Raw genomic sequence first — 57,671 nt, 5'->3', positions numbered from 1 at the left:
AGGACCCGACCGTCACCGTCGAGACGGGGGACGTCGTCAACGACGTCGAGGCGACCGGTCACGTCGAGTCCGTCGCCGCGACGCCGGTGCGTTCCACCGCCGAGGGCACCGTCAACCGGGTCTTCGTGACGAACGGCACGCACGTCGAGCAGGGCGCGCCGATCATCGACCTGCGGGTCGAGACCCCGGCGGAGGGCACGACCGAGGACGGCGAGCCCTCGCCGGCATCCGTGACCTTCGCGACCGTCGTCGCCTCGTCGTCCGGCACGGTGTCCGGACTCGACCTGGTGGCGAAGCAGCCCGTCGCGATCGGCGACACCGTCGCCCGGGTCGCCCCGGAGTCGTACCGTGTGACCGCGACGCTCGAGGCCGCGCAGCTCTACCGACTCACCTCGCGCCCCTCCGAGGCGACCGTCACCATCACGGACGGGCCGGCGCCCTTCACCTGCACGAACCTCGCGCTCAGCTCCGCGTCCGCCTCGGCGGCGGGCGAGCCGTCGGACGCGGGTCCCGACGGTGCGGACGGTGGCGGGGGCTCCTCGGGCGCCGAGAGTGCGACGCAGCTGCGGTGCGACGTCCCCGGGGACGTCACCGTGTTCCCGGGGCTCGAGGTCACGGTCGCCGTGTCCGCGGGCTCGGCCGAGGGCGTGCTGACGCTCCCGACGACCGCCGTGCAGGGGACCGCGCAGCGCGGCGTCGTCACCGTCGTCGACGACGACGGGAAGCGTTCCGAGCGCGAGGTCGCCCTCGGCCTCAACGACGGCGAGACGGTCGAGGTGCGTGACGGGCTGACCGAGGGCGAGACCGTCCTGCAGTTCGTCCCCGGCAAGGAGGCGCAGCCCGAGGACGAGTTCGCCGAGGACGGCGCGGTGGTGACCGGATGAGCCTCGTGCACGTCCGCGACCTCCGGAAGTCCGTCCCGCTCCCCGACGGCTCCACGCTGGAGATCCTGCGCGGTGTCGACCTCGACGTCGAGGCGGACAGCCGCGTCGCCATCGTCGGCCGCTCGGGTTCGGGCAAGTCGACGCTGCTCAACGTCCTCGGCCTGCTCGACACCCCGACCGAGGGGCTGCACGAGTTCGACGGGCGGGACGTCGGCCGTGCCGGCTCGGTCCGACGCGACCGGGTGCGCGGCGCGGACGTCGGCTTCGTCTTCCAGCAGTTCAACCTGCTGCAGGGTCGCACCGCGGTCGAGAACGTCGAGGTCCCGTTGCTCTACGCGACCGGCCGGGCGTTCTGGTCGCGTCGTCGCCTGGCACTGGGGATGCTCGACCGGGTGGGCCTCGCCGACCGTGCCGACACGCAGCCGCACCGGCTCTCCGGCGGGGAGCAGCAGCGCGTCGCCATCGCCCGGGCACTCGTCCGGTCGCCGCGGCTCATCCTGGCCGACGAGCCGACCGGTGCACTCGACGTCGACACCGGCCGCGTGGTCATGGAGCTGCTCGAGACCGTCGCGGCCGAGACCGGCGCGGCGCTCGTCACCATCACCCACGACACCGCGGTCGCAGCACGGGCGGACGTCGTCCACCGGATCGACCACGGGCTCGTCGTCGACACGGCAGCGTCCGCTACCGAGTCCGCCTCCGCTACCGAGTCCGCGTCCGCGTCCGCGTCCGAGTCCGCCTCCGTCGAGCGGCCGGGGGTGGCGGCGTGAACCGGCTCCTCACCACCGTCGTCGGGACGTTCGTCGAGTCCTGGCAGGAGCTCCGCGTGCACCGCGGCCGGGTCGTGCTCAGCCTGATCGGGGTCACGATCGCGGTGGCGTCGCTCGCGGTCGTCGTCGGGTTCGGGTCGCTCGCCGAGCGGGTGACCGCCGCCTTCAACGAGCAGTACGGCGGACGGCCGGCGACCTACCAGGTCACCGGCTCGTCCTCGGCCACGGGGGACGGCACGGGTGCCGCTGCCGCGGCCGACGCCGAGGCGCTCGACCGGGAACTCCGCGCCGGCGCCGAGCGCTACCACGTCCGGTTCTCGACCGAGGCGTCGTGGACGCAGCGCCCCGTGCAGTTCCCCGACGGGGTCACCCTGGCCCAGGGCGTCACCGTCGACCCCGCGTACGCCGAGATGCACCGCGTCCGCGTCGACGACGGGGCGTGGTTCACCGAGGACGACCGGGATCGACTCGCGCCGGCGCTCGTCGTCAACCAGGCGTTCCTCGACCGTCTCGGCAGCCCGGACGTCGTCACGCACCCGGTCGTGCGCCTGCCGGGGACGCCCGACGTCACCGCGGTCGTGATCGGCCGGTACGTGTCCTCGGAGTACGACACCGAGCCGATGTTCTACCAGCTGGCGCGGTCGGTCGCGACGTCGAGCGCGGAGGCCGCACCCGACGACGGTTCGCAGCGGCTGTTCGAGGTGTGGGTACCGGAGAGCGACGGGAAGGCGGTCGCCGGACGGATCGCATCGGACGCCGAGCGGGCGCTCGGCCCCGGGTGGACCGTCGACGCGAACCGTTCCGACGCGGCCGGCTCGGTCGACGGCGACCCGCTCGGTGCGCTGCGCTGGGTGATCGCCGGGGTCGCCGTCCTCGTCCTGGTGCTCGGCGGGCTCGGGCTGCTCAACGTGTCGCTGGTGAGCGTCCGGCAGCGGATCCGCGAGATCGGCATCCGACGCGGGGTCGGTGCGACCGCCGGACGCATCTTCGTCGCCGTGCTGCTCGAGAACGTGCTGGGGACGCTGGTCGCCGGCGGGATCGGCGTCATGGTCGGCGCGGCGGTGCTCGGGAACGAGACCGTCCGGGGGCTCATCACGAGCGGGGTCGACGTCGGGGGAGCGCCCTTCCCGGTCGAGGCGGCGCTGATCGGTGTCGGCTCGGCGCTGCTCGTCGGGGCGCTCGCCGGGTTCCTGCCCGCGATCGTGGCGGTCCGGGTCAAGGTCATCGACGCGATCCGGTACTGAGCGCGGAGGGCGTCCGGTCGCGGCGGGGCGACCACGGAATGTCCCGAGCGGGGATTAGGCTCCGTCGCATGGCCGGAGGCACCAAGTCGACCACGCGCTCGCGCGCGTCCACGTCGTCCCGCGGGAGCGGGTCGCGCGGTACGTCGCGCACGCAGGCCACGACGAAGAAGCTGCCGCAGGCGGCACCCACCCCGGTGTTCCGCGAGCAGAACCCCGTCGTGACCGCATGGCTCGCGATGGCGCACGGCGTCGGAGCACTGTTCCGGCTGCTCGGCAAGGAGACCCTCGCCAAGGACGAACGACGCGACGGTTTCCCGTTCCTCCTGTTCGTGCTCGCGCTCGCGGGCGGTGTCGTCGAGTGGCTCAACCCCACGAACCCGGTGTCCGTCACGCTCGACGCCTACACGTTCGGCGGGCTCTTCGGGCGACTGGCGGTCGCACTGCCCGTCATCATGATCGTCTTCGCCGGATGGCTCTTCCGCCACCCGGCGTCGGTGCACGACAACACCCGGATCGGCATCGGTCTCGGGCTGATGCTCGTCTCCATCGCGTCGCTCTGCCACGTGTTCGGCGGGCAGCCGAGCGCGTCCGACGGCATGGTCGCCCTGGCCGCCGCCGGTGGTGTCCTCGGCTGGGTGGTGATCAGCTGGCTCGTCGCGGTCGCCACCGTGTGGGTCGCGGTGCCGGTCGCGGTGGTGCTGCTCGTGCTGTCGCTCTTCATCATCACGAAGACCCCGCCGAACAAGACCGGACGCCGCCTCCACGAGCTGTACGCGTACCTGTTCGGTGCGCCGGCCCCCGTGGCCGAGGACGAACCCGCCACCGAGGCGGACGCCGCTCCGGCAGCGTCCCGAGCACGGACGTCGAAGCGCCGCACGAAGGACCAGACCGACTTCCCGCTGTTCGAGGACCTCGGGTTCGAGGACGAGCAGGCTGCCGGCAGCGAGGACGCCGAGAGCACCGTCCCGTGGTGGCGCCGGAACAAGTCCGGTCGCGAGGAGGACCCGGCGTACGACAGCCCCGTGCTGCCCGCGTCGGCGACGCAGGCCGTGCCCGACCGCGGAACCGGTGCCGGAGTCGGCGTCGGTGCCGGTACGGCTGCAGGTGCCGCTGCCGGTGCCGCTGCTCCGGCCTCCGGCGCGAACGCGGGCGCGGCCGCCGGACTCGTGGACCACACGCCCGTGGTGCCCGCCTCGGTGAACCTCAACGACTCGGTCGAGCACGACGACGTGCACGGCGCACAGGAGGTCGAGCAGGACCTCGCCGTCGCCGAACAGGCCCTCCGCGACTTCGGCGCCCCGGTGCCCGAGCAGCCCGCGGCGGTCGCCCGGCCCGACGCCGGAGTCTCCCCGGTGGTCTCGCCGACGGCGCCCGAGCCCGAAGCCGCCGACGACGGCCTGCCCGCCGCGACCGCCGCCGACGAGGACCCGGCAGCCCCGTACCGCCTGCCCGCAGCCACCACCCTCAGCGCCGGCACCCCCTCGGTCGCCCGCAGCCAGGCGAACGACGACATCGTGGCGGCGATCACCGGCGTGCTCACCGAGTTCAAGGTGGACGCGAAGGTCACGGGGTTCTCGCGCGGACCGACGGTCACGCGCTACGAGATCGAGCTCGGTCCCGGTGTGAAGGTCGAGCGCGTCACGGCGCTGTCGAAGAACCTGTCGTACGCCGTCGCGTCGAACGAGGTCCGCATCCTGTCGCCGATCCCGGGCAAGAGCGCGATCGGCGTGGAGATCCCGAACACGGACCGCGAGATCGTCTCCCTCGGCGACGTCCTGCGCTCCGGCGCGGCCACGAAGTCGAAGCACCCGATGACCATCGGCGTCGGCAAGGACGTCGAGGGCGGCTTCGTCGTCGCGAACCTGGCGAAGATGCCGCACCTGCTCGTCGCCGGCTCCACGGGCTCCGGCAAGTCGGTGTTCATCAACTCGATGATCACCTCGCTGCTGATGCGCGCGAAGCCGTCCGAGGTCCGCATGGTCCTCGTCGACCCGAAGCGCGTCGAGCTGTCGATCTACGCCGGGGTCCCGCACCTCATCACGCCCATCATCACGAACCCCAAGAAGGCCGCCGAGGCGCTGCAGTGGGTCGTGAAGGAGATGGACATGCGGTACGACGACCTGGCGTCGTTCGGGTTCCGGCACGTCGACGACTTCAACAAGGCCGTGCAGAACGACGAGATCGTCCTGCCCGCCGGCAGCGAGCGGAAGCTCAAGCCGTACCCGTACCTGCTCGTCGTGGTCGACGAGCTCGCGGACCTCATGCTCGTCGCCCCTCGGGACGTCGAGGAGTCGATCGTCCGGATCACCCAGCTCGCCCGTGCCGCCGGCATCCACCTGGTGCTCGCGACGCAGCGGCCCTCGGTCGACGTCATCACCGGTCTCATCAAGGCGAACGTCCCGTCGCGCGTGGCCTTCGCGGTCACGAGCGTCACCGACTCGCGGGTCATCCTCGACCAGCCGGGCGCCGACAAGCTCATCGGGCAGGGTGACGGGCTCTTCCTGCCGATGGGCTCGTCGAAGGCCGTCCGTGTGCAGGGTGCCTGGGTGCAGGAGAGCGAGGTCGCCGAGGTCGTCGCGCACGTCACGCGCCAGGCGCGCCCCGAGTACCGGCAGGACGTCCAGGCCGTGGTGGAGCGCAAGGAGATCGACGCCGACATCGGCGACGACCTCGAGCTCCTGCTCGCCGCGGTCGAACAGGTCGTCTCGACCCAGTTCGGCTCGACCTCGATGCTGCAGCGCAAGCTCCGCGTCGGCTTCGCGAAGGCGGGCCGACTGATGGACCTCATGGAGTCGCGTGACATCGTGGGGCCGTCCGAGGGGTCGAAGGCCCGCGACGTGCTCGTCACGCCCGACCAGCTCCCGGGCGTGCTCGCGAAGCTCCGGGGCGAGGAGCCGCCGGCTGCTCCGGCTGCCGACGGACCGCCGTCGGTCCGGCCGGGAGGCACGACCTCCGTCGCCGGGGCCGACTCGGCTCCGGCTGCGGCCGGCTCCGGGGCTCCTGCCGGACCCGCCGGGGCGGGTGCCGGTGGTCAGGACGACGACCGGTACGGCTCGGACCCGGTGGCGGACATGACCCGCGGGTACCCTGAGGTCGAGGACGACGGACCGGACGAGGACGCATGGGGACTGACGGGCAGGGAGTGAGCACGTGACCAGCTCGGAGACCACACACGGGGCTCGGTTCCCCTGGCGCGGACGGTTGCTCCGCAAGGGGGACGGCCCGGCATCGACCGCGAACGTCGCCAACATCATCACCGTGGTGCGCATCCTCATGGCGCCGCTCTTCTTCGTGATGCTGCTCTCCGACGGCGGCCAGGACACGTCGTTGCGCGTCTGGGCGGCCGTCGTGTTCGTCGTCGCGATCGTCACGGACAGTGCGGACGGCATCATCGCCCGACGCCAGAACCTGGTCACGGACTTCGGCAAGCTCGTCGACCCGATCGCCGACAAGGTCCTGATCGGCGGTGCCCTCGTCGCGCTGTCGATCCTGGGTGAGCTGCCGTGGATCGTCACGGTGCTGATCATGCTCCGGGAGATCGGCATCACCGTGTTCCGCTTCGCCGTGCTGTCCGACCGGGTCATCCCGGCGAGCCGCGGCGGCAAGATCAAGACCGTGCTGCAGGCCGTCGCGATCACGCTCGCACTGTTCCCGTGGTGGAACGTCGTCGGTGACCTGGCGCACTGGGTGAACGGCATCCTCATGACGGCGGCGCTCCTCGCGACGGTGCTCAGCGGGGCGGACTACCTGTGGCAGGCCTGGAAGCACAACCGCCGAGCAGCATGACGTCGGCCGGTACCGGGGCCGCCGGTCCGACGGGTCGGTCGTCGATGCCGGGGTCGGGGTCGGGGTCGGGGTCGGGGTCGGTGTCGGCGTCGGACGAGGAACTCGCGCGCGCGCTCGTCGGTGTCCTGACCGCCCGGGGCGAGACCGTCGCGGTCGCCGAGTCCCTCACGGGCGGACTCGTCGTCGCGACGCTCGTGGGCGTCCCCGGGGCCAGCGCCGTCGTCCGCGGCGGGGTGGTCGCCTACGCCACGCCGGTGAAGGCGACGGTGCTCGGGGTCGACGCCGACCTGCTCGCGTCGAACGGCGCGGTCGACCCGGAGGTTGCACGGCAGATGGCCTCGGGCGTCCGGACGGCCCTGGCGGTGGACGGCGTCCCCGCTACGTGGGGGATCAGCACGACCGGCGTCGCCGGACCGGACCCGCAGGACGGCAAGCCGGTGGGCACCGTCTTCGTCGGCATCGCATCCGCGGAACGCAGTGTCGCGACGGAGTTGCACCTCGAGGGGGACCGGGCAGCAATCCGCTCGGCCACCGTCTCCGAACTCCTGGCACGGATGACGACCGAGGTCGACAGCGGGGAATAGGTCCTGTTGCCACTGGGTTACATCCCACGCAATCTCCAGCAGGACGGCAGCCGGCGTGGTTAGCATGCTGCGAACGGCAACGCTACTGTTGCTGAACCCGACCCCAGGTCACCCGGACCGGGCGGGCGCGGAGACGACAGGAAGGAGGAGTCCACATGGTTCTCGTTCGTCAGGAGATCGGCGACGTGCTTCGGGACTTCCGCTTGCAGAAGGGCCGGACCCTCCGTCAGGTCGCATCCAAGGCCAGTGTCGCGCTCGGGTACCTCAGTGAGGTCGAGCGTGGGCAGAAGGAGGCCAGCTCCGAGATCCTCGCCTCGGTCGCGGATGCCCTCGACACCCCGATCTCGACCATCATGCGCGAGGTGGGCGACCGTCTCGCAGTCGTCGAGGGGCTCACCCCGGTCCCCGACACGCTGCCCGACGACCTCGTCGCCGAGTTCGACAACGACCTCGCGGTGCGCTGACGCACCACCCCCTCGAACGCCCTCGCCGGTCCGCCGGCGGGGGCGTTCGTCGTTACGCTGGACCGATGCGCGTGAGTGAGTTCTGGCGAGCCGTCGACCAGGTGTTCGGGGAGGCCTACGGCGCCGTGGTGTCCCGCGACGTCGTGCTCGAGGAGCTCGGTGGACGTTCGGCGGCGGACGCGCTCGACGCGGGCATCGACGCCAGGCGGGTGTGGGAAGCACTCTGTGACTCCCAGGACGTCCCGCTGGACAAGCGGCACGGCAAGGGCCTGGCGGAGCCGCGCGACTGACGCCGTCGTCCGAAACTGTGTTCGGCGTGTTGCTCGAACGCGTGTTCGATCGGTGCTAGGTTCCTGCACATCGGCGCTGTCCCGGACCATCGTCCACAGGTCGCGCGGTCGCAGGCAGTGATGTCGGTGGCCCGCCCTAGGTTCGAGGTCATCGGGAACAGCCCGAAGCCTTGTCGCCGAACACCAGCCCTGCACCACCGGCTGGGGTGGACGCGACAGCCTACAGGCGGCCGACACCGAGCACGAAGGAGCACCCCATGCCATCACCCGCAGACCGCGAGAAGGCCCTCGAGACCGCACTCGCCCAGATCGACCGGCAGTTCGGCAAGGGGACGGTCATGCGTCTCGGCTCGGACGAGCGCGCGCCGGTCGCCACCATCCCGACCGGCTCCGTCGCGCTCGACGTCGCACTCGGCATCGGCGGCCTCCCGCGCGGCCGCATCATCGAGATCTACGGCCCGGAGTCGTCGGGTAAGACGACCCTGACGCTGCACGCCATCGCGAACGCGCAGCGCGCGGGTGGCATCGCAGCCTTCATCGACGCGGAGCACGCGCTTGACCCCGAGTACGCGAAGAAGCTCGGTGTCGACATCGACGCCCTCCTCGTGTCGCAGCCCGACACCGGTGAGCAGGCGCTCGAGATCGCCGACATGCTCGTCCGCTCGGGGTCGATCGACCTGATCGTCGTCGACTCGGTCGCCGCCCTGGTGCCGCGTGCCGAGATCGAGGGCGAGATGGGCGACTCGCACGTGGGTCTCCAGGCGCGCCTCATGTCCCAGGCCCTGCGCAAGCTCGCCGGTGGCCTGAACCAGACGCAGACCACGATGATCTTCATCAACCAGCTGCGCGAGAAGATCGGCGTGTTCTTCGGCAGCCCGGAGACCACCGCCGGCGGCAAGGCGCTCAAGTTCTACGCGTCGGTCCGCCTCGACATCCGTCGCATCGAGACGCTGAAGAGCGGGACCGACGCCGTCGGTAACCGCACCCGCGTCAAGGTCGTGAAGAACAAGATGGCTCCGCCCTTCAAGCAGGCCGAGTTCGACATCCTGTACGGCACGGGCATCTCGCGCGAGGGCTCGCTGCTCGACTTCGGTGTCGACCACGGCATCGTGAAGAAGTCGGGTGCCTGGTACACCTACGACGGCGACCAGCTCGGGCAGGGCAAGGAGAACTCGCGCTCGTTCCTGATCCAGAACGCGGACATCGCGGCGGAGATCGAGGGCAAGATCCTCGCGAAGCTCGGCGTCGGTGGCGCCAAGGCCGATGCTCCGGTCGAGTCGATCGCGCCGAAGCTGGCGGAGCGCAAGGGCGCGTGACCGGCGCAGACGACCACGACGAGGGCCTCGCACCGGTCACCGACCTGTTCGGTGCGCGGTCCCGTCGTGGTCGACGCACCCCGCCGGCGGAGCCGGAACCTGTTCGATCGAGCACGGTCGAGCCGAACCCGGTCGAGCCGAGCCTGAGCCCGGTCGATCTGGCTCCGCGCGCGGAGCGTGGCGTTCCCGGCGGCACCGGGTCGTCCGACGACGGCTGGGCGCCCGAGTCGATGGTGCTGGGTGACGACGAACGGCGGTTCGGCCGAGCGTCGACCACCGCGGCGCACGACGTGTCCGCCAGCTCGGGGTCGGCGACGGGGACGCCCGTCGAGGACGACCCGCCGGTGCCGGCCGCGATCCCCTTCCGCGGACAGCAGTCCGAGGCGGAGTGGGTGTCGCCGGTCGTCGGCGACGGCTCCGGTCGGAGTGCACGCGCCGAGCAGCACGGGTACGACGACGACGACACCGCGGACGCCGCGAGCGCATCGGTGTTCGCCATCGCCAGCGGTGACGAGATCGACCCGGCCGACGCCCCACGACCGCTCGACGAGCAGCGTGCCGATGCCGAGCGTGTCAGCATGCGCGCGCTCGGGCGCAAGGGGGTCAGCGAGTCGGAGATGCGGCAGCTGCTGACGAAGCAGGACCTCGACGACGACGTCGTCGAGCACGAAGTCGCCCGACTGGTGCGCGTGGGCCTGCTCGACGACGTGGCCCTCGCCACCGACCTCGTGGACCGGCTGCACGAGCGCAAGGGCCTCGGTCGCCAGGGCGTGGTCGCCGAGCTGCGGCGCCGTGGCATCGACCAGGCGGCGATCGACGCGGCGCTCGAGGCCGCGGAGGACGACGCCGACGACGAGTTCGTCCGCGCGATCGAGCTCGCTGAGAAGCGTGCACGCCAACTCCGTGGGCTCGACCGTGCGACTGCCGAGCGGCGCCTGAGCGGCTTCCTGATGCGCAAGGGGTACGGCTCGGGAGTCGTCCGCATCGCGGTGGAGCGGGCGCTCGACGGTCCGCCGCGACGCTCGCCCTCGGGTGGGGGCACCGTCCGCTTCGAGTAGCGCGGCGGCGGGCTCGACGGCCGTCCTGCGGACGCCGCGGTCGACCTACACTGGGACGATCATGGCCACCGTCGAAGCCCGCCCCAGAACCTACGAGGTCCGCACCCACGGGTGCCAGATGAACGTCCACGACTCGGAGCGCCTGAGCGGGTCGCTGCAGGCGGCCGGGTACGTGGCGTCGGACGGCGAGCAGGCGGACGTGGTCGTCATCAACACCTGCGCCGTGCGCGAGAACGCGGACAACCGTCTCTACGGCAACCTCGGGCAGCTCGCGGGCATCAAGCGCACGCACCCCGGCATGCAGATCGCCGTCGGCGGGTGCCTGGCGCAGAAGGACAAGAACGTCATCCTCGAGAAGGCGCCCTGGGTCGACGTCGTCTTCGGCACGCACAACATGGGGTCGCTGCCGACCCTGCTCGAGCGGGCTCGGCACAACGACGAGGCGCAGATCGAGATCCTCGAAGCGCTCGACGTGTTCCCGTCGACGCTGCCGACCAAGCGCGACTCCACGCACAGCGGCTGGGTGTCGATCTCCGTCGGCTGCAACAACACCTGCACCTTCTGCATCGTCCCGTCGCTCCGTGGCAAGGAGAAGGACCGTCGTCCGGGCGACGTGCTCGCCGAGATCCAGGCGCTCGTCGACGACGGAGCCATCGAGGTGACGCTGCTCGGGCAGAACGTCAACTCCTACGGCGTGGAGTTCGGCGACCGTCAAGCGTTCGGCAAGCTGCTCCGGGCCGCCGGTCAGATCGACGGCCTCGAGCGCGTGCGGTTCACGAGCCCGCACCCGGCCGCGTTCACCGACGACGTGATCGACGCCATGGCCGAGACCCCGAACGTCATGCCCCAGCTGCACATGCCGCTGCAGTCCGGGTCGGACCGGGTGCTCAAGGCCATGCGTCGGAGCTACCGGAGCGAGCGGTTCCTCGGCATCCTCGACCGCGTGCGGGCGAAGATCCCGGACGCAGCGATCTCCACCGACATCATCGTGGGGTTCCCCGGTGAGACCGACGAGGACTTCGAGGACACCCTGCGCGTCGTGGAGCAGTCGCGGTTCGCCTCGGCCTTCACGTTCCAGTACTCGATCCGTCCGGGCACGCCGGCGGCGACGATGCCGGACCAGCTGCCGAAGGAGGTCGTGCAGGAACGCTACGACCGGCTCATCGCGCTGCAGGACCGCATCACCGCCGAGGAGCACGCGAAGCAGGTCGGTCGGAGCGTCGAGGTGCTCGTCGCCACCGGCGAGGGCAAGAAGGACGAGACCACCCAGCGCCTGTCCGGCCGCGCCGAGGACTCCCGCCTCGTGCACTTCGCCGTGCCGCAGGGCTCCGCCGTCCCGCGTCCCGGCGACGTCGTCACCGTCGAGATCACGCGCGCAGCCCCACACTTCCTGATCGCCGACAACGAGGGCCCCCTGCGGATCCGTCGGACCCGTGCCGGTGACGCCTGGGACCGTGCGCAGGCCGAGAGCTGCGGTGTGCCGACCCCGTCCGCCCCGGGCGCCGGGCCCCGTCCGGTCTCGCTCGGGCTGCCGAGCCTCCGTGTCGGACGCTGACCGGCCGCTCGCGGCGGTCGGACCGCGCCAGGACGGTACCCCCGACCTGATCGCGGTCGTCGGTGCGACCGGCACCGGCAAGTCCGAGGTCGCCCTCGCCGTCGCGGAACGGCTGCGGGCGAGCGGCCGTCCCGCGGAGGTCGTGAACGCCGACGCCATGCAGCTCTACCGCGGCATGGACGTCGGCACCGCCAAGCTGTCGGTCGCGGAGCGGCGGGGCATCCCGCACCACCAGCTCGACGTGCTCGCGGTGACCGACGAGGCGAGCGTCGCGGCCTACCAACGCAGCGCCCGTGCGGACGTCGAACGGATCACGGCGGACGGCGGCACCGCGGTGCTCGTCGGCGGCAGCGGGCTCTACGTGTCGGCGGTGCTGTTCGACCTCGCCTTCCCCGGCACCGACCCGGAGCTCCGCGCCGAGCTCGAGCGCGAGCACGCCGAGCACGGGCCGAACGCCCTCCTCGCGCGCCTGCGCGCCCTGGACCCGGCCGCGGCAGCCGACGTCGACTCCCGCAACCCTCGGCGGCTCATCCGGGCCGTGGAGATCGCGAGCCGGTCCGAGGTCGTGACCCCGCGCCTCCCGGCCGCGCCCCGCGCATGGCGACCGGCTCGGGTGCTGCACCTGCACCGCGAGCGCAGCGGGCTCGTCGCGTCCCTGCACGCGAGGGCCGAGCGGATGTTCGCCGACGGCCTCGTCGACGAGGTGGAGGCGCTCTGCGCGGAGGGGTTGGAGCAGGGACGCACGGCGCGCGCGGCGATCGGGTACTCGCAGGCGCTCGACGTCCTGCACGGCCGAGCGACGACGGCCGAGGCGGTGGAGGCGACGGCGGTCGCGACCCGCAAGTACGCCAGGCGACAGGTGTCCTGGTTCAAGCGGTACGACGCCGAGGTCATCGACGTCAGCGGCGCCGACGTCGCGGGGCTGCATGCGGCGGCCCGTAGGATCGTGCCGTGACCGAGCTGCACTTCACGAAGGGCCAGGGGACGGGCAACGACTTCGTCCTGTTCGCCGACCCCGACGCAACGGTCGACCTGACCCCCGAGCGCATCCGGGCCATCGCCGACCGCCGCTTCGGCGTGGGCGCCGACGGTGTCATCCGGGCGGTCCGGTCGGAGGCGATCCCCGAGGGGCGCACGCTCGTCGCCGTCGAACCCGCCGCCACCTGGTTCATGGACTACCACAACGCCGACGGCTCGGTCGCCGAGATGTGCGGGAACGGCATCCGCGTCTTCGCGCGGTACCTGACCGAGTCCGGGCTCGTCGACCTCGCGCCGGGGGAGACGCTCACGGTCGGCAGCCGCAAGGGGCTCGTCGACGTCCAGCGCACCACGAACGGCTTCTCGGCCGACCTCGGGCGCTGGGGCCTCGGCATCGAGGGCGGCGGGGCGAACGACGTCACCGTGCGGGCGAAGGAGCTCGACGGTGCACGACCCGGACTCGGCATCGACGTCGGCAACCCGCACGTCGTCGTGGCCGTGGCGACCGAGGACGAGCTCGCCGAGGTCGACCTGACGTACGTCCCCGTCCTCGACCCGGCGCCCGCAGCGGGCGCGAACGTCGAGTTCGTGCTGCCCGGTGACCCCCTCGTCAAGGACGGCGTGGGGGAGATCACCATGCGCGTGCACGAACGGGGGAGCGGCGAGACGCTGTCCTGCGGCACCGGTGCGGTCGCGGCCGCCCTCGCCACGCGGTACTGGGCGGGGCCCTCGGCGCCGGACACCTGGCGGGTGCGGGTGCCGGGCGGGGTCGTCACCGTGCGGATGTTCGCGGCGGAGGACGGCGAGCACGTCGCGCTGGCCGGTCCGGCAGAGCTCGTGTTTTCCGGGGACCTGACCGTCTGACGGTGCCGCGGTGCTGCGGTACCGCGCTGCCGCCGTGCCCGCGCGAGCGGGACGCCGTCGTGCCAGTGCGACGGCGAGGTGCAGACGACGCGCCGGCGTGCTCGCGAGACACCGGCGTGTCCTCGAGACGCCGTCATGCGTGCGAGACGCCGTCGATCTCGGCGGCGTCTCGGCTGTCCGGATGCGTCTCGCGTCGACGCCGGCGTCTCGTGCGGGTACGGGCGCAGCCCAGCGCAGCCCGACCCGCCGCCTGCGCCCTGCCCCGGGCTACTCGGCGGTCCGGCGGACCCGGATCACGCGGAAGCCCTTGTCGGTCGTGGCCCGCGACACCGCGAACCCGTCCCCGAGCGCGTCCCCGAGCCACCGCTGCAGGGAGTCCCCGCCGAGGTCCTTCGACACCACCAGCCAGGCGTCCCCGCCGACCTCGAGCCGGGGCAGCCACGTCAGCAGGATGGCGTGCAGTTCGTCCTTGCCCACCCGGATCGGCGGGTTGGACCAGATCGTGCGGAAGTGCAGGTCCGCCGGGAGCTCGTCCGGCAGCCCGACGGTGACGTTCGACACCCCGGCTGCGACGGCGTTGCGCTGCGCGAGACCGAGGACCCGCTCGTTGACGTCCACGCCCCAGACCCGGGCGTCCGGCGACTCGAGCGCCATCGTGATCGCGATCGGCCCCCACCCGCAGCCGATGTCGAGCAGGTCGCCCTCGGGCGCGGGCGGCGGCACGGACCCGAGCAGCACCCTGGTGCCGCGGTCGACACCGTCCGGGCTGAACACGCCCGCGGCGGTGGACAGCGTGAGCGACCGTCCGGCGAGCGTGACGTGCACCTGTCGCTCACGGGCCTCCGACGAGGGGTTCGCGGAGAAGTAGTGCTCGTTCGCCATGGAAGAACCGTACCGGCGAGCCCGTGTGTCCCGGGCGTGGCGGCGGTACCCTGTGGAGAAGATGACGGAAACCACCATGAACGACGGACGATCCGACGACAGCGCCGAGGGTGTCGTGGAACGCGTCCTCCGCAATGCCGAGACCCGGGCCACGTCGGCGATCTTCGCTCCGGCCCAGGCCATCCAGACACGATCGGTCGACGAGCACGGCTGGTCCGGCGACGGCGACCAGTACGAGCGCGAGGACCGCGCCGCCCTGCGGCGCGTCACCGGGCTCTCCACCGAGCTCGAGGACGTCACCGAGGTCGAGTACCGGCAGCTCCGGCTCGAGCGGGTCGTGCTGATCGGCGTGTACCCCCAGGGCGACGCCCAGGACGCCGAGAACTCCCTCCGCGAGCTCGCCGCCCTGGCCGAGACCGCCGGTGCCGTGGTCCTCGACGGGCTCCTGCAGCGCCGGCCCAACCCCGACCCGGCGACCTACCTCGGCAAGGGCAAGGCCGAGGAGCTCGCCATGGTCGTCAAGGCGACCGGCGCCGACACGGTCGTCGCGGACACGGAGCTCGCCCCCTCCCAGCGCCGAGCGCTCGAGGACGTCGTGAAGGTGAAGGTGATCGACCGGACCGCCGTGATCCTCGACATCTTCAGCCAGCACGCCACCACGCGCGAGGGCAAGGCCCAGGTCGAGCTGGCCCAGCTGCAGTACCTGCTGCCGCGTCTGCGCGGCTGGGGTGAGTCGATGTCCCGCCAGGCCGGTGGCCAGGTCTCCGGCGGTGCCGGCATGGGCTCCCGTGGTCCGGGGGAGACGAAGATCGAGCTCGACCGCCGGCGCATCAACACGCGGATGTCGAAGCTCCGCCGTCAGATCGCGGGCTTCCGACCGGCCCGGGATGCCAAGCGCGCCGACCGGCACCGCAACGAGGTGCCGAGCGTCGCGATCGCCGGGTACACCAACGCCGGCAAGTCCTCGCTCCTGAACCGCCTGACGAGCGCGGGCGTCCTGGTGCAGAACCAGCTGTTCGCGACCCTCGACGCCACGGTGCGCCGGACCGAGAGCAGCGCCGGCCGCGAGTTCACGTTCGTCGACACGGTGGGCTTCGTGCGGAACCTGCCGCACCAGCTGGTCGAGGCCTTCCGCTCCACGCTCGAGGAGGTCGGCGAGGCCGACGTCATCGTGCACGTGGTCGACGGGTCGCACCCCGACCCCGCCGCGCAGCTCGCGACGGTCCGCGACGTCATGGGTGACGTCGGAGCGCGGGACATCCCCGAGGTCGTCGCGTTCAACAAGGCGGACCTCATCGACGAGGCGCAGCGACTCGTGCTGGTCGGACTCGTGCCGGACGCGGTGTTCGTCTCCGCCCGCACGGGCGAGGGCGTGCCCGAGCTCCTCGCCGCGATCGAGGCACGGCTGCCAGAACCGGACGTCGAGTTGACGGTGGTGATCCCGTACGACCGTGGCGACCTGGTGTCGTCACTGCACGACGCGGGAGCAGTCGAGACGACCGACTACGTCGAGGACGGCACCCGCCTGCGGGTGCGCGTCTTCCAGCGCCAGGTCGCGGAGCTCGACCCGTACGTGGTCACGCCGGTCGCGACGGCGTAGTCCCGCAGACGGTCGCGCCACACCCCCGGCCGGGAGGCACGGGTCGGGTCCGGCGCGCCGGTCCGGCCCCTGGGCGGTACGGTGCGGTCGCCTGCTCACGTCGCGCCGTCGGACGGTGCGGCGTGACTTCGCACAACGCGGAGCAGCCCGCGCCACGGGATTCCGTGGCGCGGGCTGCTCCACGTTGTTCCGGCGTCAGATCGAGCGCAAGACCGCCACGACCTTGCCGAGGACGGTGGCCGCGTCGCCGAGGATCGGTTCGAACGCGGAGTTGCGCGGGAGCAGCCACGTGTGGCCGTCGCGCTGGCGGAAGACCTTGACGGTCGCTTCCTCGTCGAGCATCGCGGCGACGATGTCCCCGTTGTCCGCGGTCTGCTGCGACCGGACGACCACCCAGTCGCCGTCGCAGATCGCTGCGTCGATCATCGACTCGCCGACGACCTTGAGCATGAAGAGGTCACCCGTGCCGACCAGCTGCCGGGGGAGCGGGACGATCTCGTCGACGTGCTGCTCGGCCGTGATCGGCACACCGGCGGCGATCCGGCCGACGAGCGGGACCAGGGTCGTGGCGTCGACGTCGGGCGTCTCGACGTCGGGGGTCGGTTCGTCGACCAGGACCTCGAGCGCGCGCGGACGGTTCGGGTCACGACGGATCCAGCCGCCGAGCTCGAGCTGGCCGAGCTGGTGGGAGACGCTCGAGAGCGAGGAGAGGCCGGCGGCGTCGCCGATCTCCCGCATGCTCGGCGGGTAGCCCCGGCTGGCGATCGACGCGCGGATCGCGTCGAGGATCGCCTGCTGCTTCGCCGTCAACGGCTTCTGGACCCGCAGTTCGTCCGCCACGTCGTCTCGCCCTTCGTCGGTGCCGGGCGGTCGGGCAGGAATGTCAGTGGTCCCCGCTTGACTCGTCCCAGTCGATCGAAACAGTATCCGACCGCTCCGGGCCGGACAAACACCTGTTCGAGCGTGTCGGCAGAAAATCCCGCACAAACCTCTTCCTGTGACTTGTGCGAGGTCGCATTCGAAACTATGTTCGGTACACGACTTCGGTTCCTCCGAACGGGAAGGCAAGAACGACATGAGCACCATCGCCATCGCTGACCAGCGCGCCGCGACGCCCGCCGTCCGTACCCGCCTGCGCATCACGCGCCGCGGCCGCATCGTCCTGACGACCGTCGCGGCCCTCCCGGTCTTCCTCGTCGTCGCCCTCTCCGTACTGAACGGTGGACAGGCCTCTGCCGGCGACTCCTCGCGTGCCGGTGCTCCCGTGCACTTCGAGACGGTCACCGTGCAGCCGGGTGAGACCCTGTGGCAGCTGGCAGAGGAGACCGCGCCGCAGGCCGACCCCCGCGACTTCGTGCAGGACGTCGTGAGCCTCAACGCCCTCGACGGTTCGACGCTGCAGGCCGGCGAGCAGATCGCGATCCCGGTCAAGTACACCGCGGGCAACTGATCCGGTCGGCGCTCGCCTGACCACCGTCCGGACGGCCGGTCGCCGTCGGGGGTCCCGGCCTACGATGGGTCGGTGGACACCACGCTCGAAGACCTCCCGATCCGTGACGACCTCCGTGGGCAGAGCCCGTACGGAGCTCCGCAGAAGCACGTGCGCGTCCAGCTCAACGTCAACGAGAACACGCATCCCGTACCCGAGGCCGTCGCCGAGGACATCGTCGCCTCGATCCGGCAGGCCCTGACGACCGTGAACCGCTACCCCGACCGCGAGTTCACCGAGCTCCGCGAGTCCCTCGCGGGCTACCTGAACGGTGGACTCTCCGCCGGGCAGCAGCTCACCCCTGCGCACCTGTGGGCGGCGAACGGGTCGAACGAGGTCCTGCAGCAGCTCCTGCAGGCGTTCGGTGGCCCGGGCCGGTCGGTGCTCGGGTTCCCGCCCACGTACTCGATGCACTCGATCCTCGCGTCCGGCACCGGCACGCGCTGGATCCCCGCGCAGCGCGACGACGAGTTCCGCATCGCGCCGGAGACGGTCGTCGCGGCCATCCGGGAGCACCGACCCGACATCGTGTTCCTGTGCGGCCCGAACAACCCGACGGGCACCCCGCTCGACATCGAGACGATCCGCGCGGCCTACGACGCGACGGACGGCATCGTGATGGTGGACGAGGCCTACGCCGAGTTCATGCCCTCGGACGCCCCGAGCGCCGTCACGCTGCTGCCCGGCCGTCCGCGGCTCGTGGTCTCCCGCACGATGAGCAAGGCCTTCGCCTTCGCCGGAGCCCGCGTGGGGTACCTGGCGGCCGACCCCGCCGTGGTCGACGCGCTCCGCCTGGTGCGGCTGCCCTACCACCTGTCCGCGCTGACGCAGGCGGCGGCGGTGGCCGCGCTCCGGCACGCTCCGGCGATGCTGGCGATGGTCGACGACATCAAGCAGCAGCGGGACCGGATGGTCACGGAGCTGCGGGCGATGGGGTACCGCACGTACGAGACCTGGTCGAACTTCGTCCTGTTCGGCGGAGTCGCCGACCCGAACGCGGCGTTCGAGGCCCTGCTCGACCAGGACGTCATCGTGCGCGACCTCGGCATCCCGAACCACCTGCGCGTGAGTGCGGGGACGGAGGAGGAGACCACCGCGTTCCTCGAAGCCATGCGCCGCGTGGCCGCCGTCCAGCCGCCGGTTAGGGTTGACGCATGACCGCCCGCACCGCCTCGATCAGCCGGAGCACGAGCGAGTCGAGCATCGAGCTCTCGCTCGACCTGGACGGCACCGGTTCGTCCGACGTCTCGACGAGCGTGCCCTTCTTCGACCACATGCTGACGGCGTTCAGCAAGCACTCGCTCATCGACCTCCGCGTGCGCTCGACGGGCGACACCGACATCGACGTGCACCACACGGTCGAGGACACGGGCATCGTGCTCGGGCAGGCCCTGAAGCAGGCCCTCGGCGACCGTGCCGGCATCGGCCGCTACGGCGACGCGCTCGTCCCGCTCGACGAAGCCCTGGCCCAGGCCGTGGTGGACGTCTCCGGTCGTCCCTTCCTCGTGCACTCCGGTGAGCCCGAGGGGTTCGAGTTCCACCGGATCGGTGGGCACTTCACCGGTTCGATGGTGCGCCACGTGTTCGAGGCGATCACGTTCAACGCCGGCATCACGGTGCACGTCCGTGTGCTCGGTGGCCGCGACCCGCACCACATCGCCGAGGCCGAGTTCAAGGCCTTCGCGCGCGCGCTGCGCCGCGCCGTCGAGCTCGATCCGCGGGTCGACGGCATCCCGTCCACGAAGGGGAAGCTGTGACCGCGAAGCCGAACGTCGTCGTCCTCGACTACGGATCGGGCAACGTCCACTCGGCTGCCAAGGCGCTCGAGCGCGCCGGCGCCGACGTCACCCTGACCGCCGACAAGCAGGCCGCGCTCCGCGCCGACGGTCTGCTCGTGCCGGGTGTCGGCGCGTTCGCCGCCGTCGTCGACCAGCTCGAGGGCGTCCGCGGCGGCGAGATCGTCGACCACCGTCTGGCCGGCGGGCGACCGGTGCTCGGCATCTGCGTCGGCATGCAGGTCATGTTCGCCCGCGGGGTCGAGCGCGGTGCGGACGTCGAGGGGCTCGGCCAGTGGCCGGGCACGGTCGAGGAGATCCGTGCCGAGGTCCTGCCGCACATGGGCTGGAACACGGTCGAGGCCCCCGAGGACTCCGTGCTCTTCGACGGCCTGCACGACGAACGGTTCTACTTCGTCCACTCGTACGGCGTGACGGACTTCCCGCTCGACGCCTACGGCCCGTTCCGTGCGCCGCGTCTGACCTGGGCCGAGCACGGGCAGCGGTTCGTCGCCGCGGTGGAGAACGGCCCACTGACGGCCACGCAGTTCCACCCGGAGAAGTCGGGGGAGCCGGGCATCCGGCTGCTCCGCAACTGGGTCGACTCGCTCTGACCCGGCCGTCCACCGGGCGGACGACCGCCCGACGGACGCACGCCGCGCCTCCCGGCCGCAACGGCCACCAGAGCCGGACCGGCCGCGCCGCCACGACGGCCGCACCACACCGCATCGAGAACCGACAGGACCATGACCGACCTCACCTCGACCCCGCCCCTCGTCCTGCTGCCCGCCGTCGACGTCGTCGACGGCCAGGCCGTCCGCCTCACGCAGGGCGAGGCCGGCAGCGAGACCTCGTACGGCGACCCCGTCGCCGCGGCCCGCACCTGGCGCGACCAGGGTGCGGAGTGGATCCACCTCGTCGACCTCGACGCGGCGTTCGGGCGCGGTGACAACCGGGCGGTCATCGCGAAGGCGATCCGCGAGGTCGAGGGCGTCTCGGTCGAGCTCTCCGGCGGGATCCGCGACGACGCCTCGCTCGAGGCGGCGCTCGCGACCGGTGCTGCGCGCGTCAACCTCGGCACCGCGGCGCTCGAGAAGCCCGAGTGGGCTGCGCGCGTCATCGGCGAGTACGGCGGGCAGATCGCCGTCGGCCTCGACGTCCGTGGCACCACGCTGGCGAGCCGCGGCTGGACCGAGGACGCCGGGGACCTGTGGGAGGTGCTCGACCGGCTCGAGGCCGCCGGGTGCGCCCGCTACGTGGTGACCGACGTCACGAAGGACGGCACGCTGCAGGGGCCGAACGTCGAGCTCCTGCGCGAGGTCTGCGACCGCACCGACCAGCCCGTGGTGGCCTCGGGCGGCATCTCGACGCTCGAGGACCTCCGAGCGCTGCGCGAGCTGGTGCCGCACGGTCTCGAGGGCGCCATCATCGGCAAGGCGCTGTACTCCGGCGCCTTCACGCTGCCGGCCGCCCTCGACATCGCCTCGGAGTAGGCACCGTGGCGGGCATCTCGAACGGTCGCGGCACCGGGCCCGAGGCACCGGCGTCGGGGGCGCACGACGACGCCCACACCCCGGGCGGTGCCGCGGACTCGGCGGGGAACCCGTGGGCGGGACGGACCTTCGACGCCCACGACGACGCCTACGCCGACGACGACGGCCTGGCGGACCCGGCGCTCGTCGCCGCGATCACCGCCCTGCAGCAGGGCGGGTCGCAGCGCGAGGTCGTCGAGGCCCTGCGTGGCGCACGACTGCTCATCCCGCTCGTGGCCGAGGCCGGTGACGTCGGGCACACTCCCGACGGGAAGCTCGTCGACAAGACCCAGGAGCTGTCGATCGTCACCGTCGCCGGCCCGGACGGGCGCAGCGTCATGCCGGCGTTCACGTCCGCCGAGGCGATGCGGTCCTGGGACGCCGCCGCCCGACCGGTCCCCGCGGACGCACGCCGGGTGGCGATGGCTGCGGCGAGCGAGGAGACGCAGCTCGTGGTGCTGGACCCGACCGCGCCGACCGAGTTCGTGCTCCGTCGACCCGCCGTGTGGGCGATCGGGCAGGACCTGCCGTGGACGCCGTGCTTCGAGGACGCCGAGGTCGGGCAGGCCTTCGCCGCCTCCGTCGTCGACGAGTCCGCCGTCGCACGCGTCGAGCTGTCGCCGGGCGACCCCCTCGGACGCTTCGCCGGTGCCGAGCTGACGGTCGGGCTGGCGCTGCACCCGGGGCTCGACCAGGCTGCCGTCCAGGCGCTCGTCGGCCGGCTGCAGCAGCGGTGGACGGCGGACGCCGTGATCGCGGACCGGGTGGACAGCATGCGCGTGGCGCTGCGACCCGCCTGACGCAGGACCGACCGTGCGGCCGGGAGGCACGGCCCGGCGCCGTCCCGCCCGCTGCGGCCCGTGCGGCGGTGCGACCGGGGCCGCTGGCGCCACGCCGGTACGATGACCGGGTGAGCACGAACCCGACGACCACCCCCGGCTCCGAGCAGACCCCGGTCGGCCCCACCGGTCGGCCCGTCCGGCAGTTCCCGGTGCCCGCGCCGCTCGACGGCCACGGCCCGGCTCGCATCATCGCGCTCTGCAACCAGAAGGGCGGCGTCGGCAAGACCACGACGTCGATCAACCTCGGCGCCGCGCTCGCCGAGTACGGCCGCAGGGTCCTCGCCGTCGACTTCGACCCGCAGGGCGCCCTGTCCGCCGGCCTCGGGGTCCGCACCCACGACGTCCCCACGGTCTACGACCTGCTGATGGGTTCCGTGAAGGACCCGCGCGAGGTCATCCGCCAGACGAACGTGCCGATGCTCGACGTCATCCCCGCGAACATCGACCTGTCCGCCGCCGAGGTCCACCTCGTCAACGAGGTCGCCCGCGAGCAGATCCTGGCGAGCGTCCTCCGCAAGGTGTCGAACGACTACGACCTGATCCTGGTCGACTGCCAGCCGTCCCTCGGCCTGCTGACGGTCAACGCCCTGACGGCAGCACACGGTGTGCTCATCCCGCTCGAGTGCGAGTTCTTCGCGCTGCGTGGCGTGGCGCTGCTCATCGAGACGATCGACAAGGTGCGTGACCGGCTCAACCCGGCGCTGCGGCTCGACGGCATCCTCGCGACCATGTACGACTCGCGGACGCTGCACTCGCGCGAGGTCATGGAGCGCGTGGTGGAGACCTTCGACGACCACGTGCTCGACACGGTCATCAGCCGGACGGTGAAGTTCCCGGACGCGACGGTCTCGGCGCGACCGATCACGCAGACGGCGCCGGAGCACGCCGCGGCGCACGCGTACCGGGCGCTCGCCAGGGAGCTCGTCGAGCGTGGCGCCGTCGCCTGACCCACCGAGGTCGTCGGCCGACCCGACGACGCCGGCCGACCGCAGCGCCGACGGCGGCGCCGTCGACGGCGCACCCGCGGGCACCACGACCGCCCCGGGGTTCCGGGTCCGACTGCGCAACTTCGACGGCCCCTTCGACCTGCTGCTCTCGCTGATCACGAAGCACGAGCTCGACATCACCGAGGTCTCCCTCGGCGCCGTCACCGGCGAGTTCATCCAGTACGTCCGCCAGGCCGAGTCCGCCGACGAGCTCGACGAGGCCAGTGAGTTCCTCGTGGTCGCGGCCACCCTGCTCGACCTGAAGATCGCCGGGCTGCTCCCGCAGGGTGAGCTCGTCGACGCCGAGGACGTGGCGTTGCTGGAGGCCCGCGACCTGCTCTTCGCACGTCTCCTGCAGTACCGGGCGTTCAAGCAGGCCGCGGAGTGGTTCGGGGCACGGTGGCAGCAGGAGTCCCGCCGGCACGTCCGCAAGGTCCGCCTCGAGGAACGGTTCCGCGCCCGCACGCCGGAGCTCGTCTGGACGCTGTCGGTGCAGGACTTCGCCGCGATCGCGACGCTGGCCTTCGCACCGCGGGAGATCCCGACCGTGGGGTTGGACCACCTGCACGCCCCGCTCGTGAGCATCCGGGAGCAGGCCGCGATCGTCGTGTCGATCCTCCGGACCCGCGCCGACGAGGACGTGTCGTTCCGTGAGCTGGTGGCCGGCGTCTCGGAGACGGGTATCGTTGTGGCTCGCTTCCTGGCGATCCTGGAGCTGTACCGGAACGCGTCGATCTCGTTCGAGCAGTTCGAACCGCTGGGGGAGCTGACACTCCGCTGGACCGCCGAGGACTGGTCCGACGAGAGCCTCGCGAACCTGGGAGCCGACTATGACGGATGACACACGTGCCGCCGCGTCGAGTGCCGAGCCCGGGGGAGCGGACGAGGTCGCCGAGGCCCGCGCGGTCGAGCAGGAACTGCACGCCCAGCACACCCCGCACCCGGACCTGCCGGTCGACCGGCAGCTCGAGGCCATCCTGATGATCGCCGACGAGCCCCAGTCGCTCGTGTCGCTCGGTGCCGCGGTGGGCGCGCCGGTGCCCGCCGTCCGACAGGCGATCGAGCGGCTCGTCGCCGACTTCGACGGTGTCGACGGCACCGTCCGTCGCGGCTTCGAGCTCCGCGAGGTCGGCGGCGGCTGGCGCTTCTACGTGCGGCGCGAGCTCGACGACGTCGTCGAGCAGTTCGTCGAGGCCGAGCGGCCGGCACGACTGTCGCAGGCCGCGCTCGAGACCCTCGCGGTCGTCGCCTACAAGCAGCCGATCACCCGGTCGCAGATCGCCTCGATCCGAGCGGTGAACGTCGACGGTGTCGTCCGCACGCTCGTCGCCCGGGGGCTCATCGAGGAGTCGTTCACCGACGCCGAGACCGGGGCCGTCAACTACGTCACGTCCGACCTGCTGCTCCAGCAGCTCGGCATCAACTCGCTCGACGAACTGCCGCTGATCTCGCCTCTGCTGGAGGACGGCGCGGACGGTTTCGGGCACAACGAAGGGATCCCCGATGGCCGCGTTTGAGGACGAACGACGAGGTGGGTCCCGAGGGGGATCCGACGGACGCTCCGGCGGGTACGGTCGCGGTTCCGACCGCTCCGGCTCGGGTCGGTCTGGAGGCGCGGGGCGCGACCGCGCCGCTGGTCCCGGCCGTGCGGACGGCCGGTCCGGTGAGGACCGTGGCGGGTACCGCGGACGCGAGGAGCGTCCGACGGGTGGCGACCGCGGCGGCCACCGCGGGCGTGACGACCGGGCCGGTGGTGACCGTGGCGGGTACCGCGTGCGTGACGACCGTTCGGGTGGCGAGCGTGGTGGGTACCGCGGCGGCTCGGACCAGGGCGGGTACCGCGGGCGTGACGACCGTTCGGGTGGCGAGCGTGGTGGGTACCGCGGCGGCTCGGACCAGGGTGGGTACCGCGGGCGTGACGACCGTTCGGGTGGCGAGCGTGGTGGGTACCGCGGCGGCTCGGACCAGGGCGGCTACCGCGGGCGTGACGACCGGCAGGGTGGCGAGCGTGGTGGGTACCGCGGCGGCTCGGACCAGGGCGGCTACCGCGGGCGCGATGACCGTTCGGGTGGTGAGCGTGGTGGGTACCGCGGGCGCGACGACCGTTCCGGTGCTGACCGTGGCGGGTACCGCGGCAGGGACGAGCGATCCGGTGGTGACCGCGGACGGTTCGTGAGCCGCGACACCGACCAGCGCAGCAACGACCGCGGCGGGTTCGTCCGTCGCGAAGACGACCGCTCCGGCGGGTACCGCGGCCGTGACGACCGGTCCGGTGGCGAGCGTGGTGGGTACCGCGGCCGTGACGACCGGTCCGGTGGCGACCGCGGTGGGTACCGCGGCCGCGATGAACGTCCCGGTGGCGAGCCTGGTGGGTACCGCGGCCGTGACGATCGGTCCGGTGGCGAGCGCGGTGGGTACCGCGGCCGCGAGGACGACCGCCGCGGCGCAGACCGTCGCGACGCCGGTCACCGACCGGACCGCAGCGCCGACCGCCGGGACGACCGCCGGGACGACCGCCGTGACCCAGCGCGCGAGGACCGCCGAACCCCCGACGGCCGACCGAGCACCGTCTGGCACAACGGCCGTCGCTACGTCGGCGGCACGACCACCGCACGCAACGGTGACCGGCCGGGCGCGGGCGCGCGGGGACGCGTGCCGAGCAGCGCGGAGCGCGGGACGACGCCGCGCCCGGAGGGCGCTCGTGACGAGCACGGCGTCCCGGTGGAGGGCACGCCCGAACGTCCGATCATCCCCGACTGGGACGCGACCGAGGCGGGGTCGTCCGCCGGGGGTGCCCCGAGCCTCCAGGCCGACGGCGAGCGTCTGCAGAAGGTGATCGCCGCTGCGGGCATCGCGTCCCGGAGGGTCGCGGAGAACCTGATCGTCGAGGGTCGCGTCACCGTCAACGGTGAGGTCGTCGACGCCCTCGGACGCCGCGTCGACCCCGAGACGGACGCGATCGCGGTGGACGGCGTGCCGGTGCAGGTCGACAGCTCCCGGCGGTACGTGCTGCTCAACAAGCCGGTCGGGATCGTGTCGAGCCTGCAGGACGAGCGCGGTCGACGCGACCTGTCGGAGTTCGTCGACCGGTACGAGGAGCGCCTGTTCAACGTCGGTCGGCTCGACACCGAGACGTCCGGGCTGCTCCTGCTGACGAACGACGGCGACCTGGCACACGTGCTGGCCCACCCGTCGTTCGGCGTGACGAAGACCTACATCGCCAAGGTCGCGGGCAACGTGAACCCGGCGACGGTGCAGCGGCTGCTCGACGGGGTGGAACTCGAGGACGGACCGATCGCCGCGGACAAGGTCCGGCTGCTGGAGTCCGCTCGCGGTGAGTCCCTGGTCGAGATCAGCCTGCACTCGGGGCGCAACCGGATCGTGCGACGCATGCTCGACGCGGTCGACCACCCGGTGCTCGAGCTCGTGCGCCGGTCGTTCGGCCCGCTGCAGCTCGGATCGCTGCCGATCGGCAGGGTGCGCGAGCTGTCCACGGTCGAGCTCGGGGCGCTCCTCCGCATCGCCCGCGACGCGAAGGGTGCTGCACCGGGCGACGCCGACGAGGAGGCTGCCGACTGACGCTCGGTAGGCTGAGGCCCGTGACCGACGCCCCCGCCCCGCTCGCCGAACCGGACATCGACCGGCGGCTGCGCGGACCCGTGCGGGTCGTCGGCGCCGGGCTGCTCGGCGCCTCGATCGGGCTCGCCCTGCGCGAGAAGGGCGTCGACGTCGTGCTCGACGACGTCTCACCGGCCGCGCTGGCGCTCGCCGTCGACTACGGCGCGGGTCGTCGACCGGCCGACGGCGACGAGCCGGAGCTCATCGTGGTCGCGGTCCCGCCGGACGTGGTGGCAGCGGTGGTCGAGCGTGAGCTCGTCGCGTTCCCGCGCGCGGTCGTGACCGACGTCGCGAGCGTGAAGACCGGGCCGCTCGAACGCCTGCGGGCATCGGGCGCCGACGTCAGCAGGTACATCGGGTCGCACCCGATGGCGGGCCGGGAGCGCAGCGGACCGACGGCGGCGCGGGCCGACCTGTTCGTCGGACGCCCGTGGGTGATCGCCGGCCACGACGCCATCTCCTACCAGCGTGCCGCGGTGGTCGAGGACCTCGCCCTCGACGTGGGAGCGACGGTCGTCCCGATGGAGCCGGACTCCCACGACCTCGCCGTCGCGTACGTCTCGCACGCGCCGCAGCTCGTCTCGACCCTGATGGCCGCGCGGCTGCAGGAAGCCCCCGACGGGTCGCTCGACCTGGCGGGCGGCGGTGTCCGCGACGTCACGCGGATCGCCGCCAGCGACCCCGGCCTGTGGGTGCAGATCATCGGGGCGAACGCTGCGAACATCCGGCCGGTGCTGACGGACCTGCGTGACGACCTCGACCGGGTCCTCCGCGCGCTCGACGACCCGGACGGCCAGGGGTCCCCCCGGACGATCGCCGAGACCATCGCCGCCGGCAACCGCGGGGTCGAGCGGCTTCCCGGCAAGCACGGTACGACCAAGCGCTTCGCCCAGGTGGTCGTCCTCGTCGACGACACCCCGGGGCAGATCGCCGCACTCCTGCAGTTCATCGGGGAGATCGGCATCAACCTCGAGGACATGCGCCTCGAGCACTCACCGGGCGCACCGATCGGCATCGTCGAGGTGTCGGTCGTGCCCGAGCAGGAACAGCGACTCGTCGAGGAACTCGAGGGGCGCGGATGGAGGATCGCAGCAGCATGGGCATGAACGACGACACGCACGTCACCCTGGACGAGTCCGGCGTCACCGGGGGACCCGAGGGCCCCGACTCCGGCCTGCCCACCCCGACGCCGCCGGGCGACGGAGCGGCCGGCGGAGCCGACGGCGGCGCGCTCGGCGGGCCGGCCGGCGGCCTGGGCACCCCCGGCGGCGAGCCGGGTTCGACCAGCGCCCCGGTCCCGTCCGGTCTGCCGCAGGGCGCCTTCGTGGCGAAGACCGTCATCGCGGTCGACGGACCCGCGGGCAGCGGCAAGTCGAGCGTCTCGCGCGCCGCGGCCCGTGCGCTGGGCTTCGGGTACCAGGACACCGGTGCCGCCTACCGCGCCCTGGCGTGGCACGCACTGCAGCAGGGCATCGACCTCGACGACCCCGCGGCCGTCGTGGCGAGCTGGGACACCTTCGACTACGCGATCGGCACCGACCCCGACGAGTACTTCGTGCGCGTCGGCGACACCGACGTGACCGACGCGATCCGCACGCCGGAGGTCACCGCAGCGGTCGCGCACATCGCGAAGCTGCCCGAGGTCCGTGAGAAGCTCGTGCAGCTCTTCCGACAGGTCATGCGGAAGGCCGACGCGCAGGGCATCATCACCGAGGGGCGCGACATCACCACGGTCGTCGCACCCGATGCCGAGGTCCGCATCCTGCTGACCGCCGACGAGTCGGTTAGGATGGCTCGGCGGTCGGCAGAGGTCACCACGCAGTCAGCCGCCGAGACCTCCGCCGCACTCGCCCGTCGAGACGCGGCGGACGCGAAGGTCGTCGACTTCATGAACGCCGCCGACGGCGTCACGACGCTCGATTCCACCGACCTCGACTTCGACCAGACCGTCCAGGCGGTCGTCGACCTGGCCCGAGCGGCCACGCACTGACGCACGACCGGGCGCCGCCCGGTCACCACGACCGGGCTGCCCGGTCACCACGGCCGGGGAACCGGCCCGGCCGGCACCGGCCACCGACACCGCGGCTCCGGTCGCACACGAGGAAACCCACCATGGCCCAGCAGGACAGCCACGACAACGACGACTTCCCGGAGTACGACGACGCGCTCGGTGAACGGCTCGCCGGACTCGACGACGCCGAGGCGGACCAGCGTGCGAACGCGCTCCGCGTCGGGCTCGACGAGTACGAGCTCGACGACGAGGACGTCGCGCTCCTCGACGCCGGCGAACTCGGCGAGGACGGCGTCCACTACCTGCCCGCGTACCCGGTGCTCGCGATCGTCGGGCGGCCGAACGTCGGCAAGTCAGCGCTCGTCAACCGCATCATCGGTCGACGCGAGGCCGTCGTGCAGGACGTCCCCGGCGTCACCCGCGACCGCGTGAGCTACAAGGCCGAGTGGAACGACAAGCGCTTCACGCTCGTCGACACCGGCGGGTGGGAGCCCGACGCCCGCGGCATCAACGCCTCGGTCGCCGCCCAGGCCGAGGTCGCGGTCGACCTGGCCGACGCCGTGCTCTTCGTCGTCGACGTCACGGTCGGCATCACCGCCACCGACGAGCACGTCGTGAAGATGCTCCGCGGGACCGACCGTCCGGTCATCGTCGTGGCGAACAAGGCCGACGACGACCGCCGTGACCTCGACGCCTTCGAGCTCTGGAACCTCGGGCTCGGCGAGCCGCACCCCGTCTCGGCGCTGCACGGCCGCGGGGTCGCGGACCTGATGGACCTCATCATCACGACGCTCCCCGACACGTCGGCCGTCGCCAAGCAGGAGGTCGGCGGCCCCCGTCGCGTCGCGATCCTCGGGCGCCCGAACGTCGGCAAGAGCTCGCTGCTGAACAAGGCGGCGGGCGAGGAGCGCGTCGTCGTCAACGACCTCGCGGGCACCACGCGCGACCCGGTGGACGAGCAGATCGAGCTCGGCGGGCGCGTCTGGCGCTTCGTCGACACCGCCGGCATCCGGAAGCGCGTGCACCTGCAGCAGGGCGCGGACTTCTACGCGTCGCTCCGCACGACCGCGGCGCTCGAGAAGGCCGAGGTCGCCGTCGTCGTGCTCGACGTGACCGAGCCGATCTCGACGCAGGACCTGCGCATCATCGACCTGGTCCTCGAGTCCGGTCGGGCACTCGTCCTGGCCTACAACAAGTGGGACCTGCTCGACGACGACCGGCGTCGCTACCTCGAGCGCGAGATCGAGCAGGACCTGGCGCACGTGGCCTGGGCGCCGCGCGTGAACATCTCCGCCCGGACGGGTCGCCACCTCGAGAAGCTCGTCCCGGCGCTCGAGACCGCACTCGAGTCGTGGGACACCCGCATCCCGACCGGCAAGGTCAACGCCTTCATCGCCGAGCTCGTGCAGGAGCACCCGCACCCGGTCCGCGGCGGCAAGCAGCCCCGCATCCTGTTCGGGACGCAGGCGTCGAGCCAGCCGCCGACGTTCGTGCTCTTCACCTCGGCGTTCCTCGACCCGCAGTACCGCCGCTTCATCACGCGTCGTCTGCGCGAGGTGTGGGGCTTCGAGGGGACGCCGATCAACGTCAACATGCGGGTGCGCGAGCGCCGCAAGCGCACGTAGCGGTCGGACGACGACGTGGCACGGCGAGCACGGCGAGGCCCCCTGGCGGGCCTGCTGGCGCTCGCCGTCGTCGTGTCCGGGGTCGGTGCCGCCTGGCTCGTCACCGGTGACGACGACGTCGTGCGGACCGCACGTGCCACCGACCGAGCGTCGACGGCACCGGAGGGAGCCGGACCGCTCGGGGTGTCGAACGCCCTCGGCGCTCCGATCCCCGGTGCCGACCGACGACGACCGGACGTCCCGCGCAGCGTCGAGGACTGGGTCGGCCGGGTCCTGCCCGTCTCCGGCACCGTGGTGCCCCTGGTCGACGGGATCGCCGCGACCGTCCGGATCGAGCGCATCGACGAGTCGTCCGTGGCGGTCCGGATCGACGACCTGTCCTCGCCGCCGGGCACGCGCGCGGTCCGACTCGTCCTGTCGCCGGACGCGATGCCCGACCGCAGCACCCTCGCGCACGCCCCCGGCGTCGTGACGGCCTCCGTCGACGAACACACGTCCGGGGGCTTCTCGCTCATCACCGACGGCTCGTCGCTCCAGGCGGACACCCGTTCCGCGGCCCTGGTGGACGACGAGACCGACGAGGTGCTCGGCGTCGCACTGCTCGTCCCCGCCGACTGAGGGGACCCGCGTCGACCGACGAGGACCGGCCCGCACCTCGGACACGTCCCGGATGCGGCACCATTGACGTGTGCGTCTCCCCGTCCTCGCCGACCGTCTCTGGTGCCGGCTGCACCTGGACCGTCTCGCCGGTGGGCGACAGGCCGACTACGTGATCCGCGAGGACATGCTCGCCCACCCGGACACGGTCCGTTCGTTCCGGTGGATCCGCTGGTTGCTCGTCGCCGAGACCGCGGTCGGACTCGCGGCGATCGTCGTCGCCGTGCTGCTCACCCGTGCGGGGGAGACCGTGGCCTGGGCCGTCTGGTTCCGGGCGACCGTGGTGCTCCTCATCACCCTGACGCTCTACGTGTTCGCGTGGCGGGCGCAGCTCGGCTACTACTGGGCGTACCAGCGCCTCCGGCTCTTCAGCAGGATCTTCCCGGTCGTGACCCTGGTCGTCGCTGCGATCCCCGGGCTCTACCCGTTCTGGATGGTCATCGAGCAGATCCTCTTCTCGCTCCTGATGATCGGCATCGGCGACGTGCTGACGAGCGACCACATGCGCGCGACGTTCCCGAAGCCGGTCCGCACGCCGCGGGAGGACCACTCCACGGACTGACCGACGGCGGTCCCCAGGTCGGCGTGCACCCGTACGATGGTCGGCACGGGGGTGGTGTGTGAAACTCAAGGTGACCATCGCGGGGCCACGAGCAGACCGCGACGTCGTGGTGACGGCGGACGTGACGGCGACCATCGGTTCGCTCGCCGACCGGCTGTCCCGTGGGCGGACGGCGGCCGACGGCGTCCCGCTGACGCTGCGCGTGTGGTTCCCCGACCGACCGCAGCCCCGGCTGCTCAACCCGTCCGCGACGGTGCACGAGTCGTCGCTCCGTTCCGGCTGCCGGGTCGAGGTCGTCGCCGCGACCGACCGCCGCCGGGGCGACGACGTCGAGGACGCCCCCGCGGCCGTGGCGCACGTCGTCTCGGGGCCGGATGCCGGCAACGAGTACACCCTGTCCGAAGGGGTGAACCTGATCGGCCGCGACGCGATGGCCCAGGTCTGGCTCGCCGGGGACGACCTGGTCTCCCGTCGTCACGCCACGGTCACGATCGGCGACACGGTCGAGGTCGTCGACCTGAACTCCGCGAACGGGGTCGAGGTCGACGGTCGGCTCGTCGCGCGGGCGTTCGTCGACCCGGAGACGACGGTCTCGGTCGGTGACACCACGCTGCGCATCCGACCGCTGCCCGCCGCACCGTCCGTGCCGGGCACGGGTACCCCGGCGTCCGCGGTCCCCGAGGTGGACTTCAGCCGCTCGCCCCGCGTCGAGCCAGCGCACCGCGGCCGGCAGTTCACGCTGCCCGAGATTCCGGTCCCGGGGGAGAAGCCCCGGCTGCCGATGATCGCGATCATCGCGCCGATCATCCTCGGCGCGGTCCTGTTCCTCGTCACGAAGCAGCCGTACACGCTGATCTTCATCGCGCTCTCGCCGGTCATCATGATCGGGACGTGGATCGACCAGCGTGTCCAGGCCCGGCGGCGCCGGCGCGACGAACGCCAGCGGTTCGAGGAGTCGCTCGCCGACTCGCGCGAGCGGCTGGCGGCGGCCCGCACGACGGAGATCGCGGCGCGGACGGCCGAGTCGCCCGCCCCGGCCGTCGTGACGGCCGCGATGCGCGACCGCTCGGCGCTGCTGTGGACCCGGAAGCCCGAGCACACCACCTTCCTCGAGGTCCGCTTCGGTGCCGGCACGCAGCCGTCGCGGTCGACCGTCACGCTGCCCTCCAGGAACTCCGGCAGCGTCGACGACTGGAACCGCGCCGAAGCACTCGTCGACGAGTACGCCACGGTCGGGCCGGTGCCCGTGGTGGAGACGTTCGAACGTGCCGGCGCGATCGGTGTCGCCGGCACCGGGCTGGCGGCGGACGACGTCGCACGGTCGCTCGTGGTGCAGCTCGCGGGGCTGCACAGCCCGGCGGACCTCGTGCTCACCGCCTTCGCCGGTGGCACCACCACCGACCAGTGGTCCTGGCTGAAGTGGCTCCCGCACGTCGACTCGCCCTACAGCCCACTGCGGTCCACGGGGCTCGTGCACGACTTCGCCGGCGCCTCGACGCTGCTGGCCGAGCTCGAGGGACTCGTGGCGACCCGCCGTGCAGCCGGCTCGGGCCGTGGTGAGCAGGTCCGGTCGCGCATCGACGAGTCCCGCGCCCTCGACGAGGACCACGGCGAGTCCGTCGACCGCCTGCCCGCGACGCCGGCCGTCGTCGTGCTCGTCACCGCCGAGGCTCCCGCCGACCGTGCCCGTCTCGTCGCCCTGGCCGAGGAGGGCCCGGACCTCGGCGTCCACGTCCTCTGGCTCGCGCCCACGCTGCAGGCACTGCCCGTCGTCTGCCGGACGCACATCGTGCTCGACCGGACGAGCGGGTCTGCCACGGTCGGCTTCGTCCGGTCCGGGCAGTCCGTGGTGCTCGACGAGCTCGACCGGGTGGACAGCATCGAAGCAGCGACCGTCGCCCGTGCGATCGCCCCGATCCAGGACTCCGGCGCGCGGGTCCTCGACGAGACCGACCTGCCGCACAGCGTGGCGTTCGTCGACCTGTACGAGGGCGACGTCGCCGGTGACCCGTCCGCGATCGTCCAACGGTGGTCGAAGAACGACAGCCTGACTGCCGCGTGGTCACCGGGATCCGGGCGCGAGAGCGGCGGCGTCCGTGCCGTCGTCGGTCAGGGACCGAGCGAGCCGCTCGCCCTCGACCTCCGCGCCCACGGCCCGCACGCGCTCGTCGGCGGGACCACGGGCGCCGGCAAGAGCGAGTTCCTGCAGACGTGGATCATGGGCATGGCGACCGAGTACGCGCCGGATCGACTCACGTTCCTGCTCGTCGACTACAAGGGTGGCGCGGCGTTCGCCGAGTGCGTCGGCCTGCCGCACACCGTCGGGCTCGTCACCGACCTCAACCCGCACCTCGTCCGCCGCGCCCTCACCTCGCTGCGGGCCGAGCTCCGGTACCGCGAGCACCTGCTCAACGATCGTGGCGCGAAGGACCTCGTCACGCTCGAGCAGCGCGGTGACCCGGCGGCACCGCCCGTGCTCGTCATCGTGATCGACGAGTTCGCCGCACTCGCCACCGAGATCCCGGAGTTCATCGACGGCGTCATCGACGTCGCGCAGCGCGGTCGGTCCCTCGGACTGCACCTCGTGATGGCGACCCAGCGCCCGAGCGGGGTCATCAAGGACTCCCTCCGGGCGAACACGAACCTCCGCATCGCCCTCCGCGTCGCCGACCCGGTCGACAGCGAGGACGTCCTCGGCGTGGCCGACGCCGCCTTCTTCGACCCGGGCACCCCCGGTCGCGCGGCCGCCAAGATCGGCCCGGGACGCGTGCTGGACTTCCAGACCGCCTACCTCGGTGGTCGCTCCGACGACGTCGTGCACGAGCCGGACGTCGACGTGCAGGACTTTCCCTTCGGCCCCGGCAGCACCTGGCCGAGTCCACCGCGGGCACCGCGCGACTCGACGCGGGCGCGCGACATCGAGCGGCTCGCCGCCACGATCGTCCGCGCGGCGGACCGGCAGGGCCTCGAGGTCCCGCGGAAGCCGTGGCTGGACCAGCTGCCCGATGCAGTCGGCCTGGAGGCACTGCCCGCCTCCGACGGGGCGGCACTGGTGATCGGGACGGTCGACCTACCCGAGTCCCAGCGGCAGACCCCGTTCCGTCTCGACCTCGATGCGGCCGGCAACGTGGCCGTGCTCGGCGCGGGCGGGGCCGGGAAGTCCGCGGCGCTCCGCGCCGTGGCGGTGGCGGCCTCCGCCGCAGCGGACCGGTTCCCGGTCCGGATCACCGGACTGGACTTCGGCGGTGGTGGCCTGCGCATGCTCGAGGCGCTGCCGACGGTGGGCACCGTGATCAGCGGGCCGGACGACGAACGGATCACGCGCCTCCTGGCCGACCTCGAGTCGACGGTCGCCGACCGCTCCGGGCGGTTCGCGGCCGCCCGGGCCGCGAACCTCAGCGAGTACCGCGACGTGACCGGCATCGCCGAACCGCGCATCCTCGTCCTGGTCGACGGCATGGGGGCGTTCCGCAACGAGTACGAGTTCCGCCTCGGCACCCAGCCGGTCTTCGACCAGCTCGTCGCGATCGCGGCGACCGGGCGCGCGCTGGGCGTGCACCTGGTGATGAGTGCGGACCGCATCGCGGCCTTCCCGTCGAACCTGCAGGCCGCGATCGGCGAGCGCATCGTGCTCCGCCTGGCGACCGAGATGGAGTACCACGCGGCCGACGTGCCGGCGGACGTGCTCGAGGACGCCGTGCCCGGCAGGGGACTCGTCGACGAGCACGAGGTCCAGGTGGCGGTGCCCGGTGGCAGCGCCGACCTCGTCGCGCAGGCAGCGGCGGTCGAGGAGCTCGCCGCCGACCTGCTGCGCCGTGGTGTCGCGGAGGCCCCGCCGATCCGCCGACTGCCCGAGGACGTCGATCGAGGCGCGCTGCCGGTCGCCGTGGCCGGGCGACCGACGATCGGCCTCGCGGACGACACCCTCGGCCCGGTGGGCATCCCGACCGACGGCCTCTTCGTGGTCACGGGACCCTTCGGCTCCGGACGCTCGACCACCATGCGGACCGTCCTGCGGTCCGTGCGCGCGACGTGGCCGGACCGACCCGCGCACCTGGTCGTCGGCAGGCGGTCCACGCTGCGCGACGCCACCGACTGGGCGTCGGCGGCGCAGGACGCGACGGACGCCGAGGCCATCGCCTCGCAGCTCGCGACCGCGCTCGAGAGCGGTGCGTCGAGCGGGCCGGACCCGGTGATCGTGATCGAGAACGTCGGTGACTTCGAGGGGCTGCCCGCGGAGAGCCAGGTCGCGCGGCTCATCAAGGCCGCCCGCCGTGCCGGGGTGTTCGTGCTCGCCGAGGCCGACACGGTCACGGCCCCGAACGCGTGGCAACTCTTCGCCGAGCTGAAGACCGCGCGTGCCGGGATCGCCCTGCAACCGGAGGAGACCGACGGGCTCACGCTCTTCCGGACGGCGTTCCCGCGGGTGACCCGGACCGACTTCCCCGTCGGGCGCGGCATCATGGTCGACTCCGGGCGGATCACCCGCGTGCAGGTCGCTCGGGACCCCGAGTCCTCCTGATCGGGGACCCGTTCGTCCCCCTCGAACGGGGGTGTGGACATCGCATGGGTGATTTGTTCCGGACCGGTGTTACCGTTGTCGCGGTCGCCGGAGGGGCTGGCGATCCAGACCACCGTGAAGGGGTGCAACGTGGCCAACATCAACGTCTCCTACCAGGAGCTCAACAGCAACGCCGACCGTCTGCTCGCAGGGCGTGACGAGATCAACGCGACCCTGTCGAAGCTGCAGGCACAGATCGCGTCGCTGACCCAGGCCGGGTTCCAGACGGACCGTTCCTCCGGTGCCTACAACGAGGCGTACAACCGCTTCACGAGCGGCGCGCAGAACACCATCGGCGGGCTCAACGACCTCGCGCAGTTCCTCCGCACGACCGCGCAGACGCTGGGCGACGTCGACCAGCAGCTCGCGTCGCGACTCGGGCGCTGATCGGGACGACCGGACCAGGGACGGCCGGCGCTGCAGGTGCCGGCCGTCTCCTCCGTTGGGGGTAGAGCATGTACGGGGAGATGGCACAGCTCCGGGCGAAGGCCCGTGCGCTGCGCGACGACGCCGACGGGCTGCGGTCACGAGCGAGCGCGCTCGTGGCGCAGGCCGACGGGCTGTCGTCGGCGGGGAAGGCCGCCGACGCCGTGCGTCGTCGAGTCCAGGAGTCGGGCACGGAGCTCGGCAAGAAGGCGCAGCTGCTCGACGAGGCAGCAGACGCACTCGATGCGCACGCCAAGGCAGTCGACGCCGTGAAGGCACAGATCGCGGAAGCCGAACGCATCGCACGTGACCTCTGGAACCAGGCCGCGCACCTGGCGGCGAACGTCGTGAACGCCGTCAAGGACGTCGCGTCGAACGCAGTCAACGGCTTCATGCAGGTGATCGGTGCCGCGGGCTCGGGGGAGCCCGACCATGTCCGTGTCTCCGTCCACGAGCTCGGTGGCCAGCAGGTCTCCGACGGCCAGGTCGCGAGCGCAAGGTCGTTCATCGCGCAGGTGCCGTCACCGCCGCCGTCCGGGTCGAAGGACTGGATCGACGTGCGCGGCGCCGTCATCCGGAACGGCGTCGGATGAGCGGGGCACCGGCGACCGACGTCATCGACTGGGACCTGACCGTCGACGAGCTACGCACCGTCCGTGAGCACCTGCCCGGTCTCGTCCTGCCGTCCTTCGTACCCTCGGGGGCGCAGGACCAGCAGGGCACGGGAGCGCTGGTCGAGCGCGGGGTGCTCACGCGACAGCCCGACGCTGACGCTGAGTCGTGGTCGGATGACCTCGACGCGCCGTTCCTGCTCACGCTCGCACTGCAGAACGCCGGCTCGATCGTCATCCAGGTGAGCGCCTGGGCCCCCGACACGACGTGGGCGCACTCGACCGTCATCGGGGGCGACGCTGCTTCGCACCTCACCGTGCAGGGCGCGCGGTCCGGCGACGGCAGCCGTGCGCACCTACGCGGGACGGTGCTCGACCAGGCGTGGTCGTCACTCGTCGAACTCATCCCGTCGCTCGAGGTCACCGACCCGGCCCGTGGGACGACGACGGTCAGCACGGTTGCCTCGCAAGCGTTGGTCGACGCCATCCAGCGCGGCGACGCCCGGGTGCTCGATGCCGTCGTCGACGAACTGCACGTCCCGACCGATGCGGTCGGCCTGTTCCGTGGCCTGGCCGAGCCCGTGCAGCACGGCTTCCGCGTGAAGGCCTTCACCGCTGACCGTGGCCCGGTCTTCGTCGCTGACTGGTTCGGCACCCGCCGCGGATGGCTGCGGATGAGCGTCGGGATCGACGCGGGAGCGCGTGGCTCGGAGGTCACGCCCGAACTCCTCACTGATGCCGGCACGGTCACCGTGACGGCGCAAACGGACCAGGAGATCCGCACGGATCTGCTCGGGCTCGTCGCTGGACTCATCAGGGATCGAGATGTCTGACGGGATCAAGGTCGACTACGCGGAGATCGATCGCCTGACCACGGGGATCACTGCGCTCAACGCCTTCGCCGGCCCGCTCGTGCCGAAGGTCGGGGCGCTGTCGGTGGACGGGGACCTGCTGGCCTCGGCCATCCTCTCGCCCGGCACCGCACTCGCCGCCGAGGGTGCAGTGATGAGCGCTTCGGCGCAGCTCAGCGTGACGATCGTCTCCACCGAGGCGCTGGTGATCATCACGGCGTCGTTCTCGAAGGTGTACGAGGCGGCCGAGGCAGGGCTTGCTCTCACCGTCGCCGGCTTGCAGGTCGCAGCAGCTGCGACCTGGGCGACCACGACGGATGTCGCTGAGACGGTGGCGCTCGTCACCGGGACCGTCGTCTACGGCACGATCGCCCTCGGAGCGCTCGCCACCGAGGCTGTCAGGAGCGGCGTTGCACTCGACGTCCTGGGCATCGTCACGGTGTCCTTCAGCGAAGCAGCGCTCACCGCGCTGAGGACCGATGGCGACCTGACCCAGCGCACCGCGGTGTTCACCCTGGCGGCGGCTCGGTCCTTCAACAGGAACTTCTCCGCAGCTCTGCCGTGGATGAGTCCCGACATCGTCGCGATGGAGCAAGCCTGGTTGGGCGATCTCCGCACGACGAACACCTACGACGGCCTCCTCAGTACGTTGATCGGGGATGGTCGCCAGTTCGGCTTGTTCGAGGACGGTGTGCCGCGCTTCATCGACGGTGTCCTGTCCGACAGCCAAGTCGATGATCGGCGGCAGCGCGCTCTCGTTGATGGCATCCGTGAGACAGGTCAGCAGTTCACCACCGATGGGGCCGGGAACATCATCCCGACCGACGTCAGCTCGTTGCTCGCGAGTTCGGGTCAGATTGACCGGATGGGCCAAGAAGACTTCGCGAACGTCCGGGTGTTCAAGACGGTTGACGAGAACGGCGTCACTCGCTTCACAGTCCAGATCCCGAGCACACAGAGCTGGAATCCCGAGGCCGGCGACACCCCAAATGATCTGACCTCGGACGTGATTGCGATGCGTCACGGTGACCAGACCGCTCTTTCGCAGGCCGTCATCGAGGCTCTACGGAAGGCAGGGGTCAAGGACGAACCCGTGATGCTGACAGGCTTCAGCCTCGGCGGGATCACGGCTGGTGCGGTCGCCGCGGGTGACAGCGGATACAACATCCAGCAGGTGGTGACCGCTGGTTCCCCGATCGGTGCGATGGACATCCCGTCCGACGTGCACGTGACAGCCCTCGAGTCCACGGCTGATCCGATCGCGGCCTTGGACGGAACGCCGAATCCCAGAGATTGGACGACGCTTCGTGGGGATCCGCCGCTGAAGGCCAACGAACACGACGCGCCGACTGTCGCCACCGCACACGATGCGAATCGATACGCGGTCATGGCCAGCGGTGACCCCTCAGTGAATGACGACCCTGCAATCACGCAGTTTCTCGGAGGGAACGGGAAGACGACAACCGTGACGGATTACCAAGTGCAGAGGAGATCAGAGTGACAGGCGGAAGGGTGCGTACGGGCATCGTCGTCACGATGATGGCGGTCGTGGCGCTGTCTGGTTGCAGTGCACTCCGCACGGCTCCATCCAGCGCACCATCGGTTTCGCTGCAGGATCCCACGGGTGGGCAGTCGCTCGAAGAGGCGCGGAATCAGCTCTCCTCGATCGAGGGGCTGTCCGACGTCTCCATCGAAGAAGAGAAGACCGTGTCCGGGCTCAACGAACACCATGAAGTCTCGATCGCTGCGACGGTCGAGGATGCATCGGCGGCGCCCGCCTTCGTCGACCAACTCGCACAGCTCGGATGGTCCGTCAACGAAGCAGAACCCGACACGGGAGTGTTCATCCGTCTGAGGACGAGTCCGCAGCTCGCCATCGGAGATGTGGCAAAGGAACGGGGCTGGTCAGAAGCCGCCTACACGACTTCGACCGCCGAGTTGAAGCAGCTCGTCCTGCTCTCCCCGAACGAACTCAAGGAACGCTTCGGCCCTTGGCCAGGTGAAGCGCCCTGACAGCGCTTCGCTGGACAGCGCAGCAATCTTGACGAGCGAGCGCAGGAGAGCGAACGCCGGCGTGGGTCGGTGAAGTGCAACAATGCGGGACTGTTCGCCCGTGCAGCGCCCACCTCGTCCGATGCTGGCTCAACGGAGCATCGGTGAACAGTCGAGCGGGAGGGACAGGTACTCGATGCGCGCGCGGTCAAGGAGTACGAGGGCGATGATCGTTACTGCAATCGTCGTTGCCGGCGGTTTCTCGATCTCGCTGAGCGGCTGCTCTTCGTCGAGCGGTCTCAGCCCGCTCGCAGAGGGCGGATCTGTCATCGACATCGATTCAGGATCGCCGTGTTTCGCGCTGCCGGACGACTTCGATGTGCCTCGTGAGTACTGAGTTGACGAGAGCGGAGCAATCGGGCGTTCTCGCTGACGAGCACCGTGGTCGACCCGCGACCCGGACGGCCAGCGGACGTTCCTCGAGGAGTACACCGCATGGCGGACGAGGTGTCCGAGCCTGGTCGATCGTTGCGGTATTGCTGTGTGGTGTGCTCGTCCTGCCGGGCTGTACGCCTGCTTCTGCTGCTCGGGGACAGACTCCTGAAGACGCGAAGGAGTACCTCCGGACGCTCCCGGGCATCGCCGCTGCTGAGGTCTCGGTCGAACAGAGCACCTCGGGGCTCGACGCGTCGAACTCGAACAGGGCATTGATCATCCTGACCCTGGAACCAGAATCCACGAACGAGACGATCACCGATTGGGAGATCGATGCGATCGTCCAGACGGGGTGGTCGGTGCACGCGAGCAGAGAACTCGCGAACGGTGTCGGTATCGGCGTGCGCGGCGCGCCCGACTTGAGCGTGGGGAAGCTCCTGCAGCGGTCCGGTTGGGTCGAGGAAGGAGCCGCCGTCCCCGGCAGGACGTCGGCGATCGTCCCGGCGAGTCTCCTGCGGGAGCGCCTGGGCGAGTGGCCCGCTGCTGCACCGACGGCGATGCAGTGCAGGATGAGCTCGTGTGGAGGCTGATCGCGGCGGGCGTCCTGCTGTCGCTCATCCCTGCGCTCAGCGGGTGCTCGGCGTCTGGCCCGGACGCTGAAGTGGCTGCATCGCGCGAAGCGGTTGCTGCCGAGATCAACGCCCTGCCCAACGTGTCGACTGCAACGGTCGACGAGGAGAAGACCACGGACGGGCTCTCCGCGCACCACCGTATCGCCGTCGACATCTCGGCACCCGACGCGGGGCGCTCGGAGGAGGACGTCGCCGAGCTGATCGACGCGGTCCTTCCCTTGGCCTGGTCCACGCGCGGGCACGAACCCGACGCAGGCGTCGTCCTGCGGATCAGAACGGAGCCGCAACTCGAGATCGGACGGATCGCGCAGGACTCCGGCTGGCGGGACGTCGGGTTCCCGTCGACCCCTGCGCTCGTCGAGAAGATCGGGTACCAGGCGAGCTTCGGACGCCGAACGCTCGACCAGCAGATCGGCACCTGGCCCGTCGACGCAGAAACCACACCGGGCGAGGGCTCGCAGACCAGGGGACAACCAGGGCCAGGCACACCGCAGTGATCGGGAGCATGGTCGGACCATGACGACGAACAGCCTCCCCGGTGGCACCTACGACCTCGGCGACCTCGAGGTCACCCGCTTCGGCTACGGCGCGATGCAGCTCGCCGGCCCGCACGTGTTCGGCCCGCCGGCCGACCGCGACGAGGCCGTCCGGGTGCTGCGCACCGCGGTCGAGCTCGGCATCACCCACATCGACACCGCGGACTTCTACGGACCGCACGTCACGAACGAGATCATCCGCGAAGCCCTGCACCCGTACCCGGAGCAGGTCCACATCGTCACGAAGGTCGGTTCGCGCCGGAACGACAAGGGGCAGTGGCCGCCGGCGCGGAAGCCCGAGCAGCTCGTCGAGGACGTGCACGCGAACCTCGAGCGGCTCGGTCTCGAGCAGCTCGACGTCGTGAACCTCCGTGTCGGCGGATTCGACGCCCCAGAGCCGGGCAGCATCGCACCGCAGTTCGAGGCACTCGCCGAACTGCAGCAGCAGGGCAAGATCCGCCACCTCGGACTGTCGACCGTGACGGGCGCGCAGCTCGTCGAGGCCCTCCGGATCGCGCCCGTGGTCTGCGTGCAGAACATGTACAACGTGGCGCAGCGGGGCGACGACGACCTCGTCGACCTCACGGCGGCCGAGGGCATCGCCTACGTGCCGTACTTCCCGCTCGGCGGATTCTCGCCCATCCAGTCCGAGGCGCTCGACACCGTCGCGCAGCGGTTGGGGGAGTCGCGCCTGTCGGTCGCCCTCGCATGGCTGCTCCAGCGCTCGGACAACATCCTGCTCATCCCGGGTACGTCATCCGTGGAGCACCTGCGGCAGAACGTCGAGGGCGCGGGCATCACGCTGCCGGCGGACGCGATCCGCGAGCTGGACGCGATCGGCGCGGCCTGACCCGAGCGGCGCATGCGGGCGGAGCCGAAGCTGGAGTCGGCACGCACCGACGCCTGCACAACCGGGAGCACGTCGCACCACGGGAATCCCTGGCACGACGTGCTTCCGGTTGTGCGGGAGCACCCCGCACCCCGCACCCCGCACCGCGCAGCCCGCACCCCGCACCCCGCACCCCGCGCCACCGGACGGACCACGGACACGGTCTGCCGGACCCGGCCGGCGTCAGGCCACGGTCGCGAGCGCGAACGGCAGCACGGCCGACGCCCCCGCACGCCGGAGCTCCCGCCCGGCGACGGTGACCGTCCACCGGCTGTCCACCAGGTCGTCGACGAGCAGCACCGGTCCCTGGTGCGACGCCAACGCCGCAGCCAGCTCCGGGTCCACCACGAAGGTGTCCCACACCCCGGCCAGCCGGTAGGCGCTGTTCGTCGCACCGTCGCCGCGGGGCTCCCCGCCGCTCCGTCCGAGGGTCCCGAGGAACTGCAGCCGCCCGATGGACGACAGCGCCTGCGCCAACGACCCGACGAGCTCCGGCCGCGAGCGCGAGGACATCGCCACGACACCGGTCGGCCGCTCGGCCCAGGGCCAGTCCTTCAGGGCGCGGATGCACCCGTCGACCAGCTCGCGGGACACGGGTCCGTCCGGAGTGGTGGCCGAGAACAGCGCCCGGAGCGGCCCGCCCCAGCCGAGATCGGTGAGCCGGGCGACGGCGCGGCCCGGTTCGACGAGCTCGCCGGCCGGGATCCTGCCCTTCACGGGCACGCCGAGCGAGGCCATGCCGGACGGCCACTGCGCGCGCGGCGCGATCTCGACGCCGACCCGGTCGAGCGCGGCAGCCGCACCGGAGGTGTCCGACTCCGAGATCGACGTCGGGTACCAGACACCGGCACAGTTGTCGCAGCGCCCGCAGGGCTCAGCGGACGGGTCGTCCAGGTCCTGCTGCAACAGCTGCATGCGGCACGCCGAGGTGGACTCGTACGCGAGCATCGACGCGGCCTCGGCCTCGCGGGCGGCGGCGACCCGCTCGTACCGGGCGGCGTCGTACTGCCACGGCTGCCCGGTCGAGACCCAGCCGCCGGCGACACGGTGCACGGCGCCGTCGACGTCGAGCACCTTCAGCAGGAGCTCGAGTGTCGATCGCTTGATGTCGACGAGGCCCTCGAGCGCAACGGTCGACATCGCCGTGTCGGTGGAGAGCGCGCCGAGGACGGCGGAGGCGCGGGCCTCGGTCGGCATCGACGCACTCGCGAAGTACTGCCAGATCTCGCGGTCCTCGCGTCCGGGCAGGAGCAGCACGTCGGCGTTGTCGGTCGCACGCCCGGCACGACCGATCTGCTGGTAGTAGGCGACGGGCGACGAGGGAGCGCCGACGTGCACGACGAACCCGAGGTCCGGCTTGTCGAAGCCCATCCCGAGCGCACTCGTCGCGACGAGCGCCTTGAGGTCGTTGCCCTTGAGCTGCTGCTCGAGCTGCTCGCGTTCCTCGGTGTCGGTCCGCCCGGTGTAGGCGCGGACGGCGTACCCGTTCTCGCGCAGGAGTCGGGCGATGTCCTCGGCCCCGGACACGGTCAGCGTGTAGATGATGCCGCTGCCGGGCAGGTCGCCGAGGTGCGCGAGCAGCCACCCGAGGCGCTGCCGGGCGTCCGGCAGCGTCAGGACGCCGAGCCGCAGCGACGCACGCGCCAGCGAACCGCGGATCGTGAACACCGGGGCGTCGGGGCCCGCGGTGAGCTGCTCCGCGACGTCCTCGACCACGCGCTCGTTCGCGGTCGCCGTCGTCGCGAGCACGGGGACACCCTGGGGGAGGGAGCGGATGAGCTCGGCGAGCCGGCGGTAGTCGGGGCGGAAGTCGTGTCCCCAGTCGGAGATGCAGTGCGCTTCGTCGACGACGAGCATGCCCATCCGGGCGATCAGCGTCGGCAGCTGCTCGTCGCGGAAGCGCGGGTTGTTGAGCCGTTCGGGGGAGACGAGGAGCACGTCGACCTCGTCACGCGCGAGGGCCGCCTGCGTGTCCGCCCACTCGTGCGCGTTCGCCGAGTTGATCGACACCGCGCGGACGCCGGCCCGCGCGGCCGCTGCGACCTGGTCGCGCATGAGGGCGAGCAGCGGCGAGACGAGCACGGTCGGGCCGCCGCCACGTCGCCGCAGCAGCAGGGTCGCGAGGAAGTACACGGCCGACTTGCCCCACCCGGTGCGCTGCACCACGAGGGCACGCTGCCGGTGTTCGACGAGCGCCGAGATGGCCTCGAGCTGCCCGGGGTGGAAGACCGCGTCCGGTCGCCCGGTCAGGGCGGCGAGGGCCGCCTGCGCTTCCGCAGCGATCTCGGCGGACGGCGGGGCCGCAGGAGCAGGTGAGCCGACGGACGAACCGACACCGAGACCAGACATGACCCCATGCTGTCAGCACCCGCCGACGCACCGTGCCCCGGCCCTCCAGGCTGTGGACACCACGACGGGACGCGACGAGACGCGACCCCGCTACTGGTACGTGATGAGCGACGGCGTCGGCTGCACGTCGGCCATCGTCTGCTGCGGTGACAGCATCGGCGTGTCCTCGTCGTAGAAGTTCTTCCAGCCCCAGTGCACGCCTTCCGGTGCGTCCTGGTGCAGCGCCTTCCAGGTCGCCTGCTTGTCGGGCTGCGAGCCCTGCCCGTCCACGTGGATGAGGACGTCGAGCTCCGGGTGCGACGCGAGCGACGACCGGTCCTGGATCATCGAGAGCCGGAACTGGTGCAGGACGAACGCCTTCGGCGGCAGGCCCTTCGACCGCACCAGGTCGGCGAGCCACGACGAGACCTCGTTCACCTCGGACGCCGAGACGCTGCCGATCTGCTGCAGGGGCACCTGGTCGGCGGTCAGTCGCCACTCCGGGTCGAGTGCGAGCCAGACGTTCGGCTTCGCGAGCAGCGACTCGTACCGCTTCGCCTGCGACAGGAAGTCGGACCGCCCCGGCTGCAGGTCGAGGATGACCGGCATCCCGGCGTCGCTCGCCGCGTCGACGTAGGGCTCCAGCGTCGACGCCGGCAGCTCGGTCGAGTAGTCGCCGTCCGCCCCGGCGTCCCCGGCGGCGACGGTCGCGATGACCTCCATCGCAGGCGTCACCGGCTCGTCGCCGAGCCCGTCGTACTCCTTCGCCGTCCCCTCGGCGCGGCGCACGGTCGCCGCCGGGTCCTGCTCGCCCAGCACCCCGAGCACCGGCGCGCCGGGAGCGCCGTACAGCGCCACGTAGCGGTGTCCGTCGAAGGGCCGCTGCCCGCCGTGCGGCAGCTGCCAACCGCTCTCCGCCGCCCGGACCGTCCACTGCGGGTCCGGCAGGTCGCCGAACGCCGAGCCGACCAGCACGGTCGGGTGCTCCGCGCGGTCGTGGAGGGCCGACACGACGTCCGGGGCGGCAGCCGGGTCGGTCACGCCGTCCGGCATCGCGACCACACGGGCGCCGGCAGCCTCCGCCGTGGCCACGGCTGCGGCCTCCGACCGGCGGTCGGACACGACCACGGTCGCCGGACGGGAGGCATCGCTCGCCTCGGGCACGTCGCCCCGCTCCGGCGCGTCCTGCTCCGGGACGTCGGTGTCGACCACCACGCTGCCCTCGGCCTGGTACCAGTCGGCCCCGAGCCGGCGGAGCTCGGCTGCCACCCGGTCACCGTCGCCACCCGCGTCGGCGGACGGTGTCGACGAGGGCGTGCCGCCGTCGGGCGTCAGCAGCAGTGGGACGTGCGCCGCACGCGCGGCGCTCGCCGCGTCGCGCACCGCGCCCGCGTCGGAGGCCGACGCCACGACCGCGCCGGGAGCCGACGCGAACAGTGCTCGGCTCGCGGCGACGGAGCGGGCCGACGGGTCCTGCTGGGCCACGACGTCCACCGAGTGGGCGGACGTCCGTGTCAGCTGCGCGACAGTCGGCGCGTCGTCGTGGGAGGTGCAACCGGCAGCGCCGAGCAGGAGCCCGGCGACCGACAGTGCGAGCAGGGTACGGGTGGGACGAGCGCAACGCATCCGAGCCACCCTACGAGGGACCGTCACGACACCCTGTGAGCGCAACAGGTGTCGTCTCGTAGACAGGGTGCATGCCATCCGCGCCGGACGACCACCCGACGATCGGGGCGGTGGTGGCCCCCGAGGTGCACTGCGCCACCCTCAACGTCAGACGTCGGGTGCCGCACGCGCCCGGTCACGCCGACGCGTGGGAACGTCGCCGCGACGCCGTCGTCGCGCTCGTCGCCAGCGAGCAGCCGACGGTGCTGGCCGTCCAGGAGGCACTGCCCGCCCAGACCGCGGACCTCACGGCCCGTCTCTGCTCGCGATGGGAGCCCGTGGTCGTCGGTCGCGGTGCGCGCGGCGGTGGCGAGGCGGTCGGCCTGTTCCTCGACCGGGAGCGCCTCGACGTCGTCGAGCGGCGCACGTGGGCGCTGTCCCGGACGCCGTCGCGCCCGGGCTCACGGTCCTGGGCGACGGCCTTCCCGCGGCACGCCGTCGGCGCCGTCGTCGCGGACCGCACCACCGGGCGGGAGTTCACCGCGATCGCGACGCACCTCGACGTCGCCTCGTCCTGGGCACGGCTGCGCGGCGCGCAGCTGCTCGGGCGCATCGTCCGCGAGCGCGGACTGCCGGCCGTCGTGATGGCCGACTGGAACTGCCCGGCCGGGTCGGCACCCTGGCGAGCACTGGCGGACGCGGGGGTCGTCGACAGCTGGGGACGAGCCTCCCGGCAGGTGGGGGAGGCCTACGGGACGTACCCGCACTACCGGGAGCCGCGTGTCGGCGGCCGGCGGATCGACGGGGTGCTCGTGACCGAGGACGCCGTCGTCGACCGGGTCGCGGTGAACGTGCGCCGACCGGGCGGTGTCTGGCCCTCCGACCACGCGGCCGTGCACGCGGTCGTGCGGTGGGCCTCGTGATGCGCTCGCTCGGGCTGACCTTCCTGCGCCGGCGGTTCCTGCCGGCCGACGTGGTGCGGGTCCTGACGCTCCTCAGCATCCCCGTGGCCACGATCGGCTGGGGGAGCACGTCGTTCGCGGTGATGTCGCTCGCGTTGTTCGGGGTGGTCCTGCCGCGGATGCTCGGACTCCGGCCCGCGTTCGACCTGGCGGTCTGCGTGCTGGTGCTCGTCGCCGGGTGGTCGAGCGCGCTCGAGTGGTACACGTCGGTGTTCCTCTGGGACAAGCTGATCCACGTCGTCCTGACCGGACTGCTCGCGGCGCTGCTCGCGGTGATCGCCGCGGACCTCCGGCTCGTGCCGCACGCCCCGGACGCCGGACGCGTGACCGTGTCGCTCCTGGTGTTCACCCTCGGGCTCGCGATCGGGTCCGTGTGGGAGATGTGCGAGTGGCTCGGGCACAACTACGTCGACTCGGCGATCTACGTCGGGTACGACGACACGATCGGCGACCTGGCCGCGGACGGGCTCGGCGGGCTGCTCGTGGGGCTCGCGCTGCCGTGGCTGGCGGCCGAGCGGGACGTGGTGCGGCAGCCAGCGCGCTCGCCGCGGGGCTGACGGCCCGGCCCGGCCGATCGCTCCCGTGGAGGCGGCGACGCGCCGTGGCACGAGCAGGGTCCTGCGTCCGCTATGCTTGACGGGCTGCTCGCGCTCCGGTCGGACGCGGGCGGTGGAACGCCGGAGACGGAGTTCCGAGCCTCTCGGGGCTCAGAGCTCGTGAGAGCTCACGGGCTGTGGCGCAGCTTGGTAGCGCACTTGACTGGGGGTCAAGGGGTCGCAGGTTCAAATCCTGTCAGCCCGACCGAAGGAAGCATGGCGGAGGGGTCGTCGCGAAGACATGGCGAGTATTCGTCGCGCGGGCCTGCTCGATGCGCTCGTCTTGAAGTCGCGACCATTGCACGGGATCACGGTGCGGGAGTCGCCAGTCCTCGCGCCTGGACGTGTCGATCTGAAACGATTCACCGTGGTCACCGGTTTGCACGGAGCCGGCAAGTCGTACCTGCTTGCCGTCATTCGTGAGGCGTTGCCGCGGTGGCAGAGTGGCTGGGCTCTTCCGCCCGTCAGCCGCTGGGACGCCACAGACTTCGTCGGGTCGTATTCCTTGACAGTCCGGCCTGCTGACGGCGCACGCACTTCAGTTGCACCTGTCAAATTTCCTCTTGACCGCGTGAAACACGTTCGGCAGTATTCTCGCGCTTTGCGTAATCTCACTGTCACCGAAGTCAGCTCGGACGTCGTGATGGGATCGCTCATCACGGCGGCTCAGGATTACTACTTCGAGGCGTCAGAGGCTCGAGACGTCATGCGGGCTCACGGCTCGCAAGCCCTCGGGAAACGCGACCTCGAAGCCCTCGGGCGCATCACGGGCCATCGTTACGAGGAGTTGGCGATCGCCATCGCTGACGCCCAAGGCGAGCGTCTCCCGTTGTTCCACGGCAGAAGGGACGGCAGGGACTTCACAACCTTCACGATGAGCCGAGGCGAGTACTCCGCGGCGTACACGCTCTGGTTGCTCCGACAAGCGGAGGCGAACGAGGTCGTGCTGATCGATGAGCCGGAGACCTTCCTGGCCGGTCCGGCGCACGTCCCGCTGATCGAGGAGATCGGGCGTCTTGCCGCCAGTAATGCTTGTCAAGTGATCGTCGCGACACACTCGACGCAGATCATCGAGCACGTTCCGGCCGAGGCGCTCCGACTTGTCCTCGCAACGGGCGGCGGGGCGATCGTGACTGAAGACGTCGATGCGCCGACCATCCTCCGTACGTTGAAGAGACCGTCCAGCGGCGTGACAGCTGTCGTCTTCGTGGAAGACGAACTCGCCGCTCGTCTGGTACGAGCGATCATCGATCGTTTTGCGGCGCATGTGCGCTCGAGCGTCGACGTCGTGGAGGCCGGCGGGGAAGCGGCTGCGAAGGCGGCAGCCAGGACGTTGGGGAATTCAAGGAGGCTGCGCGCGACCGTCGTCCTCGATGCCGACATGCGGAGAGCGTCTCCCGATGCAGCGGAGTACTACCTGCCAGGCGCCGCAGCTCCAGAAGTCGAACTCCTCAGGATGCTCCAAGAGCAACCCGACCAGTTGGCGACCATGTTGGATGTCCGTACCTCCGGCGTTGCGATGGCGTGCGCAGCAGCCGCCCTCGGGGATCATCACAGGGCGTTCGGCAACATCGCTTCTGCTGTGGGGGTGTCCGAGGAACGACTCCTCGACGCAGCCATCTCGATCTGGCTCGAGCGCTTGCGGGAAGACCCAGCGCTCGTGGATCTGGTCGAGATGATCACGTCCCTCCCGACGACGTGAGGTGCCTCGTGACCGCCGAGACTCTGTGGGTTCTCGGCCGCTCCTGCTCGCAGGCTCCTCGTCACGGATGTCCGGCATCACGGCGGCGGCGCGACGGCAGCACTGCTGGCGCCTGAGTAGGAACCGGCAGCGCATCTCGCTGCGTTACGCTCCCGCCATGCTCTGGGGGAGACGACGAACGCTGACCGCCGCCTTGACGGCCACCACGCTGACGGCGGTCCTGCTGGTCAGCGGCTGCTCGGCGAACGTCGACGCCGGAACCGCGGGCGCTGCCCGAGCTGAGCACGAGCTGTCCGAGCTCCGCGGTGTGCGGTCGGTCAGCGGTTCGGGCACGAACAACCTGCCGTTCGCGGGGACGGTCCAGGTCACCGTGACCACCGACGACGACCTGTCCGACGCCGACCTGCGACGGGTGACCCACGAGGTCGGACGGTGGATGCACGACGCCACCACCGCGGGGACGACCTACAGCGCCTCGGTGGAGGCCGACGGGTTCCACTTCTCGGTCGAGGGGCGCGCGGCCGAGAACGACCAGCTGCTCGCCGTCGTCGACCGGCTCCGGGGCGACGACCGTTGGCTCGGCGGGAAGGTCACGGCTCCGGCCGGCTCCGGCACCCGGCCGGGCTCGGTCGGAGTGGACGTCCGGGAGAGCGCCGACCTGGTGCGCGGATGGGGAGCGGTGCGCGAGGCTGCCGACGCCTCAGGGTGGCGGTCCCCGACGCTCACCGCATCCCACTGGTCGACGCCGCCGACGGACCGCTTGCCGTCCGACGAAGCAGACCTCCAGATCTCCGACCGGATCGCCGGGTCTGACGACAGCACCGGGACCGACGACACCGTCGGCGACCCGACGCCGGAGATCACCGCGTACGAGCGTGTGCTCGCCGCGCACGAGGTGACGCGGGCCTCCGTCACACCGGGTCGGCTCCTCCTGCACACGAAGGACCTCGCCGATGTGGGGGACGCGACCGCGATCGCTCAGCAAGCAGCGCCGGCCGCGCAGGTCATCGTGGACGGCGGCATCGTGACGAAGGACGAGCCAAGGGGCGACGACGACCTGCCCGACGCCGCCGACTACGCCGAGGCGGACCGCCTCGCGGCGGTCGCCACCCGGCCGGACGTCACCGCGGTGTCGCTCACGCCGACCGTGGTCGACGTGACGGTCGACGACCCGGACCAGGTCCTGGCGACCGCGACGGCGCTCGCCGCTGCTGCTCCGGCCGCTCCGGTGGAGTCGATCCGAATCGGCCCGCAGGAAGTCACTGATGGTGCCGACGATGCTGCTGACCGGGACGATGCAGGCGATGCGGATCGCCTGTCGGTGAACGGGTCCCCGGCGCTGCTGGGCACATCGATCCAGGTCGGCACGACGCTCCGGGGCTTCCTCCCCGCGTCCTCGGACCAGTTCGGCAGTGACCGGTCCGTGTCGGCGACCCTGCCTGGCTCGGATCAGGTGCCGGCGTTCGTCGAGGCCCTTCGACCGGTGCTGCCGGACGGCACCGGACTGCACGTCCGTCTCGCCGACCGCGGTACCGGCAGCATCACGGACCTGACCCTGCACGACGGGGAGCTGACGGCCGTGCCGCTCCGCGAGGGCGAGGTGCGGGGCGGCGACCGTACCGACCTGGAGCGCGCCTTACAGGACGCCTGGAACGGCTGAACCGGACAGCTGTTCGGGGGCCGCTCCCTGGACGGAGGCATGCCGTCGTGAGTCAGTCCTCCGCTACCCGCCCGTCCCGCACGGCCCGCACGACGTGCACGACGTGCACGACCGCGATCACGACGATCACCGTGGCGACGACGCCGGCGATCCACGATCCCGTCACGCCGAGCACGGGTCCGCTCGTGCACCGGCTCGTACCCGCACCCGGCGCCGCATCCGCACACGAGCTCACCCGCGTGACGGCGAGGAACAGTGCCGGCACGGCCGTGACGAGTGCCAGCACGACCCACGCGATCGCTCGGTCCACTCTCCGCCGCGCAGGCGCTACTGTCAGCACGTGGGGACCAGGGGCATCTACGTCGAGACCGTCATCGATGCGGACCTCGACCGCGTGTGGGCCGCGACGCAGGACCCCGAGCAGCACGTGCGCTGGGACGTCCGGTTCTCGGAGATCGTGCCCGAGGGCGCGGAGGACGGGGCACCGACGCACTTCCGCTACGTCCGACGCTCGCCGCTGCACGACGTGCACGGCACCGGCGTGAGCATCGGGGAACGCCGCCGCCCGGACGGATCGCGCACGTCGGCGCTGCGCTTCGGGACCGCCGACCGCCTCTCGCCGATCCGCACGGGCCGGGGCTACTGGCGCTACGTCCCGACCGACGACGGGCGCACGCGGTTCATCACCGGCTACGACTACCACGGCGGATGGGGGCCGCTGGACCTGGTCGTCCGGCCGCTCCTCGGCTGGGCGACCGCGTGGAGCTTCGACCGCCTCCGGATCTGGCTCGAGGGCGGACCCGCACCGGAGGCGTGGCCGCTCACATCGGTCCTGCAGCCCTGGCGCCGGGACCGGCCACGAGCCTCCAGGACGCTGCGGGCACCCGCAGGCAGCGCCCGACGCACCGACCACCTGCACGACGCGCCGGCGACGCTGGCGACGCTGCCCGACCCGAGGGACGACCGATGACGTCCGTGTTCGAGGAGGCGCTCGGCGCCGACTTCCAGCGACTCCACCCGATGATGCGACGACGCTTCGGAGTCGGCCTCGACGCCGGCGAGGCCTGCACCGGACGTGGCGTCATGTCGTCGATCCGACGCGGCCCGTGGTGGACCGTCCCCTTCCTGCAGATCGGACGGCTCCGGAACATCCTGGTGCCCGACGTGGGGGAGGACGTGCCGTTCACGATCGAGAACCACCCGTACCGCGACGAGCTCGGCCGCGAGACGGTGACGTTCGTGCGGACGTACGAGACCAAGCCCGGTCGCACGGCGCGCTTCGACGCGACGATGGTGCTCGTCGACGGCAGGGTGCTCGACTACCTCGGCACGCACCAGCACCTGGCGGTCGACCTCGACCTGGCGGTGGACGAGCGGGGCGGGCTCGTACTGACGTCCGACGCACAGCGGTTCCACGAGGGGCCGGTCTCGTTCCGGTTCCCGATGCTCCTGAGCGGTCGCGCCACCCAGCACGAGTGGTGGTCGGAGGACGACCAGGCGTTCCACGTCGACCTCGAGGTGCACAACCGCGTGTTCGGCTTCCTGTTCGGGTACCGCGGGACGTTCACGTGCGAGTGGACCCCCGCCACCGACGCACCGGACCGGTTGAAGCCGGTCCGCACCGAAGCGCGGACCTGAGACCGCCGGGCGTCAGTCCGTCGCCGCTCGCCCGGAACGGACGGCCCGCACGACCTGGACGACCGCGATCGCGACGACCACGACGGCGACCGCACCGGCGGCCCACGACCCGGCGACCCCGAGCACGGGTCCGCTCGTGCACCGGCTCGTGCCCGCACCCGGCGCCGCATCGGCGCACGAGCTCACCCGCGTGACGGCGAGGAGCAGTGCCGGCACGGCCGTGACGAGTGCCAGCACGACCCACGCGATCGCTCGGTCCACAGCGTGCTCCGTCCGCTCCTGTGGTCAGGTGCGACCAGGCTCGCACGCACCGGGGTGACGGGCCGTCTCGATCCCGCAACGATGGTCGCCGCGCGTGGGCGCGCGGCGGACCGCCACCGGCCGCCGGACGGGAGGCGCGTGGCGGCGTCGCCCAGCGCCTCCCGTCCGCCACGGGTTGCGTTTCCCGGACGTGCGCGCGCCGTCCAGGCGTTCTCCCGGTTCCGTGACCTACTGTCGCCGGAAGCGCGGATGCGTGAACTCTCCGGATCGGTCGAAGGATCGCTCACCACAGAAGGTCGGTCCTCGATGACGACCACCCCGCTCGCCCCCGGTTACACCCGGACCCGACCCGGTCCGGGCAGCCGCAACGGTACGTCCACCTACTCCGCGCTCCTGGCGCAGGTGAAGGAGAACGGCCTGCTCCGTCGGCGCACCGGTTTCTACTGGTCCCTGTTCGGCAGCCTGGTCGCAGGTCTCGCGCTGGCCTGGGTGGCGTTCGCGTTCCTCGGTGACTCGTGGTTCCAGCTGATCGTCGCGGGAGCGCTCGGGGTCATCTTCACGCAGTTCGCGTTCCTGTCGCACGAGGCCGCGCACCGTCAGGTGTTCGCGTCGCAGAAGTGGAACGACCACGCGGGCCGGTGGCTCGGCACGTTCATGGTCGGCCTGAGCTACTCGTGGTGGATGAACAAGCACACCCGCCACCACGGCAACCCGAACACCGTCGGGAAGGACCCCGACATCGCGCCCGACGGCATCCGCTTCCTGCCCGAGGACGCCGCCGCGGCGAAGGGCCCGCTGATGCGGACCTTCCTGCGCTTCCAGGGCTGGCTGTTCTTCCCGCTGCTCACGCTCGAGGGTCTCAACCTGCACCGCTACGCCGTGACATCGATCGTGACGGGCTCCGGGACGAAGGCCGACGCACGGCACCGGTGGCTCGAGGGCAGCATGCTCGTCGCCCGGTTCGGCATCTACCTGACGGTCGTGTTCTGGTTCCTGCCGTTCGGCATGGCGTGCGCGTTCCTCGGTGTGCAGCTCGCCGTGTTCGGCGTGATGATGGGCGCCTCGTTCGCCCCGAACCACAAGGGCATGCCGACCATCGCGCACGGCGCCAAGGTCGACTTCTTCTCCCGGCAGGTCCGGACCTCGCGGAACATCCGCGGTGGCTGGTGGGTGTCGTTCCTGATGGGTGGCCTGAACTACCAGGTCGAGCACCACCTGTTCCCGTCGATGCCGCGACCGGCGCTGAAGCAGGCCCGCCTGCTGGTCCGCGACCACTGCGAGACGCTCGACGTGCCGTACACCGAGACGACGCTGCTGCGGTCGTACGGCATCGTCGTCCGCTACCTGAACCGGGTCGGTCTCGCCGCACGCGACCCATTCGCCTGCCCGATGGTCGCCGAGCTCCGCATCCACTGACGCGGTCCTCCGCGCCGGCGGGCTGCGGGACCTCGCAGGTCTGCGCGGGTTGCCGCACAGCCCCCACTGCGGAGCGCACCCCCGGGGTACCGTCGGGCGACCACAGTCCGCGCGCACGGTGAAGGGGGTCTCGTGACCACGGCGACCGACACGACGGCGACGACCGACAGGACGACGACGCGGCAGCCGACGGTGGACCCCGGAGCGGCGGCGCCGCCGCACGCGGGGACGGAGCCGTCCGTCCTCGACGGTCTGGCCGTCGTCGCCGACCGCGACCCGCATGCCCTCGCCCTGGTCGACGAGCACGGCGAGACCACCCACGGTGCCCTCGACCGCACCGCCCGCGCCCTCGGCCTGCTCCTGGACGCACAGCTCACCCCCGACGACCACACCGGCCGCGGGGTCGACGTCGAGCAGGGCCGTGCACCCGTCCCCGTCGGCGCGATGGTCGCGCACGGTGCCGGGTCGGTCGTCGCCCTCCTCGGACTCCTGCACGCGGGCCGTGTCGTCGTCGCGCTCGACCCGTCCCTCCCCGGGGCCCGGCTGCAGCACGTGGTGGCGCTCGCCGGCATCGTGGACGTCGTCGCGGACGCGGAGCACGCCGACCGCGCCGCGGCCCTCGTCCCCGAGCAGGGCCGGGTGCTGTCGCTCGAGGACCTGCTCGGAGACGCTCGGACCGCCGCCGCGACCGAGGGCGACCTCGCCGTCGTCCCGGGAGCCCGGGAACGCGGTGGTCGCGACCCGGCGGTCGTCGTCTTCACGTCGGGGTCGACCGGGGTGCCGAAGGGCGTCACGATGACCCACCGGCAGCTCGTCGTCGACAGCGTCGCCCAACGGGAGGCCTTCCGGCTCGTCCCGACGGACCGCGTGGCCTCGGTGCTCCCGCACGGGTTCGCCGCCGGGCTGACGCTCGTGCTGTCGGCCCTGCACGCCGGTGCCTCCGTGCACGTCACCGATCCGCGTCGCACCGGCGTCGACCGCCTCGTCACCTGGGTCCGCGACGCACGCCTGACGACACTGCACACCACCCCGCACCTGCTGCGGTCGATCACCGGCGCCCTCGACCCCTCCGACGACCGGTTGCGTGCGCTCCGCGTCGTCGCCACCCTCGGCGAGGCGGTGACGGGCACGGACGTCACGGCGCTGCGGCCGCTGCTCGGCCCCGGCGCGTCGTTCTGCAACCAGACCGGGTCGAGCGAGACCGCCGTGTACGCCGTGCACGAGATCCGCGCGGGGGACCCGGTGCCCGAGCGCAGCGTGCCCGCCGGCAGGATCGTCACGGGCAAGCGCATCGAGGTCCGCCGACCGGACGGCTCCGTGGCCGACGTCGGCGAGAGCGGTGCGGTCGTCTGCGTCTCCGACGCCATGACGAGCGGGTACTGGGGCGCGCCGGACGCGACCGCAGACCGGGCGGGCACCGCCGCGGACGGCACGCCGACGTGGACGGTCGGTGACCTCGGACGCTTCGACGACCAGGGCCGGCTCACCCTGCTCGGCCGCGCCGACGACGCGGCGAAGGTGCGCGGGCACCTGGTCGAGCCGAGCGAGGTCGAGGCGGCGCTCCGCACCGTCGACGCGGTGCAGGAAGCGGCGGTCGTCGCGGTGCAGGCCCCACCCGCGCCGACCCGGCTCGTCGCCTACGTCGTGAGCCGCCCGGGTCGCCGCTCGCCGTCACCGGCCGCGATCCGCAGGGCCCTCCGCGACCTGCTGCCCGACCACATGGTGCCGACCACGATCGTCCCGGTGACGACGCTGCCCCGGAACGAGCGCGGCAAGGTCGACCGGACCCGCCTGCCCGAGGCACCCTCGCTCAGCACCACGGTGGGCGGAGACGGCGCGGCGTTCGGCGAGGACACCTACGACCAGTGGCAGCTCGCGGTCGGGCAGATCTGGGCCGAGGTGCTCGGGCTGCCCGCCGTCGGGCCGCTCGAGCTGCCGGCGGTCGGGCTCGACAACGACTTCTCCGCACTCGGTGGCGACTCGCTCTCGGCGGAGGAGATGCTCGCCGCCGTCTCCGACCGGCTCGGCGTGGACGTCCCCTCGTCGGAACTCCTCCGGCACCCGACGCTGCGCAGCTTCACCGCGCGGATCCGCCTCGGCGCCGCCGCGGTCCCCGGTCACCCGGACGTCGTGACGCTGACGGCGCGTGCACCGGGCGACGCCGACCCCCTGTTCTGCGTCGCGGGTGCCGGAGCCCTGGCACTGACGTTCGTCCCGCTCGCCCGTCACCTGGGTGACCGTCCGGTGTTCGCCTTCCAGCAGCACGGTCTGGAGCGGCGCTCGGTGCCGGACTGGAGCATCCCGGCCATGGCCCGCCGCTACATCGAGCTCCTGCGGGTCGTACAGCCCTCCGGCCCGTACACCCTCGTCGGGCACTCGTTCGGTGGCCTCGTCGCCCTGGAGATGGCCTCGGTGCTCGCCGGTGCCGGTCACGAGGTCGCCCGGGTCGTCCTGCTCGACACCCACCTGCCCGAGCAGGCCTCCGAGCGGGCCGACACCGTCGAGTTCGGGCAGCTCGACCTCGGCCGGCCGGCAGCGCGTCCGGTGCCCGGCGTGCTCCGGCGGCTCGCCGTGCGCACGAGTGCGCTCCGCAGTCGCTCCGCCACCCCGTTCGCGCGCATCGGCCGCCGGGCTCGGGGCGTCGGCGCCGGGGTGGTCCGCTGGCAGGGCCAGCGCCACTTCCGTGCCTTCTTCGACCAGGCGCTCCTCGTGTCCCGCCGGTGGGAGCCGCGCCCGTACGCGGGCCCCGTCACGCTCGTCGTCGCCGACGGCAACGACTCCGGTCCGGCCCGGTGGGCCCGGTACCTCCGGGGACCGGTGGACGCGGTGCGCGTGCACGCCGAGCACAGCTCGGTGCTGCGGGAACCACACGTCGCCGAGGTGGCGGCGCTCGTCGCCCGGCAGAGCGGGACGCCCTGAGCGAGCGCGGACGGACGGACGGGAGGCGCGGCACCCGACCGGTGTCGCGCCTCCCGTCCGTCGTCGACGTGCGTCTTCCGACCGGAGCGCACCGCCACTGTCCGGTTGCGCACCACAACGCCCGCTCCGGTGGCACATCGGGGTACAGGAACGGCCCTCGACGTCCGTTTCCTGGGGAAATGCCCGACACGGAACGGGGGACGTGACGAATCTCGGTGTCAGCCCGTCTCATCCGTGAACAGCAACCGCTGGGAACGAGTCCCGGCGGGTCCTCGAAGG

53 protein-coding genes and 1 tRNA gene (1 of these 54 running past the window's edge) are annotated in these 57,671 nt (G+C 71.9%); 48 read left to right on the top strand and 6 right to left on the bottom strand.

Features of this window, described 5'->3' with window-relative positions; all coding sequences use genetic code 11:
* From ACH0A8_RS13930 to dapF, 13 genes are all read left to right on the top strand, one after another.
* Positions 1–884, top strand: the 3' portion of a protein-coding gene (locus ACH0A8_RS13930; protein WP_271826490.1) for an efflux RND transporter periplasmic adaptor subunit. The gene continues 136 nt to the left of window position 1, outside the view; 884 of the gene's 1,020 nt are visible here — the last part of the coding sequence; its start codon lies beyond the left edge, outside the window; its stop codon occupies positions 882–884.
* The gene (locus ACH0A8_RS13925; RefSeq protein ID WP_271826489.1) at positions 881–1,654 is read left to right on the top strand and encodes an ABC transporter ATP-binding protein; all 774 of its coding nucleotides are present in this window, start codon (positions 881–883) and stop codon (positions 1,652–1,654) included. Before ACH0A8_RS13930 ends, ACH0A8_RS13925 begins: the two co-directional genes overlap by 4 nt.
* Positions 1,651–2,898, top strand: a complete 1,248-nt coding sequence (locus tag ACH0A8_RS13920) for an ABC transporter permease (RefSeq protein WP_209686057.1) — start codon at positions 1,651–1,653, stop codon at positions 2,896–2,898. The genes ACH0A8_RS13925 and ACH0A8_RS13920 overlap by 4 nt, the downstream gene beginning before the upstream one ends.
* A 68-nt stretch (positions 2,899–2,966) precedes the next feature.
* Entirely contained in the window at positions 2,967–6,044 is a 3,078-nt protein-coding gene (locus ACH0A8_RS13915) for a DNA translocase FtsK (RefSeq protein ID WP_406907393.1), read from the top strand.
* Between the two features lie 4 nt (positions 6,045–6,048).
* Positions 6,049–6,684, top strand: a complete 636-nt coding sequence (gene pgsA / locus ACH0A8_RS13910; RefSeq protein WP_066653285.1) for a CDP-diacylglycerol--glycerol-3-phosphate 3-phosphatidyltransferase — start codon at positions 6,049–6,051, stop codon at positions 6,682–6,684.
* A gap of 80 nt (positions 6,685–6,764) precedes the next feature.
* A complete protein-coding gene (locus ACH0A8_RS13905) occupies positions 6,765–7,268 on the top strand; it encodes a CinA family protein (RefSeq protein ID WP_406907392.1) in 504 nt (167 codons plus the stop codon).
* 155 nt (positions 7,269–7,423) lie between these two features.
* Positions 7,424–7,732 carry a helix-turn-helix domain-containing protein gene (locus ACH0A8_RS13900; protein ID WP_058742950.1) on the top strand — a complete coding sequence of 103 codons (309 nt, stop codon included), beginning with the start codon at positions 7,424–7,426 and terminating at the stop codon, positions 7,730–7,732.
* A 65-nt stretch (positions 7,733–7,797) separates the two neighbouring features.
* Positions 7,798–8,022 carry a DUF3046 domain-containing protein gene (locus ACH0A8_RS13895; protein ID WP_209686053.1) on the top strand — a complete coding sequence of 75 codons (225 nt, stop codon included), beginning with the start codon at positions 7,798–7,800 and terminating at the stop codon, positions 8,020–8,022.
* A gap of 257 nt (positions 8,023–8,279) precedes the next feature.
* Entirely contained in the window at positions 8,280–9,338 is a 1,059-nt protein-coding gene (recA, locus tag ACH0A8_RS13890) for a recombinase RecA (protein WP_066653287.1), read from the top strand.
* A complete protein-coding gene (locus ACH0A8_RS13885; protein WP_406907391.1) occupies positions 9,335–10,396 on the top strand; it encodes a RecX family transcriptional regulator in 1,062 nt (353 codons plus the stop codon). The genes recA and ACH0A8_RS13885 overlap by 4 nt, the downstream gene beginning before the upstream one ends.
* Positions 10,397–10,457: 61 nt before the next feature.
* Positions 10,458–11,951, top strand: coding sequence for a tRNA (N6-isopentenyl adenosine(37)-C2)-methylthiotransferase MiaB (gene miaB / locus ACH0A8_RS13880; protein WP_271826485.1), 1,494 nt, complete (start codon positions 10,458–10,460; stop codon positions 11,949–11,951).
* Positions 11,938–12,906 carry a tRNA (adenosine(37)-N6)-dimethylallyltransferase MiaA gene (miaA, locus tag ACH0A8_RS13875; RefSeq protein ID WP_406907390.1) on the top strand — a complete coding sequence of 323 codons (969 nt, stop codon included), beginning with the start codon at positions 11,938–11,940 and terminating at the stop codon, positions 12,904–12,906. The genes miaB and miaA overlap by 14 nt, the downstream gene beginning before the upstream one ends.
* Positions 12,903–13,793, top strand: coding sequence for a diaminopimelate epimerase (dapF, locus tag ACH0A8_RS13870; protein ID WP_066653297.1), 891 nt, complete (start codon positions 12,903–12,905; stop codon positions 13,791–13,793). Before miaA ends, dapF begins: the two co-directional genes overlap by 4 nt.
* Positions 13,794–14,060: 267 nt before the next feature.
* Here dapF and ACH0A8_RS13865 read toward each other — a convergent pair whose 3' ends face one another.
* Positions 14,061–14,675, bottom strand: a complete 615-nt coding sequence (locus tag ACH0A8_RS13865) for a class I SAM-dependent methyltransferase (RefSeq protein WP_251154831.1) — start codon at positions 14,673–14,675, stop codon at positions 14,061–14,063.
* A gap of 61 nt (positions 14,676–14,736) precedes the next feature.
* On the opposite strand from ACH0A8_RS13865, the gene hflX reads away from it, so the two are divergent.
* Positions 14,737–16,275, top strand: coding sequence for a GTPase HflX (gene hflX / locus ACH0A8_RS13860; protein WP_406907389.1), 1,539 nt, complete (start codon positions 14,737–14,739; stop codon positions 16,273–16,275).
* 195 nt (positions 16,276–16,470) lie between these two features.
* Here the strand turns inward: hflX and lexA are convergent, their stop codons facing one another.
* Positions 16,471–17,115 carry a transcriptional repressor LexA gene (gene lexA / locus ACH0A8_RS13855; RefSeq protein ID WP_066653301.1) on the bottom strand — a complete coding sequence of 215 codons (645 nt, stop codon included), beginning with the start codon at positions 17,113–17,115 and terminating at the stop codon, positions 16,471–16,473.
* A 235-nt stretch (positions 17,116–17,350) separates the two neighbouring features.
* On the opposite strand from lexA, the gene ACH0A8_RS13850 reads away from it, so the two are divergent.
* The 25 genes from ACH0A8_RS13850 (at position 17,351) to ACH0A8_RS13730 (ending at position 42,266) form a co-directional block, all read left to right on the top strand.
* Entirely contained in the window at positions 17,351–17,725 is a 375-nt protein-coding gene (locus ACH0A8_RS13850) for a LysM peptidoglycan-binding domain-containing protein (protein ID WP_406907388.1), read from the top strand.
* Between the two features lie 72 nt (positions 17,726–17,797).
* A complete protein-coding gene (locus ACH0A8_RS13845) occupies positions 17,798–18,922 on the top strand; it encodes a histidinol-phosphate transaminase (protein WP_066653311.1) in 1,125 nt (374 codons plus the stop codon).
* Positions 18,919–19,521 carry an imidazoleglycerol-phosphate dehydratase HisB gene (gene hisB / locus ACH0A8_RS13840; protein ID WP_066653318.1) on the top strand — a complete coding sequence of 201 codons (603 nt, stop codon included), beginning with the start codon at positions 18,919–18,921 and terminating at the stop codon, positions 19,519–19,521. Before ACH0A8_RS13845 ends, hisB begins: the two co-directional genes overlap by 4 nt.
* Complete coding sequence (gene hisH, locus ACH0A8_RS13835; RefSeq protein ID WP_066653320.1) at positions 19,518–20,153, top strand: imidazole glycerol phosphate synthase subunit HisH; 636 nt, start codon at positions 19,518–19,520, stop codon at positions 20,151–20,153. The genes hisB and hisH overlap by 4 nt, the downstream gene beginning before the upstream one ends.
* Positions 20,154–20,285: 132 nt before the next feature.
* Entirely contained in the window at positions 20,286–21,032 is a 747-nt protein-coding gene (gene priA / locus ACH0A8_RS13830; protein WP_406907387.1) for a bifunctional 1-(5-phosphoribosyl)-5-((5-phosphoribosylamino)methylideneamino)imidazole-4-carboxamide isomerase/phosphoribosylanthranilate isomerase PriA, read from the top strand.
* Positions 21,033–21,037: 5 nt separating this feature from the next.
* Positions 21,038–21,871, top strand: a complete 834-nt coding sequence (locus ACH0A8_RS13825) for an SseB family protein (RefSeq protein ID WP_406907386.1) — start codon at positions 21,038–21,040, stop codon at positions 21,869–21,871.
* Between the two features lie 110 nt (positions 21,872–21,981).
* On the top strand, positions 21,982–22,860 hold the full coding sequence (locus tag ACH0A8_RS13820; protein ID WP_066653324.1) for a ParA family protein: 879 nt from the start codon (positions 21,982–21,984) through the stop codon (positions 22,858–22,860).
* On the top strand, positions 22,844–23,740 hold the full coding sequence (locus ACH0A8_RS13815; protein ID WP_406907385.1) for a segregation and condensation protein A: 897 nt from the start codon (positions 22,844–22,846) through the stop codon (positions 23,738–23,740). The genes ACH0A8_RS13820 and ACH0A8_RS13815 overlap by 17 nt, the downstream gene beginning before the upstream one ends.
* The gene (gene scpB, locus ACH0A8_RS13810) at positions 23,730–24,416 is read left to right on the top strand and encodes an SMC-Scp complex subunit ScpB (RefSeq protein ID WP_285841128.1); all 687 of its coding nucleotides are present in this window, start codon (positions 23,730–23,732) and stop codon (positions 24,414–24,416) included. Before ACH0A8_RS13815 ends, scpB begins: the two co-directional genes overlap by 11 nt.
* Before the next feature lie 1,306 nt (positions 24,417–25,722).
* Complete coding sequence (locus tag ACH0A8_RS13805; RefSeq protein ID WP_066657976.1) at positions 25,723–26,478, top strand: pseudouridine synthase; 756 nt, start codon at positions 25,723–25,725, stop codon at positions 26,476–26,478.
* Positions 26,479–26,489: 11 nt separating this feature from the next.
* A complete protein-coding gene (locus ACH0A8_RS13800) occupies positions 26,490–27,623 on the top strand; it encodes a prephenate dehydrogenase (RefSeq protein ID WP_374109571.1) in 1,134 nt (377 codons plus the stop codon).
* Positions 27,624–27,823: 200 nt separating this feature from the next.
* Positions 27,824–28,507 carry a (d)CMP kinase gene (gene cmk / locus ACH0A8_RS13795; protein ID WP_285841182.1) on the top strand — a complete coding sequence of 228 codons (684 nt, stop codon included), beginning with the start codon at positions 27,824–27,826 and terminating at the stop codon, positions 28,505–28,507.
* 122 nt (positions 28,508–28,629) lie between these two features.
* Positions 28,630–30,153, top strand: a complete 1,524-nt coding sequence (der, locus tag ACH0A8_RS13790) for a ribosome biogenesis GTPase Der (protein WP_066653326.1) — start codon at positions 28,630–28,632, stop codon at positions 30,151–30,153.
* Positions 30,154–30,168: 15 nt separating this feature from the next.
* Positions 30,169–30,771 (top strand): hypothetical protein, encoded by a 603-nt coding sequence (locus tag ACH0A8_RS13785; RefSeq protein WP_406907384.1) that lies wholly within the window; start codon positions 30,169–30,171, stop codon positions 30,769–30,771.
* Between the two features lie 70 nt (positions 30,772–30,841).
* Positions 30,842–31,372, top strand: coding sequence for a hypothetical protein (locus ACH0A8_RS13780; protein ID WP_066653332.1), 531 nt, complete (start codon positions 30,842–30,844; stop codon positions 31,370–31,372).
* A gap of 58 nt (positions 31,373–31,430) precedes the next feature.
* Positions 31,431–35,894 carry an FtsK/SpoIIIE domain-containing protein gene (locus ACH0A8_RS13775; protein WP_406907383.1) on the top strand — a complete coding sequence of 1,488 codons (4,464 nt, stop codon included), beginning with the start codon at positions 31,431–31,433 and terminating at the stop codon, positions 35,892–35,894.
* A gap of 129 nt (positions 35,895–36,023) precedes the next feature.
* On the top strand, positions 36,024–36,320 hold the full coding sequence (locus tag ACH0A8_RS13770; RefSeq protein ID WP_058728075.1) for a WXG100 family type VII secretion target: 297 nt from the start codon (positions 36,024–36,026) through the stop codon (positions 36,318–36,320).
* 80 nt (positions 36,321–36,400) lie between these two features.
* Entirely contained in the window at positions 36,401–36,952 is a 552-nt protein-coding gene (locus ACH0A8_RS13765; protein WP_406907382.1) for a hypothetical protein, read from the top strand.
* Positions 36,949–37,803: a hypothetical protein gene (locus ACH0A8_RS13760; protein ID WP_406907381.1), complete on the top strand. Its 855-nt coding sequence runs from the start codon at positions 36,949–36,951 to the stop codon at positions 37,801–37,803. Before ACH0A8_RS13765 ends, ACH0A8_RS13760 begins: the two co-directional genes overlap by 4 nt.
* Entirely contained in the window at positions 37,796–39,322 is a 1,527-nt protein-coding gene (locus tag ACH0A8_RS13755) for a hypothetical protein (protein WP_066653361.1), read from the top strand. Before ACH0A8_RS13760 ends, ACH0A8_RS13755 begins: the two co-directional genes overlap by 8 nt.
* Before the next feature lie 11 nt (positions 39,323–39,333).
* Entirely contained in the window at positions 39,334–39,834 is a 501-nt protein-coding gene (locus ACH0A8_RS13750; RefSeq protein ID WP_066653364.1) for a hypothetical protein, read from the top strand.
* A 205-nt stretch (positions 39,835–40,039) separates the two neighbouring features.
* Positions 40,040–40,210, top strand: coding sequence for a hypothetical protein (locus ACH0A8_RS13745; RefSeq protein ID WP_158407737.1), 171 nt, complete (start codon positions 40,040–40,042; stop codon positions 40,208–40,210).
* A gap of 151 nt (positions 40,211–40,361) precedes the next feature.
* Positions 40,362–40,838: a hypothetical protein gene (locus tag ACH0A8_RS13740; RefSeq protein ID WP_271826472.1), complete on the top strand. Its 477-nt coding sequence runs from the start codon at positions 40,362–40,364 to the stop codon at positions 40,836–40,838.
* Positions 40,781–41,377: a hypothetical protein gene (locus ACH0A8_RS13735; protein WP_144411263.1), complete on the top strand. Its 597-nt coding sequence runs from the start codon at positions 40,781–40,783 to the stop codon at positions 41,375–41,377. Before ACH0A8_RS13740 ends, ACH0A8_RS13735 begins: the two co-directional genes overlap by 58 nt.
* Positions 41,378–41,396: 19 nt before the next feature.
* Entirely contained in the window at positions 41,397–42,266 is an 870-nt protein-coding gene (locus ACH0A8_RS13730) for an oxidoreductase (RefSeq protein WP_271826470.1), read from the top strand.
* 222 nt (positions 42,267–42,488) lie between these two features.
* Here ACH0A8_RS13730 and ACH0A8_RS13725 read toward each other — a convergent pair whose 3' ends face one another.
* Both ACH0A8_RS13725 and ACH0A8_RS13720 read right to left on the bottom strand, forming a co-directional pair.
* The gene (locus tag ACH0A8_RS13725; protein WP_251160839.1) at positions 42,489–44,654 is read right to left on the bottom strand and encodes an ATP-dependent DNA helicase RecQ; all 2,166 of its coding nucleotides are present in this window, start codon (positions 44,652–44,654) and stop codon (positions 42,489–42,491) included.
* A gap of 90 nt (positions 44,655–44,744) precedes the next feature.
* A complete protein-coding gene (locus ACH0A8_RS13720) occupies positions 44,745–46,259 on the bottom strand; it encodes a hypothetical protein (RefSeq protein ID WP_251154843.1) in 1,515 nt (504 codons plus the stop codon).
* Positions 46,260–46,330: 71 nt separating this feature from the next.
* On the opposite strand from ACH0A8_RS13720, the gene ACH0A8_RS13715 reads away from it, so the two are divergent.
* From ACH0A8_RS13715 to ACH0A8_RS13695, 5 genes are all read left to right on the top strand, one after another.
* Entirely contained in the window at positions 46,331–47,161 is an 831-nt protein-coding gene (locus ACH0A8_RS13715) for an endonuclease/exonuclease/phosphatase family protein (RefSeq protein ID WP_406907380.1), read from the top strand.
* Positions 47,158–47,757 (top strand): hypothetical protein, encoded by a 600-nt coding sequence (locus ACH0A8_RS13710; RefSeq protein ID WP_400340801.1) that lies wholly within the window; start codon positions 47,158–47,160, stop codon positions 47,755–47,757. The genes ACH0A8_RS13715 and ACH0A8_RS13710 overlap by 4 nt, the downstream gene beginning before the upstream one ends.
* Before the next feature lie 170 nt (positions 47,758–47,927).
* Positions 47,928–48,001, top strand: a tRNA-Pro gene (locus tag ACH0A8_RS13705).
* 438 nt (positions 48,002–48,439) lie between these two features.
* Positions 48,440–49,498 (top strand): AAA family ATPase, encoded by a 1,059-nt coding sequence (locus tag ACH0A8_RS13700; RefSeq protein WP_158407738.1) that lies wholly within the window; start codon positions 48,440–48,442, stop codon positions 49,496–49,498.
* A 157-nt stretch (positions 49,499–49,655) separates the two neighbouring features.
* Positions 49,656–51,158: a hypothetical protein gene (locus tag ACH0A8_RS13695; RefSeq protein ID WP_271826465.1), complete on the top strand. Its 1,503-nt coding sequence runs from the start codon at positions 49,656–49,658 to the stop codon at positions 51,156–51,158.
* A 52-nt stretch (positions 51,159–51,210) separates the two neighbouring features.
* Here ACH0A8_RS13695 and ACH0A8_RS13690 read toward each other — a convergent pair whose 3' ends face one another.
* Positions 51,211–51,468, bottom strand: a complete 258-nt coding sequence (locus ACH0A8_RS13690) for a hypothetical protein (protein ID WP_066653393.1) — start codon at positions 51,466–51,468, stop codon at positions 51,211–51,213.
* Between the two features lie 30 nt (positions 51,469–51,498).
* On the opposite strand from ACH0A8_RS13690, the gene ACH0A8_RS13685 reads away from it, so the two are divergent.
* The gene (locus ACH0A8_RS13685) at positions 51,499–52,128 is read left to right on the top strand and encodes an SRPBCC family protein (RefSeq protein ID WP_406907379.1); all 630 of its coding nucleotides are present in this window, start codon (positions 51,499–51,501) and stop codon (positions 52,126–52,128) included.
* On the top strand, positions 52,125–52,796 hold the full coding sequence (locus ACH0A8_RS13680) for a DUF4166 domain-containing protein (RefSeq protein ID WP_406907378.1): 672 nt from the start codon (positions 52,125–52,127) through the stop codon (positions 52,794–52,796). Before ACH0A8_RS13685 ends, ACH0A8_RS13680 begins: the two co-directional genes overlap by 4 nt.
* A 12-nt stretch (positions 52,797–52,808) precedes the next feature.
* On the opposite strand, the gene ACH0A8_RS13675 is transcribed toward ACH0A8_RS13680, so the two are convergent.
* Positions 52,809–53,057: a hypothetical protein gene (locus ACH0A8_RS13675; protein ID WP_066653399.1), complete on the bottom strand. Its 249-nt coding sequence runs from the start codon at positions 53,055–53,057 to the stop codon at positions 52,809–52,811.
* 306 nt (positions 53,058–53,363) lie between these two features.
* Between ACH0A8_RS13675 and ACH0A8_RS13670 the strand changes: the two genes are divergently transcribed.
* Positions 53,364–54,473 (top strand): acyl-CoA desaturase, encoded by a 1,110-nt coding sequence (locus ACH0A8_RS13670; protein WP_209685998.1) that lies wholly within the window; start codon positions 53,364–53,366, stop codon positions 54,471–54,473.
* A 132-nt stretch (positions 54,474–54,605) separates the two neighbouring features.
* Positions 54,606–57,392, top strand: a complete 2,787-nt coding sequence (locus tag ACH0A8_RS13665) for an alpha/beta fold hydrolase (protein WP_406907377.1) — start codon at positions 54,606–54,608, stop codon at positions 57,390–57,392.
* Positions 57,393–57,671: the final 279 nt, after the last annotated feature.

The organism is Curtobacterium sp. 179-B 9B NHS (genome assembly GCF_045370965.1).
Classification (GTDB): domain Bacteria; phylum Actinomycetota; class Actinomycetes; order Actinomycetales; family Microbacteriaceae; genus Curtobacterium.
Note: the sequence above shows the minus strand (reverse complement) of the source record. Positions and strands in the feature narration are given on the sequence as shown.

Bases quoted from the DNA above. Each gene is read 5' to 3' on its own strand.
- ACH0A8_RS13725 (WP_251160839.1), bottom strand. From the start codon at position 44,654: ATGTCTGGTCTCGGTGTCGGTTCGTCCGTCGGCTCACCTGCTCCTGCG.
- ACH0A8_RS13680 (WP_406907378.1), top strand. From the start codon at position 52,125: ATGACGTCCGTGTTCGAGGAGGCGCTCGGCGCCGACTTCCAGCGACTC.
- ACH0A8_RS13865 (WP_251154831.1), bottom strand. From the start codon at position 14,675: ATGGCGAACGAGCACTACTTCTCCGCGAACCCCTCGTCGGAGGCCCGT.
- ACH0A8_RS13670 (WP_209685998.1), top strand. From the start codon at position 53,364: ATGACGACCACCCCGCTCGCCCCCGGTTACACCCGGACCCGACCCGGT.
- ACH0A8_RS13925 (WP_271826489.1), top strand. From the start codon at position 881: ATGAGCCTCGTGCACGTCCGCGACCTCCGGAAGTCCGTCCCGCTCCCC.
- miaB (WP_271826485.1), top strand. From the start codon at position 10,458: ATGGCCACCGTCGAAGCCCGCCCCAGAACCTACGAGGTCCGCACCCAC.
- hisB (WP_066653318.1), top strand. From the start codon at position 18,919: ATGACCGCCCGCACCGCCTCGATCAGCCGGAGCACGAGCGAGTCGAGC.
- ACH0A8_RS13720 (WP_251154843.1), bottom strand. From the start codon at position 46,259: ATGCGTTGCGCTCGTCCCACCCGTACCCTGCTCGCACTGTCGGTCGCC.
- ACH0A8_RS13695 (WP_271826465.1), top strand. From the start codon at position 49,656: ATGCTCTGGGGGAGACGACGAACGCTGACCGCCGCCTTGACGGCCACC.
- ACH0A8_RS13700 (WP_158407738.1), top strand. From the start codon at position 48,440: ATGGGATCGCTCATCACGGCGGCTCAGGATTACTACTTCGAGGCGTCA.
- ACH0A8_RS13730 (WP_271826470.1), top strand. From the start codon at position 41,397: ATGACGACGAACAGCCTCCCCGGTGGCACCTACGACCTCGGCGACCTC.
- hflX (WP_406907389.1), top strand. From the start codon at position 14,737: ATGACGGAAACCACCATGAACGACGGACGATCCGACGACAGCGCCGAG.
- ACH0A8_RS13915 (WP_406907393.1), top strand. From the start codon at position 2,967: ATGGCCGGAGGCACCAAGTCGACCACGCGCTCGCGCGCGTCCACGTCG.
- ACH0A8_RS13765 (WP_406907382.1), top strand. From the start codon at position 36,401: ATGGCACAGCTCCGGGCGAAGGCCCGTGCGCTGCGCGACGACGCCGAC.
- ACH0A8_RS13755 (WP_066653361.1), top strand. From the start codon at position 37,796: ATGTCTGACGGGATCAAGGTCGACTACGCGGAGATCGATCGCCTGACC.
- ACH0A8_RS13745 (WP_158407737.1), top strand. From the start codon at position 40,040: ATGATCGTTACTGCAATCGTCGTTGCCGGCGGTTTCTCGATCTCGCTG.
- recA (WP_066653287.1), top strand. From the start codon at position 8,280: ATGCCATCACCCGCAGACCGCGAGAAGGCCCTCGAGACCGCACTCGCC.
- der (WP_066653326.1), top strand. From the start codon at position 28,630: ATGGCCCAGCAGGACAGCCACGACAACGACGACTTCCCGGAGTACGAC.
- ACH0A8_RS13850 (WP_406907388.1), top strand. From the start codon at position 17,351: ATGAGCACCATCGCCATCGCTGACCAGCGCGCCGCGACGCCCGCCGTC.
- ACH0A8_RS13900 (WP_058742950.1), top strand. From the start codon at position 7,424: ATGGTTCTCGTTCGTCAGGAGATCGGCGACGTGCTTCGGGACTTCCGC.
- scpB (WP_285841128.1), top strand. From the start codon at position 23,730: ATGACGGATGACACACGTGCCGCCGCGTCGAGTGCCGAGCCCGGGGGA.
- priA (WP_406907387.1), top strand. From the start codon at position 20,286: ATGACCGACCTCACCTCGACCCCGCCCCTCGTCCTGCTGCCCGCCGTC.
- ACH0A8_RS13715 (WP_406907380.1), top strand. From the start codon at position 46,331: ATGCCATCCGCGCCGGACGACCACCCGACGATCGGGGCGGTGGTGGCC.
- ACH0A8_RS13760 (WP_406907381.1), top strand. From the start codon at position 36,949: ATGAGCGGGGCACCGGCGACCGACGTCATCGACTGGGACCTGACCGTC.
- ACH0A8_RS13895 (WP_209686053.1), top strand. From the start codon at position 7,798: ATGCGCGTGAGTGAGTTCTGGCGAGCCGTCGACCAGGTGTTCGGGGAG.